This window comes from Paenibacillus sp. YAE3 (assembly GCF_057546105.1).
In genome coordinates, this window is sequence record NZ_BAAIYF010000011.1 from 1 (window position 1) to 57,671 (window position 57,671).

Annotated in this window: 49 protein-coding genes, 1 tRNA gene and 1 rRNA gene (1 of these 51 running past the window's edge); 15 read left to right on the plus strand and 36 right to left on the minus strand. The window is 54.9% G+C overall.

Annotation, left to right across the window (positions count from 1 at the left end; genetic code table 11):
• Positions 1-131, minus strand: a 16S ribosomal RNA gene (locus tag AC27KL_RS20305); the annotation flags it as partial.
• 508 nt (positions 132-639) lie between these two features.
• Entirely contained in the window at positions 640-1,281 is a 642-nt protein-coding gene (locus AC27KL_RS20310; protein WP_487170817.1) for an NAD(P)-dependent oxidoreductase, read from the minus strand.
• Between the two features lie 191 nt (positions 1,282-1,472).
• Here AC27KL_RS20310 and AC27KL_RS20315 point away from each other — a divergent pair, with 191 nt between their 5' ends.
• Entirely contained in the window at positions 1,473-1,925 is a 453-nt protein-coding gene (locus AC27KL_RS20315) for an Rrf2 family transcriptional regulator (protein ID WP_487170818.1), read from the plus strand.
• A gap of 127 nt (positions 1,926-2,052) precedes the next feature.
• On the opposite strand, the gene AC27KL_RS20320 is transcribed toward AC27KL_RS20315, so the two are convergent.
• Together AC27KL_RS20320 and AC27KL_RS20325 are read right to left on the minus strand one after the other, a co-directional pair.
• Complete coding sequence (locus tag AC27KL_RS20320) at positions 2,053-2,973, minus strand: hypothetical protein (protein ID WP_339323659.1); 921 nt, start codon at positions 2,971-2,973, stop codon at positions 2,053-2,055.
• Between the two features lie 158 nt (positions 2,974-3,131).
• Positions 3,132-3,959 (minus strand): AraC family transcriptional regulator, encoded by an 828-nt coding sequence (locus AC27KL_RS20325; RefSeq protein ID WP_487170819.1) that lies wholly within the window; start codon positions 3,957-3,959, stop codon positions 3,132-3,134.
• 159 nt (positions 3,960-4,118) lie between these two features.
• Here AC27KL_RS20325 and AC27KL_RS20330 point away from each other — a divergent pair, with 159 nt between their 5' ends.
• The 5 genes from AC27KL_RS20330 (at position 4,119) to AC27KL_RS20350 (ending at position 9,320) form a co-directional block, all read left to right on the plus strand.
• Entirely contained in the window at positions 4,119-5,282 is a 1,164-nt protein-coding gene (locus AC27KL_RS20330) for a Gfo/Idh/MocA family protein (RefSeq protein WP_487170820.1), read from the plus strand.
• 24 nt (positions 5,283-5,306) lie between these two features.
• Entirely contained in the window at positions 5,307-6,155 is an 849-nt protein-coding gene (locus AC27KL_RS20335; RefSeq protein ID WP_487170821.1) for a sugar phosphate isomerase/epimerase family protein, read from the plus strand.
• 4 nt (positions 6,156-6,159) lie between these two features.
• Positions 6,160-7,239 carry a Gfo/Idh/MocA family protein gene (locus tag AC27KL_RS20340; RefSeq protein ID WP_487170822.1) on the plus strand — a complete coding sequence of 360 codons (1,080 nt, stop codon included), beginning with the start codon at positions 6,160-6,162 and terminating at the stop codon, positions 7,237-7,239.
• Between the two features lie 45 nt (positions 7,240-7,284).
• Complete coding sequence (locus tag AC27KL_RS20345) at positions 7,285-8,331, plus strand: Gfo/Idh/MocA family protein (RefSeq protein ID WP_487170823.1); 1,047 nt, start codon at positions 7,285-7,287, stop codon at positions 8,329-8,331.
• Between the two features lie 227 nt (positions 8,332-8,558).
• Complete coding sequence (locus tag AC27KL_RS20350) at positions 8,559-9,320, plus strand: SGNH/GDSL hydrolase family protein (RefSeq protein WP_487170824.1); 762 nt, start codon at positions 8,559-8,561, stop codon at positions 9,318-9,320.
• A gap of 186 nt (positions 9,321-9,506) precedes the next feature.
• Here AC27KL_RS20350 and AC27KL_RS20355 read toward each other — a convergent pair whose 3' ends face one another.
• On the minus strand, positions 9,507-11,966 hold the full coding sequence (locus AC27KL_RS20355) for a glycogen/starch/alpha-glucan phosphorylase (RefSeq protein ID WP_487170825.1): 2,460 nt from the start codon (positions 11,964-11,966) through the stop codon (positions 9,507-9,509).
• 46 nt (positions 11,967-12,012) lie between these two features.
• Complete coding sequence (locus AC27KL_RS20360; protein ID WP_339323650.1) at positions 12,013-12,228, minus strand: hypothetical protein; 216 nt, start codon at positions 12,226-12,228, stop codon at positions 12,013-12,015.
• 375 nt (positions 12,229-12,603) lie between these two features.
• Between AC27KL_RS20360 and AC27KL_RS20365 the strand changes: the two genes are divergently transcribed.
• Positions 12,604-12,960, plus strand: a complete 357-nt coding sequence (locus AC27KL_RS20365) for a hypothetical protein (RefSeq protein ID WP_487170826.1) — start codon at positions 12,604-12,606, stop codon at positions 12,958-12,960.
• A 162-nt stretch (positions 12,961-13,122) separates the two neighbouring features.
• On the opposite strand, the gene gcvPB is transcribed toward AC27KL_RS20365, so the two are convergent.
• The 14 genes from gcvPB to AC27KL_RS20435 all read right to left on the minus strand — a co-directional run bounded on the left by gcvPB (position 13,123) and on the right by AC27KL_RS20435 (position 34,648).
• The gene (gcvPB, locus tag AC27KL_RS20370; protein ID WP_487170827.1) at positions 13,123-14,700 is read right to left on the minus strand and encodes an aminomethyl-transferring glycine dehydrogenase subunit GcvPB; all 1,578 of its coding nucleotides are present in this window, start codon (positions 14,698-14,700) and stop codon (positions 13,123-13,125) included.
• An 18-nt stretch (positions 14,701-14,718) separates the two neighbouring features.
• A complete protein-coding gene (gene gcvPA, locus AC27KL_RS20375) occupies positions 14,719-16,128 on the minus strand; it encodes an aminomethyl-transferring glycine dehydrogenase subunit GcvPA (RefSeq protein ID WP_487170828.1) in 1,410 nt (469 codons plus the stop codon).
• A 46-nt stretch (positions 16,129-16,174) separates the two neighbouring features.
• Positions 16,175-16,957 (minus strand): SDR family NAD(P)-dependent oxidoreductase, encoded by a 783-nt coding sequence (locus AC27KL_RS20380; RefSeq protein ID WP_339323646.1) that lies wholly within the window; start codon positions 16,955-16,957, stop codon positions 16,175-16,177.
• Positions 16,950-20,078 carry a beta-galactosidase, LacZ type gene (lacZ, locus tag AC27KL_RS20385; protein WP_487170829.1) on the minus strand — a complete coding sequence of 1,043 codons (3,129 nt, stop codon included), beginning with the start codon at positions 20,076-20,078 and terminating at the stop codon, positions 16,950-16,952. The genes AC27KL_RS20380 and lacZ overlap by 8 nt, the downstream gene beginning before the upstream one ends.
• A 23-nt stretch (positions 20,079-20,101) precedes the next feature.
• Positions 20,102-20,914, minus strand: coding sequence for a carbohydrate ABC transporter permease (locus tag AC27KL_RS20390; RefSeq protein ID WP_487170830.1), 813 nt, complete (start codon positions 20,912-20,914; stop codon positions 20,102-20,104).
• The gene (locus tag AC27KL_RS20395) at positions 20,911-21,900 is read right to left on the minus strand and encodes a carbohydrate ABC transporter permease (RefSeq protein ID WP_339323643.1); all 990 of its coding nucleotides are present in this window, start codon (positions 21,898-21,900) and stop codon (positions 20,911-20,913) included. Before AC27KL_RS20395 ends, AC27KL_RS20390 begins: the two co-directional genes overlap by 4 nt.
• A 36-nt stretch (positions 21,901-21,936) precedes the next feature.
• The gene (locus AC27KL_RS20400; protein ID WP_487170831.1) at positions 21,937-23,208 is read right to left on the minus strand and encodes an ABC transporter substrate-binding protein; all 1,272 of its coding nucleotides are present in this window, start codon (positions 23,206-23,208) and stop codon (positions 21,937-21,939) included.
• A gap of 131 nt (positions 23,209-23,339) precedes the next feature.
• The gene (locus AC27KL_RS20405) at positions 23,340-24,524 is read right to left on the minus strand and encodes a response regulator transcription factor (RefSeq protein ID WP_487170832.1); all 1,185 of its coding nucleotides are present in this window, start codon (positions 24,522-24,524) and stop codon (positions 23,340-23,342) included.
• Entirely contained in the window at positions 24,484-26,244 is a 1,761-nt protein-coding gene (locus AC27KL_RS20410; RefSeq protein WP_339325052.1) for a cache domain-containing sensor histidine kinase, read from the minus strand. Before AC27KL_RS20410 ends, AC27KL_RS20405 begins: the two co-directional genes overlap by 41 nt.
• Positions 26,245-26,475: 231 nt before the next feature.
• On the minus strand, positions 26,476-28,182 hold the full coding sequence (locus AC27KL_RS20415) for an amylo-alpha-1,6-glucosidase (RefSeq protein WP_487170833.1): 1,707 nt from the start codon (positions 28,180-28,182) through the stop codon (positions 26,476-26,478).
• Positions 28,183-28,554: 372 nt separating this feature from the next.
• Complete coding sequence (locus AC27KL_RS20420; protein WP_487170834.1) at positions 28,555-29,697, minus strand: YecA family protein; 1,143 nt, start codon at positions 29,695-29,697, stop codon at positions 28,555-28,557.
• A 327-nt stretch (positions 29,698-30,024) separates the two neighbouring features.
• Positions 30,025-31,905 (minus strand): molecular chaperone HtpG, encoded by a 1,881-nt coding sequence (htpG, locus tag AC27KL_RS20425; protein WP_339323638.1) that lies wholly within the window; start codon positions 31,903-31,905, stop codon positions 30,025-30,027.
• Between the two features lie 245 nt (positions 31,906-32,150).
• Positions 32,151-33,467, minus strand: a complete 1,317-nt coding sequence (locus AC27KL_RS20430; RefSeq protein ID WP_487170835.1) for a D-arabinono-1,4-lactone oxidase — start codon at positions 33,465-33,467, stop codon at positions 32,151-32,153.
• Entirely contained in the window at positions 33,455-34,648 is a 1,194-nt protein-coding gene (locus AC27KL_RS20435) for an amino acid deaminase/aldolase (RefSeq protein ID WP_487170836.1), read from the minus strand. The genes AC27KL_RS20430 and AC27KL_RS20435 overlap by 13 nt, the downstream gene beginning before the upstream one ends.
• Positions 34,649-35,066: 418 nt before the next feature.
• On the opposite strand from AC27KL_RS20435, the gene AC27KL_RS20440 reads away from it, so the two are divergent.
• Complete coding sequence (locus tag AC27KL_RS20440) at positions 35,067-35,693, plus strand: DUF3298 and DUF4163 domain-containing protein (protein WP_487170837.1); 627 nt, start codon at positions 35,067-35,069, stop codon at positions 35,691-35,693.
• 122 nt (positions 35,694-35,815) lie between these two features.
• Here the strand turns inward: AC27KL_RS20440 and AC27KL_RS20445 are convergent, their stop codons facing one another.
• The 9 genes from AC27KL_RS20445 to AC27KL_RS20485 all read right to left on the minus strand — a co-directional run bounded on the left by AC27KL_RS20445 (position 35,816) and on the right by AC27KL_RS20485 (position 45,748).
• The gene (locus AC27KL_RS20445) at positions 35,816-36,634 is read right to left on the minus strand and encodes a carbohydrate ABC transporter permease (RefSeq protein ID WP_487170967.1); all 819 of its coding nucleotides are present in this window, start codon (positions 36,632-36,634) and stop codon (positions 35,816-35,818) included.
• A 115-nt stretch (positions 36,635-36,749) separates the two neighbouring features.
• A complete protein-coding gene (locus AC27KL_RS20450; protein ID WP_036713404.1) occupies positions 36,750-37,622 on the minus strand; it encodes a carbohydrate ABC transporter permease in 873 nt (290 codons plus the stop codon).
• Positions 37,619-38,692 carry an ABC transporter ATP-binding protein gene (locus tag AC27KL_RS20455; RefSeq protein WP_487170838.1) on the minus strand — a complete coding sequence of 358 codons (1,074 nt, stop codon included), beginning with the start codon at positions 38,690-38,692 and terminating at the stop codon, positions 37,619-37,621. Before AC27KL_RS20455 ends, AC27KL_RS20450 begins: the two co-directional genes overlap by 4 nt.
• A complete protein-coding gene (locus tag AC27KL_RS20460) occupies positions 38,674-39,555 on the minus strand; it encodes an HAD family hydrolase (RefSeq protein ID WP_487170839.1) in 882 nt (293 codons plus the stop codon). Before AC27KL_RS20460 ends, AC27KL_RS20455 begins: the two co-directional genes overlap by 19 nt.
• A gap of 17 nt (positions 39,556-39,572) precedes the next feature.
• Positions 39,573-40,886 carry an ABC transporter substrate-binding protein gene (locus tag AC27KL_RS20465; protein WP_487170840.1) on the minus strand — a complete coding sequence of 438 codons (1,314 nt, stop codon included), beginning with the start codon at positions 40,884-40,886 and terminating at the stop codon, positions 39,573-39,575.
• Positions 40,887-41,065: 179 nt separating this feature from the next.
• Positions 41,066-41,677: a glycerol-3-phosphate responsive antiterminator gene (locus tag AC27KL_RS20470; protein ID WP_487170841.1), complete on the minus strand. Its 612-nt coding sequence runs from the start codon at positions 41,675-41,677 to the stop codon at positions 41,066-41,068.
• Between the two features lie 292 nt (positions 41,678-41,969).
• Positions 41,970-42,299 carry a hypothetical protein gene (locus AC27KL_RS20475; protein WP_487170842.1) on the minus strand — a complete coding sequence of 110 codons (330 nt, stop codon included), beginning with the start codon at positions 42,297-42,299 and terminating at the stop codon, positions 41,970-41,972.
• 1 nt (position 42,300) lies between these two features.
• Complete coding sequence (locus tag AC27KL_RS20480; RefSeq protein ID WP_487170843.1) at positions 42,301-44,481, minus strand: PrsW family glutamic-type intramembrane protease; 2,181 nt, start codon at positions 44,479-44,481, stop codon at positions 42,301-42,303.
• A gap of 328 nt (positions 44,482-44,809) precedes the next feature.
• Positions 44,810-45,748, minus strand: a complete 939-nt coding sequence (locus AC27KL_RS20485) for an aldo/keto reductase family protein (protein WP_487170844.1) — start codon at positions 45,746-45,748, stop codon at positions 44,810-44,812.
• Between the two features lie 151 nt (positions 45,749-45,899).
• On the opposite strand from AC27KL_RS20485, the gene AC27KL_RS20490 reads away from it, so the two are divergent.
• Complete coding sequence (locus tag AC27KL_RS20490) at positions 45,900-46,244, plus strand: winged helix-turn-helix transcriptional regulator (RefSeq protein ID WP_036713408.1); 345 nt, start codon at positions 45,900-45,902, stop codon at positions 46,242-46,244.
• A gap of 106 nt (positions 46,245-46,350) precedes the next feature.
• On the opposite strand, the gene AC27KL_RS20495 is transcribed toward AC27KL_RS20490, so the two are convergent.
• On the minus strand, positions 46,351-46,638 hold the full coding sequence (locus AC27KL_RS20495; RefSeq protein ID WP_036713409.1) for a hypothetical protein: 288 nt from the start codon (positions 46,636-46,638) through the stop codon (positions 46,351-46,353).
• Between the two features lie 29 nt (positions 46,639-46,667).
• Entirely contained in the window at positions 46,668-46,829 is a 162-nt protein-coding gene (locus AC27KL_RS20500) for a DUF3934 family protein (RefSeq protein WP_081992626.1), read from the minus strand.
• A gap of 245 nt (positions 46,830-47,074) precedes the next feature.
• On the opposite strand from AC27KL_RS20500, the gene AC27KL_RS20505 reads away from it, so the two are divergent.
• Positions 47,075-47,653 (plus strand): TetR/AcrR family transcriptional regulator, encoded by a 579-nt coding sequence (locus AC27KL_RS20505; protein ID WP_036713423.1) that lies wholly within the window; start codon positions 47,075-47,077, stop codon positions 47,651-47,653.
• Positions 47,654-47,730: 77 nt separating this feature from the next.
• A complete protein-coding gene (locus tag AC27KL_RS20510; RefSeq protein ID WP_487170845.1) occupies positions 47,731-48,855 on the plus strand; it encodes a cytochrome P450 in 1,125 nt (374 codons plus the stop codon).
• Between the two features lie 94 nt (positions 48,856-48,949).
• On the opposite strand, the gene AC27KL_RS20515 is transcribed toward AC27KL_RS20510, so the two are convergent.
• Positions 48,950-49,777, minus strand: a complete 828-nt coding sequence (locus tag AC27KL_RS20515) for an aldo/keto reductase (protein ID WP_339323628.1) — start codon at positions 49,775-49,777, stop codon at positions 48,950-48,952.
• 290 nt (positions 49,778-50,067) lie between these two features.
• Here AC27KL_RS20515 and AC27KL_RS20520 point away from each other — a divergent pair, with 290 nt between their 5' ends.
• Both AC27KL_RS20520 and AC27KL_RS20525 read left to right on the plus strand, forming a co-directional pair.
• Positions 50,068-50,490 carry a hypothetical protein gene (locus AC27KL_RS20520; protein WP_487170846.1) on the plus strand — a complete coding sequence of 141 codons (423 nt, stop codon included), beginning with the start codon at positions 50,068-50,070 and terminating at the stop codon, positions 50,488-50,490.
• Between the two features lie 173 nt (positions 50,491-50,663).
• Complete coding sequence (locus tag AC27KL_RS20525; protein ID WP_487170847.1) at positions 50,664-51,266, plus strand: nucleotidyltransferase domain-containing protein; 603 nt, start codon at positions 50,664-50,666, stop codon at positions 51,264-51,266.
• A 67-nt stretch (positions 51,267-51,333) separates the two neighbouring features.
• Here AC27KL_RS20525 and AC27KL_RS20530 read toward each other — a convergent pair whose 3' ends face one another.
• Positions 51,334-51,528: a hypothetical protein gene (locus tag AC27KL_RS20530; protein WP_246537348.1), complete on the minus strand. Its 195-nt coding sequence runs from the start codon at positions 51,526-51,528 to the stop codon at positions 51,334-51,336.
• 236 nt (positions 51,529-51,764) lie between these two features.
• Positions 51,765-51,838: transfer RNA gene (locus tag AC27KL_RS20535), tRNA-Pro, on the minus strand.
• 245 nt (positions 51,839-52,083) lie between these two features.
• Here AC27KL_RS20535 and AC27KL_RS20540 point away from each other — a divergent pair.
• Positions 52,084-52,242 (plus strand): hypothetical protein, encoded by a 159-nt coding sequence (locus AC27KL_RS20540; RefSeq protein WP_487170848.1) that lies wholly within the window; start codon positions 52,084-52,086, stop codon positions 52,240-52,242.
• 300 nt (positions 52,243-52,542) lie between these two features.
• On the opposite strand, the gene AC27KL_RS20545 is transcribed toward AC27KL_RS20540, so the two are convergent.
• Positions 52,543-53,055, minus strand: coding sequence for an MBL fold metallo-hydrolase (locus tag AC27KL_RS20545; protein ID WP_487170849.1), 513 nt, complete (start codon positions 53,053-53,055; stop codon positions 52,543-52,545).
• 300 nt (positions 53,056-53,355) lie between these two features.
• Between AC27KL_RS20545 and AC27KL_RS20550 the strand changes: the two genes are divergently transcribed.
• Positions 53,356-56,499 (plus strand): hybrid sensor histidine kinase/response regulator, encoded by a 3,144-nt coding sequence (locus AC27KL_RS20550; RefSeq protein ID WP_487170850.1) that lies wholly within the window; start codon positions 53,356-53,358, stop codon positions 56,497-56,499.
• 49 nt (positions 56,500-56,548) lie between these two features.
• Here the strand turns inward: AC27KL_RS20550 and AC27KL_RS20555 are convergent, their stop codons facing one another.
• Positions 56,549-57,671, minus strand: the 3' portion of a protein-coding gene (locus AC27KL_RS20555) for a response regulator (RefSeq protein ID WP_487170851.1). It continues 32 nt past the right edge of the window; the window shows 1,123 of its 1,155 coding nt (coding positions 33-1,155); its start codon lies beyond the right edge, outside the window; the stop codon is at positions 56,549-56,551.

The following is a 57,671-nucleotide window of genomic DNA, read 5'->3' on the forward strand; positions in this document are numbered from 1 at the left end:
TTGCCTACGTGTTACTCACCCGTCCGCCGCTAACCATCAGAGGAGCAAGCTCCTCATCAAGTCCGCTCGACTTGCATGTATTAGGCACGCCGCCAGCGTTCGTCCTGAGCCAGGATCAAACTCTCCAAGAAAGTTGGAAGAATCTGCTCACCCGAAGGAGAGTAGCGTTCCAACAAAAAGTTTGTGACTCATTTTGAATCTGACGAGAATTTAATTCTCATTTGTGCTCCGCAAACCATCCAGCCATAGGATTGGACCGATTTGCTTCGCGATCGGCTTTGCAAGCAAAGCCTGTATCTCACTCGTTGTTCAGTTTTCAAAGATCAAACATTTCGTTTTCGTCGCCGCCGTTGTGTTCAGCAGCAACTCTTATATAATATCATGTTCTTTTTAAGATTGCAAGAACTTTTTTTGAAGTTCTTTTTTTATTTCTTGGCCCTGCCTTCGTTTCCGTCGGCCGGATTTATAATGTACCATGATTCAACGCCTGCGGCAAGCAGAAAAATTTTACAAATTCAAATCTAATTCAAATCTATTGTCGCTTCTTCTTTTCTATATATGAAAGAAGTCTGCCCGAGCCGCTTATGCTCAGGCAGACCCGCTCTCCTCAACTTCAATCGATTCTATTCGTTCTATTTATTATAGATGCTCGGCTACGACCGTAAACCGTTCATTGATATGCTTCGGATTTTCGATCTCGTCCAGCACGGCGATTGCATAGTCTGCATAGCTAATGTAGCTTTCGCCCTTGGAATTCACAAGCAGATGGTCTTTACCCTTTTTGTAAGAGCCCGTTCTTTTTCCTTCCGCATCAAAAAATGCCGATGGGCTGAGGAATGTCCACGTGATCCCTTCCGATTGCTGCAGGTCCTCCAGGTTTTTGCCCTGATTGGATGCCGTCGGATAGTAAATGCTCGGGAAGTCCGGCGTATCCATCACTTTTAATGTTTTGGCTTCGTCGGCAAATAAGCTTCCGGCCCCGCCAACGACAAACAACTTCGTATTCGGTGCCCCTTTCAAAGCGTCGATGAGCGCTCTTCCCGCTTCCACGTGAAGATGCTCGCTGCCCGGTGGCGCCGAAAAAGCGTTCACCACGACGTCGAACGGCTGCAAATCGGCTGCCGTCAAATCAAACAAATCCTTTTCGATGACGGAAGAATACCCGCCTTGCAGCTTGGATGCGTTTCTTACGATGGCCGTTACTTCATGTCCGCGCTTGGCGGCCTCTTGAGCGATCAGGTTCCCTGCTTTCCCGCTGGCTCCGATGACTGCGATTTTCATAATATGTTTTCCTCCCGTATGGTATCATCACCTGTAATCTAATACATTACATGTAATCATTTTAGTTACAACTTAATGCTTTGTCAACCGTCTCATTTTGAGCGTATTTTCCATCCGGAGCTTTACTTGTAACGATAGTATGGTCATGTTATAAATGATTATATTCGTTAAGGAAGAAAGAAGGGGTCAAGGTGTCCATCAGCAGCAGATTTTCCGTAGCGATACACATTTTGTGCTTGCTGGCCGTCAGCAAAGACAAGGCAACCAATACTTCCGAGTACATCGCTGCCAGCGTCAACACGAATCCCGTCGTGATCCGCAAAGTCATGAGCATGTTGAAAAGCGCCGGCCTCGTACACGTTCGTGCCGGGGTGGCCGGGGCCGAACTGGCCAAAGAACTGCCAAACATAACGCTTCTCGATGTATACAAGGCGGTGAACGTCGTGGCCGAAAACGATTTATTCAACTCCCATGAACACCCGAACCCGGAATGTATCGTCGGCCGCAATATCCAACAATCGCTGACCAAACAATTTTCAGCAGCCCAAAATGCAATGGAGCAATCGCTCGCCAGCGTTACCCTTGCCGAAGTCGTCGAAGATATTTTGGAGTCCGATAAAATGAGATCCTTAGAAAACGGATAGAGGCAGTCGCTTGAAAAGTGCGGCAAACCCTGCGTAAACATAAATGCGTAAACATAAAAACGAGGCCAATCCCCTTCGCGGAGGTTCGCCTCGTTTCTTCATTAATAGGAAAATAACGGATCAGACCTTATTGGGCGGAATTCTTCAGCAAAGGCTGCCAGTTAAGCCCTTCCCCGCAAATTTCGATGCGCAGATCCGAAATCTTTTTCAGCGCTTCTTCCCGCCGCTGCTCAAGAACGTCAACGGATTTGGCATGCAGCAGATCAAGCTCTTGCCGCGTAACCGCCGCCCTGTTCGCAATATCCTGCTTGCTTTTCGCGACAATGGCGTTCAGCCTTTCGGTCTGCTTCTTATAGATTTTTGCGTATTCCTGCTGGGCCTTCGTTTTGCTGATTTTGCCGTGGTAGTATTGATAAATCGGACTGCCGTAAAAGTTTTTGCTTGAAGCGTGCTTCAGTCTCTGCATCGGACTGTCGTAATAGTTTTCATTGACCGCCTTGCTGTATTTGAATGCGGCGCTGTCCAGATAGTTGGGATTGATCGCTTTACTGTATCTCCACGTTTTGCTGTCGATGAAATTTTCGTTCAGCGCCTTATTGTAGACCCACATGGTGCTGTCCCGGTAATTGCGGTTGGCCGCGGTGGCATAAAGGTTCATCGGGCTGCCATTGAAATTCTGGTTAATGTATCTGTCATAGGTTCTCAGGGCCGAAGTTTTACTCCGGTCGTCCCCGTATTTTGCCTTCAACTCGTTATAGTCCGCTTCCAGCTTCTCGTCCCATTGTTTCAGATCCGACAGTACCTTGCTTTCGAGCTCGGTCATGGTCGCCGTGTATTGCGTCAAATACTGATTATAGCTGGCATCGATCTGCTCCTGATAGTTTTTATAGGAAGAGGTCACTTTCTGGTTATAGGCCTTGTAATCGGCCAGCACCTTGTTGATCCACTTGGAATCGGCCGCGCTGGCCGAACCGGCAGGGACCATCATGACCAAGGCAACCGCCAGGCTTAAAACCGTCAGCAGAGGTTTGACGATGGCGCGTTTCATTCGCATCTCACCTTTCGTTTGTTTTAGGGGCGTAAACCATCCATATCTTACCCAATCAAGGGATGCCTTCCAATACGCGTTTTGCAAAAACTTACTTTGGAACCATGAAATCGATACTTAGGTAAGGAAACTCCGCTTCGCATCAAAGCAAGCCGATTTCAGCGAATGCAGGCCCGGTAGGCCGAAGGCGATAGGCCCGTATAACCTTTGAACTGCCGCGAAAAATAGGCCAGCTGCATGCCGATCTGATCGGCGATGTCCGAAATGGCGGTATCGGTGTAGGTCAGCAGCCTTTTGGCTTCCTCCATCCGTTTGCGCTGCACGTAATGCATCGGCGTGACGCCCATGATTTTTTTGAAATAAGGGATGAAATAGTTCGGATGCAAATGTACGATTTCCGCCAACTGTTCGATTTCCATCGGTTCATGCAAATGCGTTTGGATATAGCTTAATACGTTTCCGAGCTTGCTCCGTTCCGTCTGCTGCATAAATTTTTTCCAAAAATCGGTGTATCCTCCGTCCTCCAGGCAGCACGCCAGCATCGTCAGCAAGCAGGACTGGGTTCGCAGCACGGCAAAAGGCCCTCCCCGATGGAAAAGCTGCACCAACTCTTGAAAAGTCCGTTCGATAAAAGCAGGGTCGCGGGCGTCGCAAATATACAGGCTGCCGTCCGCCGGAAAAAGGGGCCATTCCCCCACCTGAGCGTCAAAATGGCAAAAATAGCGCGAATACGGATCTTCCTGATCGGTCAGTGCCATCTGATTCGTGCCCGCCGGCATGATCATCATCTGATTGGGTTTCGGTTCGTATTTGACCCCGTTGAGCGTGACCGCCCCCCGCCCTTCCGCGATAAAATAGAGCCGGTGAAACGACGGGGCGATTTCCGTCCGGTTCCAGCCGGGAAAACCTTTTCGGTATTGGGCGTAGCTGATGTTCAACGTCAATCCTTCCGGCATTCTTCCGGCCATGTCCAGCGCGAGTTCCACGAGCGCATTCCCCCTTTTCTTCTCCCTTATTGTACCATTGGCCATTTATCCAAAACACCTTAATTTTGTGCAAAACACTCTTAATCCAGGTCATTCTCATCTTTTCGGATTCGGGCTAAGCTTAGGGGGAATAGCAGAGAGAAAGGGTGAAATTCCGGCATGGAAAAGGTTCGCTATGGTATTATCGGAATTGGAAATATGGGCGTCTCTCATGCCCAAAACCTGTGCGGGGAAATTCGCGGCGCCGAACTCACGGCCGTCTGCGACACGAATCCCGAAAGACTGAAATGGGCGAAGCAGCATTTGCCGGCGTCGGTGCAGCTGTATGATACGCCGGAAGCGTTTTGGGCTTCCAAAGCGATGGATGCCGTACTGATCGCGGTCCCGCATTACGACCATCCGGGGATGGCCATTCAGGCGTTTGAAAACGGTTACCATGTGCTGGTGGAAAAACCGGCAGGCGTGTATACAAAAGCGGTAAGGGAAATGAACGACGCGGCGGCGAAAAGCGGCAAGCAATTCGGCATCATGTACAATCAGCGCACGAACCCGCTCTACATCAAACTCCGCGACCTCATCCAATCCGGCGAGCTCGGCGAAGTCCGCAGAACGAACTGGATCATCACGAACTGGTACCGCTCGCAAAGCTACTACGATTCCGGCGGCTGGCGCGCCACTTGGGCCGGCGAAGGCGGCGGCGTGCTGCTGAACCAGGACCCCCATCAGCTGGATCTATGGCAGTGGACCACCGGCATGATGCCAAAACGGGTCCGGGCATTTTGCCATTTCGGCAAATACCGGAACATTGAAGTCGAAGACGACGTGACCGCTTACGTCGAATACGAGAATGGAGCCACGGGCGTGTTTGTGACGACCGTCGGGGAAAGCCCGGGGACGAACCGGTTCGAAATTACCGGAGACAACGGCAAAATCGTCATCGAAAACGATAAATTGACCTTCTGGCGTCTCCGCGTTCCCGAACCTCAGTTCAACCGCGAATACAAAGGAGGATTCGGGCAACCGGAGTGCTGGGTATGCGATATCCCGGTGGCCGGCGGCGGCGGGCCGCAGCATAAGGGCATTTTGCAAAACTTCACGAATGCGCTCCTGCATGGCGAAAAGCTGCTAGCCCCCGGCGAAGAAGGCATTCTCGGCTTGACCCTTTCGAACGCGATGCACCTGTCCGCCTGGACCGACGATTGGGTCGATCTGCCGCTGGACGAGGACCTTTTTTACGACAAGCTTCAGGAAAAAATAGCGAATTCCACGTTCCGCAAAGATCCGTCCTCAGCCGCGGTATTGGACGTCAAAGGAACGCATTGATCCCTTGCGAGGAGGCATGAAACCATGAAACTTTCCGTATTTACCGTAGCCACCCCCGACCTGACGCCCGAAGAGCTCGTTCGAGCCGCCAAAGAAGCCGGACTTCACGGCGTCGAATGGCGATTCAAGGAAGTGCCGAAAGCCATAGCCGGAGAGCTGCCTTCCTTCTGGGGAAACAACCTGTGCTCCATCGATCCGTCGCTCTCGGAACCGGAAATGCTGAAATTCAAGGAAGTGACCGAGGGCGAAGGACTCGAGGTCGTGAGCGTAACCCCTTACTTGAACGAAATGAAGCTCGACGAAACGGAACATGCCTTCCATACGGCACGCCTGCTTGGGGCAAGCATGATCCGGATCGGCGTAGCCCCTTACAATAAGACGTTATCCTACCCGGATTTATACGAAAAAAACGTGAGCTACTTAAAAGAAGCCGAACGGCTCGCGAAGCAATACGGCGTCAAAGGCGTCGTCGAAACGCATCACGGGACGATCGCGCCAAGCGCCGGACTGGCGCACCGCCTGGTCAGCCACTGCGACCCGGACTATATCGGCGTGCTGCTTGATCCGGGCAACATGGTGCACGAAGGTTTCGAGCATTACCGCATGGGCATGCAGCTGCTGGGTCCCTACCTTGCGCATGTGCATGTCAAAAACGCGCGCTTCGTGCAGGACGGCAGCCGCGAGGACGGAACCGCCAAATGGCGCTCCGAGTGGGCTCCGCTCCGGGACGGCATCATCGATTTTGCCGCGTTCGTGGAGGACTTGAAAAGCGTAGGGTACGACGGGTACCTCGGCATCGAGGACTTCAGCGCCCAATATGACTCCCGCGAGCTGCTGAAGCAGTTCGGCCAATTTATGCGCGAAAGGATGTAAACGGATGACAGCTTCAAAACAGGACGGAATGAACTACGCCCCGCAGGGCAAACCGAACCATGTCGTGAAGCCCGGCGAATTCGTGTTCGCGGCGGCCGCGCTGGACCACGGCCATATTCACGGCATGAGCAAAGGGCTCATCGAAGCCGGGGCAACTTTGAAATGGGTGTACGACCGCGATCATGCCAAAGCCGAAAGCTTCGCCTCCAAGTTCCCAGGGGCAAAGGCAGCGGACAGTCTGGAGCAGGTGCTCGAAGATCCGGAAGTGCGCCTCGTTGCGGCCGCCGCCATCCCTTCCGAACGCTGCGCGCTGGGACTTCAGGTCATGGATGCAGGCAAAGATTATTTTACCGACAAAACGCCGTTTACGTCATTAGAGCAGCTGGAAGCGGCCCGGGCAAAAGTCCGGGAAACCGGCCAAAAATACATGGTGTATTACAGCGAGCGCCTTCACGTCGAATCCGCCGTATATGCGGGACAGCTGATCAGCGAAGGCGCGATCGGCCGCGTGCTTCAGGTCACCGGGTTCGGCCCGCATCGCCTGAGCGCGTCCTCCCGTCCGGATTGGTTTTTCCAAAAAGACAAATACGGCGGCATATTATGCGACATCGGCAGCCATCAAATCGAGCAGTTCCTTTTTTATACCGGAAACAAAGACGCGAAAGTGCTGCACAGCAAAGTGGCCAATTACAACCATCCGGACTATCCGGAGCTTGAGGATTACGGCGACGCCACGCTGGTCGGAGAGAACGGGGCCACCCAATATTTCCGGGTCGACTGGTTTACGCCGGACGGGCTCGGCACATGGGGCGACGGCAGAACGTTTATCCTCGGCACGGACGGGTACATCGAGCTGCGAAAATACATCGACATCGCCAGGGATTCGGCCGGGGACCATGTATATTTGGTCAATAAAGACGGAGAACGCCGCTTCGACGTGAACGGGCAGGTCGGCTATCCGTTTTTCGGCGAGCTCATCCTCGACTGCCTGAACCGGACCGAACATGCGATGACGCAGGAGCATGCCTTCAAGGCTGCGGAATTATGCCTGAAGGCGCAGGAAATGGCCGTTCGCATTTCGTAATGCAAGGCGGCCATGCCAAATTTCAACGGACAGGACGGGATCGTCATGCAAAAGTTAGGAGCAGCCATCATCGGCTGCGGGGCCATTCATCCCCTTCATGCCGGCTCGATTGCGGAACTGGAAGACGCCGAACTGCGGGTCGTCATCGACGCCGATCCGGAGAAAGCCCAAGGAGCGGCAAGCCGTTACGGATGCGAAGCCGCCACGGATTACAAAGTGCTGCTTGAGCGGGAAGACATCCAAATCGTTCACCTGTGCACCCCCCATCATCTGCACGCCGAGATGGCGCTTGAACTGTTCGCGGCCGGCAAACACGTCCTGACGGAAAAACCGATCGCGGAAAACGCCGCGGCCGCCCAAGCCATGATCGAGGCAGCGAGAAGAAACCGGCGCCAGCTGGGCGTTTCGTTCCAAAACCGCTATAATGACGCTTCGCGGATCATACATGAACATATCGTCTCCGGCGAGCTGGGCCGGCTGGTCTGCATGAAAGGCATCGTCACTTGGCATCGCGGCCGTGCCTACTACGAAAGCGGAGCGTGGCGAGGCAAATGGAGCACCGAAGGCGGCGGGATGCTGATCAACCAGGCCATCCATACCCTTGATTTGCTGCAATGGTTCGGGGGCGAAATCACCTCGGTCAAAGGGAGCGTGACATGCGATACGCTGGAGGATGCCATCGAGGTGGAAGATTCCGCGCATGCCTGCATCGATTTCGCCAACGGCGCCAGGGCGTTGTTTTACGGAACGAACGGATACCGCGCCGATTCGCCCGTGGAGCTGGAGGTCGTATTCGAGCATGGCGTGTTGATGCAGCGCCGGGATTCGCTATACCTATGGAAAGACGGCAGGGAAACGCTTCTAAGCGAGCCGCCCCGATCGAACTTCGGAGGCAAATCGTATTGGGGGCCGAGCCACCGGAAGCTGATTGCCGACTTTTACGCGCATGTCCGGGAGGATCGTCCGTTCTGGATTGACGGGGAGGAAGGCATCAAGGCGCTGCAGCTGATCGAAGCGCTGTATGAACGGACCCGGAGCGGCCAAGGGCTGCGGTTTCCTCCGGCAAACGCCGTGCTGACGAAATCATCTTAAAATGTATGTTATGCCACGAAAAAGCTCCTGCATCGATCCTTGCATTCCCGAACTTACGGGCTGCGGCGATCCGATGCAGGAGCTTCTTTTTTTAAGCCGGAGGCCGATGATCCCCCGATGGACGCAGGCTGCTTGAGCCCTCGGCCGAACACCGTTATTTGCTTTGCGGGAAGAAACTGCATTACAATAGAAGTTATAAGAAATAATAGTGGAAACGGGGTGATGCTATGAGCGGTTTTCAACATGAATTTGGAAATGACGGTGCCAAATACATCGTATCCGGAGATTCCATCTCCAAAGGCGTCATTTATGACGAGGCTCGCAACAAATACGTGATTTTGGAGGACAACTACGTCTCGCTGCTCCAAAACAAGCTGAAAGGCGCGGTCCGCAATACCGCAAGATTCGGAAATACGCTGCTCAAGGGTATTAGCAACCTGAAAAGGGATGTCATGAAGGAAAAGCCGAACATCGTGCTGATCGAATACGGCGGGAACGATTGCGATTATAACTGGAACGAAATTGCGAAAGACCCGGGCCGCGAGCATCACCCGAAAACGGATTTCCATACGTTCGAAAAGGTGCTGATGGAAACGGTCAACGACCTGAAAAGCCAGCAGATCATCCCGATTCTGATGAGCCTGCCTCCGCTGAACGCGGACAATTACTTCAAATGGGTCACCCAAAACAATCCGGAAGCGCAGCAAAACGTCCTGAAATGGCTCGGCAGCGTCACGAAAATCTATTGGTGGCAGGAACGCTACAATTCGACGATTCTCAAAGTGTCCGAGCTGACCAAAACAAAATTGATCGACGTGCGCGGCGCATTTCTCCAGCAACCCGACTTCACGAAGTTCCTCTGCTCCGACGGCATTCATCCGAACGAGGCGGGACACCGCATCATTTTCGACAAAGTGGTGGAGTTCGTCAAATCGAATTACCGGCATCTGCTGCGGGACGGCGGTACCAACGCCGCTTGCGAAGGATAATAAGCAGCATGCCCTACGAAAAAAAATCCCCTCGGCGCGACCGGCGCCGGGCTGCAGCGGCCAAAACCTTGAGCCGCGGTGCCCGTGCCGGCGTATGGAGGGGATTTTTGCCGCTTGCGAACGGATTCCGGATTCCATGAGCCCCAATGAAGGTCTGGGCGCTAATGTGAAAAACGTTTGCAGCATTTACCTGATTTCGAACGCGTTTCGCACGGGATGGATCTTCCAGATTTCGGACGCGTAACGCTTGACGGTACAATCGCTGGAAAAATGCCCCGAGTGGGCGATATTGACGATCGATTTGGCTGCCCAGTCCTGCGCGTCCAAATACGCCCGTTCAACCGCGGCATGCGTATCGGCGTAATCCGCAAAATCGCGGAGCACGAAAAACTCGTCGTTATGGTCGAGAAGCGATTGGTAGATCACCTCGAATTCGCGGTCATGCCGGCAAAAAGGACCGGGAACGATCAAATCGTCCAGCACCCGTTTGATCCTTGGGTCGCTTTCATAGATTTCTCTTGCCCAATATCCCCCATGCTTGTAATAATCCATGACTTCCTCCGAACGCAGGCCGAACAGGAACATGTTCTCCGCCCCGATGCGTTCATGCATTTCAACGTTGGCCCCGTCGAGCGTGCCGACCGTCAACGCCCCGTTCATCATGAATTTCATGTTGCCCGTTCCGGAAGCCTCTTTGCCTGCCGTCGATATTTGTTCGCTGACGTTGGCGGCGGGGATGATTTTTTCGGCGAGGGAAACCGAATAATTTTCGAGGAACACGACCTTCAGCCTGCCCTCCATTTGCGGATCCCGGTTAACGGTATCCATGACGGCATGGATCAGTTTGATGATGCATTTCGCCAAAAAATAGGCCGGCGCCGCCTTCGCGGCAAAAATAAACGTGCGGGGAAGGCGTTCTACGGTCGGATCGTCTTTGATCGCATGATATAAATGCATGATGTGCAGCGCGTTCAGGAGCTGCCGCTTATATCCGTGAAGCCGCTTGACCTGTACGTCAAACAGCGACTCCGGATCGACGACAATGCCCTGCTTCTGCCGGATTTCACCGGAAAGCCGCTGCTTGTTTCCATGTTTGATCCGGAGGATTTCTTCCCGGAACAACGAATCGTTCTTGAAACGTTCCAATTCCTGCAGCCGTTCGGGATTTTCGATCCAGCCGGTGCCGATGCCGTCGCAAATAAGGCGACTGAGCTCCGGATTGGCATGCATCAGCCAGCGGCGGTGGGCGATGCCGTTGGTTTTGTTGTTGAACCGTTCCGGGAACAAACCGTAAAAAGGTTTCATGACGTCGTTTTTCAGCAGCTCCGTATGCAGCCGGGCCACGCCGTTCACGCTGTAGCTGCCGACGACGGCCAAATGGGCCATCTTCACCTGGCCGCTTTCGATGATGGCCATCCGGGAGACGAGGTCCTGCCTGCCCGGAAAACGTTCCAGCAGCATCCCGCAAAAACGTTTGTTGATTTCTTCGATGATCATGTACACGCGCGGCAGAAGCTCGCGCACCATGTTGACCGGCCATTTTTCCAGCGCTTCGCTCATCAGCGTATGATTCGTATACGACACGGTACGGGTCGTCAGGCTCCACGCCTCATCCCAGCCGAACCCCTTTTCGTCGATCAAAATCCGCATCAGCTCCGGAATGACCAGCGTCGGATGCGTATCGTTGATATGGACGGCCACCTTCCGGGGAAGCTCGGAAAAAGGCAATTCCAACTTCTCGAAGGTCCGCAGCACGCTTCTCAGTCCTGCCGAGCATAAAAAGTACTGCTGTTTCAGGCGAAGCAGCTTTCCTTCGTACCCCGAATCATCCGGATATAAAAATTCGGAGATGGATTCCACCGAACGATTGTAATCCAAAAATTGATAATATCCTTTATTCGCGGGACCGCTCTGGGCTCCGGACCGCAGAATGGCCGGATCGACCGCGGACTCGGCGCTCCACAGCCGGAGGGTGTTGACATGCGGGCTGCCGTAACCGATGACGGGGACGTCATAGGGCACCGCCCAAATTTTTTCGTCGCCGACCGTTTCGAACACGATCCTGCCGTTTTTTTCGGACACCTCCACCCGTCCCCAAAAGCTGACCGGAACCCGCTTATCCTCCCGGCGTTCCTCCCATACATACCCTTTTTGCAGCCACGGATCGGGGAGCTCAACCTGATGGCCGTCGACGATTTTTTGTTCAAACAAGCCGTATTTATAGCGGATGCCGCAGCCGTGACCCGCATACCCCAAGGACGCGAGCGAATCAAGAAAACAGGCGGCGAGGCGTCCGAGCCCCCCGTTGCCGAGACCGGCATCCGGCTCCTGCTCCTCGATCGTTTCCAAATCCCAGCCCAGCTCCTTCAGTCCCTCCCGGACCGTGTCGTACATGCCCAGGTTCAGCAGATTGTTCCCGAGCAGGCGGCCGACGAGAAACTCCATCGAAAAATAATACACCTGCTTTTCCCGGTCCGCCTTATAGGCCTGATTGGTTTCGGCCCACTCGCGCCCGATGTTTTCGCGGATCAAATTTCCGAGTATTTTGTAAATGTCGCCTGCCGTCGCCTCCTCCATGCTTTTTCCCAAACGGCTAACCAATTGCTCCTTGAACGCAGTTTTGAAAAATTCCTTGTTGTCGAACAAAAGAAGTTCCTCCTGACGTTTAAGATTCGCGGATGTACAGCCAGCGTTACGGCTTTGTACGATCGCCGCCAAGCCTGTCGCGCCGCAGGCTCGAAATGCGAAGCGCTGCCTGGATGCAGGCGATCCCGTTTACGACGGCTGAAGCAACGTTGGAGGAGAGCCGCTTTCGGCCGTGCCCGGCCCGCAGGCTGCAGCCATATTCCCCAAGCAACTCCCACCTAATAAATATACGCCCAAGGGTGCCGGAGTGATATTCGTTCACGGTTCAAGATATCCATTAGGAAAATTGTAAGTAAAGCAAAATATAGATATTATAATTAAAAAAAGTAGTATAATTTTCCATGCCGTATTACTAACTTTGTACGGTATTACTTTTAAATATAATATGATAACTCCCCATATTATTGCTGTTCCAAAGGTTTTGGTGAAAATTGAATCAAACAAATAACCCGAAATAAGTATGAACGACAGCGAAAAAAGGTTCACCGCTATTAGTACAAATCCTACGGTTATCCAAAATAATCTCAATCTATTATTATTGCTGTTACTATTATTCATCATTCTCCTCCGTTTTTCTCCTTACTTCCCATATTATAGCACGTTATATTTTCGGCCTCTGCAGGAGCCACACCAGATCATGAACTCGATGTTTCAAACAACCAGTATTGAATTGAAATTATCCCATACTCAACTCAATAGTTTTTCAACCGTTCAAGATTTCGACAAAGAGTTTTCTAGTTTTGTAAACGATACTCTATTAGTAAAACCCTATGAAGATTTCTCCGATACATTTTTGCACAAAATGGTGGGACGCGTGCTCATGACGGATTCGACTCATGTAAAAGCCAATGCCAACAAGCACCACTCCATGGGTTTCGCTATTGCCGTTTGCGCGGACTCTCAAAATGTCACGGAACAAACGTTGATTACGGCCGCCGTGCAGAATATGAAGAAGATGGCGGTCCACCTGGATCGCCTGGAAAAGAGGGGGTAACCCTTCTTTTTTAGGCTTTTTAGCAACTGCAAATGAAAAAAAAGAGAAACCCAGCGTCTCAAAGACGTGTGTTTCTCGTACAACTCTCTCATCCGCCGGAAAAAGGCATCCCCCAGGCGTTTCAAGCCAGTGGAGGATGCCTTTTTCACATCGGGCGCGTGCCTATTTCTGCTCCTGCAGTTGGGCCTTCGTTTTCTTCAAGTACGCGCGCCACGTAATGCACCACTGCTTCGGATCGTCGAGGGACGACTCGTCGTTGCGGTGAACGGTGCTGCTGTGCGGAGCGGTTTTGACGATGTCCGGGTTCGTATAAGCTTCATTCGAAATATGCTCCAGCGCCCGGATGTATTCGTCCAGGTCTTCCTTGGAATAAGACTCAGTCGGCTCGAGCGTAAACGGCTGCGGCACGATGTACGGATGGTGGGACGTCCAATAGTGGAGGCCGAAATCGCACATCCGGCGCGTGATGTCCTCGGTCGTGACGCCCGTTTCGTCCGTCAGCTGCTTCCAGCTGTACCGCACCTGCTCCAGGCGGCGGCCCTTGATGTACGGAGCGCTTGCGCCGCGGATCTGCAAAATCTTATGGTACAGGTAATTGTTGTTCAGTACGGCGATTTGGGCCACGTCCTTCAATCCTTCGGCGCCAAGGCTCATAATCCACGCGTAAGCTCGCAGCACGGTTTGGGCCACGCCGTGGAAGCTGCGGACCTTGCCGATGCTGAGGTCGCCCTGCTCCTTCAGTACGTAGCGCCCTCCTTCTTCGCGTTCCACGAGCGGCCCCGGCAGGAACGGCTTCAGCTCTTCGGTCACGCCGAGCGCGCCCGTCGCCGGTCCTCCGCACATATGCGGGGCGGCGAAGGTTTTGTGCAGGTTAAAAAAGCACATGTCGAAGCCGGCTTCCTTCGCCCGGGTAATGCCAAGCAGGCCGTTGGCGTTGGCCTGATCGTAGTAGCAAATGCCGCCGGCGGCATGCACCACGTCCGTAAATTCCCGGATACGGTGATTGTAAATGCCCGTGTCCTCCGGGTTCGCGACGACAAATCCGGCCGTCCGTTCCGAGACGGCGTTTTTCAGCTTTTCGAGATCCGGGAACCCGTCCTCGTCCGGATGCAGCGTGATGATCTTGTAGCCTTTGACCGCAGCGGTCGCCGCCTGGGACGGATGCGAGAAAATCGTCGTGATGATCTCGTCCCGCCGGTCGCCTTCGCCGCGGGAGTCATGGTAAGCCCGGACGATGGAGGCCATGGCCAGCAAAGCTTGGGTGCCGCTGCTCGGCTGGAACGAAAAAGCGTCCATGCCGGAAATTTCGCGCATCGCAAGGTCGAGTCGATGGTAAATCTCAAGCATGCCTTGCACGGTGCCGACATCCTGGAGCGGATGCAGCTCCGTTAAACGCGGGTTGCGAATCAGCATTTCATTGATGCGCGGAATGTATTTCATCGTGCAGGTGCCCTGCCCGATTTCGACGTTCAAATCGGATCCCAGCGTCTCCTGGGACAACCTTAAATAATGCCGGAGCACTTTCGCCTGCCCGATTTCCGGAAGCGCGGGAGCCGAGCTGCGACGCATGGAAGCCGGGATGCTGTCCTCGGCGCTGCCGACCGCCGCCGCCACTGCGGCTTCGGTTCCCGGAGGGATGACGCCCCGCTCCCCTGGGCGGTGAAGTTCAAAAATAACCGGTTCATCCCATTTGGCTTGGTGGAACTGACGGACCTTGCGGTCTCTCTTAATTCGTTTCATGGCGTCTGTCTCCCCCTCTTAGGTTCTTGTAGTCGATGACGTGCCGACAATCGCGCGGATCGCGGCCGCAAGGCGGTCCAGATCGGACTGCGTATGGATTTCCGTCACGCAGTAGAGCGCGCATTGTCCCCACGCCGGATACCCCGCGGACAAATCCTTGCCGCCGAAAATGCCTTCCTCTATCAGGCGGCGGTTGATCTCGGCAACGGTCAGGCCCGTGGCGTTAAAGTCGACGACGAATTCCTTGAAAAAGGCGCCTTCGAACCGAAGGGCAACGCCCGGAATCTCCGCTAGCCGCTTCGCGGCATAATGCGACTTCTGGATGATGGTGCTGCCTACCTCCTTCATGCCGTGCGGACCGAGCAGCGCCAAATATACGCCGGCCGTAATTCCCCACAAGGCGGTTTGGGTGCCTACGGATTCCTTGCCCTTCTCGCGGAGGGCAAAGGACGTGCGCTCGTAAGCAACGTCCCCGAAGCCGTATTCGCCTTCTACCTCCGTCGGTACGATGCCGAACAGGCGGGAAGGATATTCCATGACGAATTTCTCTTCATCGCGCGTCGCGATGAAACCTGCCTGGCCGCCGCCGTAATTCATATGCATGCCAAGCGGCTGCAGATCCCCGCAGACGATGTCCGCGCCGTAGCGCGGCGGAGCTTCGAGCACCCCGAGGGAAATCGGGTCGACTCCGACGATCGATACGGCCCCGGCGTCATGGGCAAGCTTCGAGATTTCCGCTCCCCGGTCCTCGATGATGCCGAGATACCCCGGGTTTTCGAAATAAACGGCCGCCACGTCGGGGCCGAGTTTGCTTTGCAGGTCGTCCAGGTCCATTTTCCCTGTCGCCGGGTCGATCTCCACGTATGCGATGTCCATGACCGGTACGCAGTAATTGCGAATGATCGCGGCCTTATCGGGATCGACGGAACGCGGAAGCAAAGCGGTCTTGCGGCCCGTCATGCGGCCGGCCATCCGGATGGACGTCGATGCCGCCTGCGCCCAGTCGAACGTAGGCACGTTGACGACGTCCATGTCGACAAGCTCGGCGACCAGGCTTTGGTATTCGAACAACGCCTGGAAACGCCCATGGTCTTCGTAAGGTTCGCCGGCATAGGCGGTCACGAATTCGGAACGCTGGTTGATTTCGTCGCATACCGCCGGAATGAAATGCTGCCAACAGCCGGCTCCGAGGAAATTGAGATAATCGGCGCCGTCCTTGTTTTTGGCCAGTAGGCCTTCGATATGGCGGCGCAGCTCGTATTCGTTCATCGCCGGCGGCAGGTTCATCTCCCGCTGCAGCTTCAGGCCGTCCGGAATCGCGTCATGGAGCTGATCCATGGATGTCAGGCCGATTTCCTTCAGCATGGCGTCCCGGACCTCCGGTACGGTATTCGGAATATAAGGATGGGCATAAGTTCTTTCTGCCAAATGAATCGCCTCCGTTCGTGTTGGAAAAGCAAAACAAAGATCCGTCCTAAGCAATGCCGCCTCCGTCGACGACAAGCACGCTGCCCGTCACCCAGGAAGAGAGGTCGCTGGCCAGGAACAATACGGCGTTTGCGATATCCCGCGGCGTGCCGAGCCTCTCCAGCGGCCGTCCGCCCGCCGAAGCGACGAGGAATGACGCTTCGTCCTGCTGAAGCTGCTTGGCTTCGTCGCGAAGGAGCGGCGTGTCGGTGTCGCCCGGCGACACGCAGTTGACGCGGATGTTGGCCGGGCCGTGGTCGATGGCCATCGCTTTGGTCAGATTGACGACCCCGGCTTTGGCTGCGCAGTAAGCAGCGGCTCGGTCCCCGCCTTTCAGCCCCCAGCCGGAACCTGTATTGATGATGCTGCCTCCGCCGCCTTGCTCCATAATCGGGATGACGTACTTGGAGAGCAGGTACACGCCTTTCAGCGAAACGTCCAGCACCAGATCCCAATCCCGCTCCTCGAGCTCGGTCACCGTTTTACGGCGGATGACGCCCGCGTTGTTAAACAGGATGTGGATGCCCCCAAGCGCCGATGCGACCTCTCCGGCGACGCGCTCGCAATCCGCGGCGGAAGTGACGTTGCAGCGGTAGAAGCTGGCCTGTCCTCCCTTTTCGCGGATGCCGGCGGCCGCTTGTTCCCCCGCCGTTTCATTGATGTCGACCAGCACCGCATGCGCTCCGAATTCGGCGAGCAGCTCGGCGGTGGCCAGGCCGATCCCTGAAGCGCCCCCCGTGACGACCGCCACTTTACCCGATAAGTTCAAAACATCCTGTGATTTAAGCATCGTTCTCCTCCTCCAGCTTCATGTTGTCCGCTTCTGCCGCCATGCTCCGCCACAGCCGTTCAGGCGAGCCGTTTTCGGCCATATACGCCTGCAGCAGGATGCGGAACCGGAAAGGCTCCGGCTTGACGGCATGTTCCGGCGACTGCGCCGGTCCGCAGCTGTTGCTGCCGAGGCCGTTTTGCCGGTAATCCAAATTAAGGGTGATATAATCCCGCGGTTTCAGGTCGCTCAAATGCCGAGCCGCTTCCAGATCGGCGTCGGCATACCGCCTTGCGCTGAATTCAAGCACCGGCGCGCCGGCCGCCAGCAGGCCGATGCCCGTTCCATCCGAGACGGACACCCAGCGGACGTCCGTCCGGTTGCCGTTCTCTTGCGGATACACGTACGGCGTAAATAAACCGTCAACCGTGTTCCGGTACACGCCGAACCTGCCCGCTTCTTTGCTGTCCGAATAACTTTCTCCCGGCCCGCGCCCGTACCACCGGACATGCTCCATGTCGCCCGGTATTTCGAGCTGGAGGCCGATTTTCGGCAGCATGGAAGGCGGCGTTCCTTCCGGCGTCCCGTTCACGTCGATGACGACCAGCCCGCTGCCGCTCACCGTATACGAAACCTCACAGCGGAACCCCCAATCATGGACCGGCGGCGCAATCCGCGAATTCCAGGTTACCCGTACCGCGCTATCGTCCAGCCGTTCCCAACGGAAACCGTCGATCCGTTCCGACAGCCGGTCGAGATGGGCTTTGCGCCAATCCGCGAGCACGTACATGTCGTTGTCGATCGGCGCCCGCCAGAAGTTCAGGCGCGGACCGCGCCGGATCAGCTCCTTGCCGCCGAAGTGCAGCGAAGCGATTCCCGGCTGCAGCCGGTCAAAGGTCAACCGGAACGCGTCGTTACCAACAGCAAGTCTCCGTTCCTCCTCGTTTGCCGACAAGACTCGAGGTTCGGCGGAGGCGGCCGCGGCTCCCGGTTCAACAGACGCGGCTTCTGCTGGCAGCGCAAACTGGGCCCAGGCCACCTCATGGCCTTGGGAAGCCCAATCGCAATCGGCCGCCAGCGTGAAGCCGATGTTCAGCCAGCGTTCCACGCCAGGGACGGCGACGTTCCGCAAGAGGTCATCCCGCAGCGGAATCTCCACCTCGCGGCTTTCGCCCGCCCCGATCTCCGGCAGCTCAAGCACGCCGCTGTCCAAGACGCGTCCGTCCGCCGTGACGCTGTAATGCGCCCGCAAGTGATCCAGGCCGATAAAATCGTAGCGGTTCGTCACGCGGATGCGGCCTTCATCGGTCATTTCCACCCGGACGGGTTCGATGATTTTCTTGTATTCAAGGAGTCCCGGCGATGGCGTCCGATCCGGGAAGACCAGCCCGTCGATCACGAAGTTGCCGTTGTTCGGCACATCGCCGTAATCGCCGCCGTAAGCGTAATCGGCCTTGCCGTCCGCCGTCCTGCGGCTGAGGCCGTGGTCGATCCATTCCCAGACGAAACCGCCCTGCAGGCGCCGGTACCTGTCGAAGACGTCGAAATACGCGCGCAGCCCGCCCGGGCCGTTGCCCATGGCATGGGCAAATTCGCACAACACATGCGGTTTCGGATGATCCTCCATTCGGCCGAAGCCTTCCATTTTCTCCACGGAAGAGTACATCGTGCTGACGACGTCGCATACCTCCGCTTCCCGGTCTTCCTCATAATGGACGAGGCGGGTCCGATCATGTTCCTTGCACCATGCGGACATCGCGCGGAAGTTGCAGCCGAAGCCCGATTCGTTCCCCAGCGACCAGAAGATGACCGACGGATGGTTTTTGTCGCGTTCCACCATGCGGCGCACCCGGTCCACGTAAGCTTCCTTCCAGGCCGGATCGTCGCTTAGGCGCGATATGTTGCCAAGCGGCTCGAAGCCGTGCGTTTCCAAGTCCGTTTCTTCCATGACGTACAACCCGTATTCGTCGCACAGGTCGTAAAAGCGCGGGTCGTTCGGATAATGCGCCGTACGGACCGCGTTGATGTTATGCCGCTTCATCAGCTTGATGTCCTCCAGCATCGTCGACAACGTCACCGTCCGGCCCGTATCCGGATGATGGTCATGCCGGTTGACGCCTTTGAGCAGGATCGCCTTGCCGTTCACCAAAAACTGGCCGTCCTTCACCTCGATGCGGCGGAAGCCGACGCGCTGGGCGACGGTTTCGGTTACCTGCCCCTGCGCATCGAATACGGTCAATACCAAATGGTACAAATACGGCGATTCCGCGTTCCATAAAACCGGTTTGGCGACGGGCAGGTTAAACTCGGCATACGCCTCCCCGGACCATGTTTTTTCGGCGGAGAGCAGCTCGGTTCCCGTCCGATCCAGCAGCTGGAGGCGAACTTTGCCTCCGGCGTCTTTTCCAGCCATGTCCGTGCGCACCGACAGCACCGCGTTCGTCAGCTCGGCGTCCAGCTCCGTTACCACCCGGAAATCGGCCATGCGCACGGAGGACGGTTCGGCCACCAGGTACACGTCCCGGAAAATGCCGCTCATCCACCACATGTCCTGATCCTCCAGATAACTGCCGTCCGACCACTGATACACACGAACGGCCAATCGGTTCATGCCGGATTTCAAATAAGGGGTCAAATCGAACTCCGACGTCAGACGGCTCCCTTGGCTGTAACCAACAAACGCCCCGTTCAGCCATAGATGGAAGGCGCTGTCCACGCCGTCGAATTTAATGGACACATGCCGTCCGTCCCATCGCGCGGGAAGCTCGAAATCCCTGACGTAACTCCCCGTCGGATTGTCGTTCGGCACATGCGGCGGATCGACCGGAAACGGGTAATACAGGTCCGTGTAATGCGGGTGCCCGTAGCCCTGCAGCTGCCAGTGGCCCGGCACGCGGATGTCGTCCCATCCCGAAACGTCGAATTCCTGCTCGTAAAAATGCCGCGGAGCCAGCTCCGGCCCCTCCGCAAAATCGAATTTCCATATCCCGTTCAGCGATTTGAACCACGGGGAACTCCCCCGGTCATAACTCAAAGCGCCTTCCCGATCGGGGAACGGGATGAAATAAGCCCGGCTCTTCGTGCGGTTACGCTCCAGCACGCCGAGGTTATCCCAATCCCGCTGCTTCATGATGTCATTCATGGTCCTCTTCCTTTCTCTGCGATCTATCCTTTGATGCCCGTCGTCGCGATTCCGCCCACGATATAACGCTGCGCGAAGAAGAAAATGGCCAGCGGCGGGATGGAGATCAGGCATGTAATCGCCATGATCGACTGCATGTCGACGCCGTACATCCCCTTAAACTGGGACAAGCCGAGCGTCAGCGTATACTTCGTCTGGTCGTTCAGGAAAATGAGCGGCCCGAGATAGTCGTTCCAGCAGCTCATCACCTGGAATACCGCCACCAGAATCAGCGAAGGCCACATCAGCGGCACGATGATCCGGAACAGCACCGTCACTTTGCTGGCGCCGTCGATCGTGGCCGCTTCGTCCAGCTCCCTGGGCAGGGTCAAAATAAACTGCCGCAGCAAAAAGATATAATAAGCGGATCCGAACCACGAAGGCACGATCAGCGGCTTCAGCGTATTGATCCAGCCCAAATAGTTGAATTCCATGTATTGCGGAATCATCGTCACTTCCCACGGAATCATCATCGTAGCCAGCACGACCAGAAACAGGAAGTCGCGTCCCTTGAACTGGAACCGGGCGAAGCCGTAAGCAACCAGGGTGCAGGAGATCAGCTGGCCGAGCGTGGACAGGGCCGTAATGATCACCGTATTTTTCAAAAACAGGTTAAACGGCTGGCTGTTCCAGGCTTCGGCAAAATTGCTGAATTTCCAGACGGAAGGAATCCATTTGGGCGGGAACAGATACAGCTCCTGCTGCGATTTGAGCGCCGTCGTCACCGCCCAGAACAATGGCGCGATGAACAGGAGCGAAAACAGGATCAGCAGCAGGTACGTCAGCGTTTTTTTCATCCGGCCTGCACCCCTTTTTTCGATTTCCGCTTATCCCGCGAATTTTTTTTCATTTCGCCTTCGTAGAACACCCATGCTTCCGACGACTTGAAGACAAGGAACGTCAGCACAAGCACGATCAGGAACATGAACCAGGCGTTGGCCGCGGAATATCCCATTTTGAAATATTTAAAGGCGTTTTCGTACATGTACATCGCGTAAAAATACGTAGACTTCAGCGGTCCGCCCCCCGTCAAGAGCAAAGCCAAGGTCAGCTGCTGGAACGCCGCGATGATGGACGTAATGAGGTTGAACAAAATCGTCGGGGTGATCATCGGAATGGTCACGCTGAAAAACTGCCGGATTTTGCCGGCCCCGTCGATCGAAGCCGATTCGTACAAATCCTTCGGGATACCCTTCAATCCCGCCAGGAAAATCAGCATCATCGAACCTTGTCCCCACAGGCTGGCGACGACCATCGCCACCAGCGACCATTTCGTGTCGTTCAGCCAGTCCGGACCCTGAATCCCGAACAGCGACAGGAAGTAGTTTAGGATCCCGTAATCCCCGCTGTACACCCAGGACCAGATCATGGCGAGCGCCACGCCCGAAATGACGGACGGCAGGTAGAAGGCGGTGCGGAATATCGCGCTGCCCCGCACCTTTTGGTTCAGCAGCATGGCGAGTCCCAGCGCGATGATGATGTTGAGCGGGACGAAGAGGGCCGCAAATTTTAAGGTGACGAAAAGCGATTTCCAGAACATCGGATCGTCCGTAAACATTTCGATATAGTTGTCGAAACCGATAAACGTCACTTTGCCGACGATCGGCCAATCGAAAAACGATATGATCAGCGAAAACAGCAGCGGGCCGAGCGTAAAAACGACGAAGCCGAATATCCAAGGAAAGATGAAGAGGTAGGGAGCAGCCCCACCCCATCTGCGTTTTCTCAAGGGCTTAAGGGCGGCTGTCTGTTCCCGTGCGTTGTGCAGGTAGGTCTGAGCCATCTCCTAACCTTCTTTCTTTAGAAGTTGTTTAAGCGTTTATTTCAAATACCGCTCGCTGTCTTTGACCGCCTGGTTCAGCACTTCCTGGGCGCTCGCGCCGTGCATCACCGCTTCGACCGCTGCCGACAGCTGACGGTTCACTTCGTTCCATTTCGGGTTCAGCAGGAACGCCGGCGTATCGCTCGAACGTTCAAGCATCGCGTAAAACGGCTTGTAAAGCGGATCCTGATCCTTCTTCAGCTCGGTCACGACGCTTTGGCGGACAGGCAGGTCGGCTACGCGCATTTTGATCGAATCGTTGGAAACGTAAAATTTGACGAACTCCCACGCCAGATCTTTTTGCTTGGAGTCTTTGGCGATGGACAGCGCGGATTCGGCGAGCACGCCTTTGACCGGTTTGCCCGGGAAGGCCGGCATTTCCACGGTGCCTACGTCGACGCCCGCCTGCTTAAACGACTCCAGCGGCCAAATGCCGCTTTCCCACATGGCGATTTTGCCGGCTTTGAAGATGTCGTCGCCGCTCTGCTGGCCTTTTCCGCCCGTCAGCACGGCGGAGCCGTTTTTCACCATGTCCCCGAACATTTGGATCGCTTCGGCCGTCTCCTTGCTGTTCATGTATCCGTCGATCGCTTTGCCGTCCGGGGAAATGAAGGAACTGCCGTTGCTCCAAACGAATCCCTGGAGATCGTACGTGTCGTTTTCGGCGCGAACTCCGAAGCCGTACTGCTTTTTCGACTTGTCGGTAAGCTTCTGGGCGATGTCCTGGAATTCGGCCCAGGTCCAGCCGTCTTTCGGATACGGAACGCCCGCCTCGTCGAACAGCTTCTTGTTGTAGTACACGACGCGGGTCGTAAACCCGGCCGGGATGCCGTAAAGCGTATCGCCGATTTTGCCGTAGTTGAACAATCCTTTGTAAAAATCATCTATGTTGAGGTCCGGGTCCTTGTCCGCATAGCCGTCCAGCGGCTCAAGCGATTGATGGTACGTCGGGAAGTCCCACATGTACATCACGTCCGGCGGGTTCGCCGCGCCGAAGCCGGCGGCCAGCTTCTGGTCGAATCCGTCCGCGTAAGCCTCGACCTGCACCTTCGTGCCCGGATGCGCCGCTTCGAACTTTTTGGCGATATCCTGTTCGATCTTAAGCGCATCCCCGGTATCCCAGGTCGCAAAACGCAGCGTTTTCAATTGTTTGGAGCCGCCTTCCCCCTGGCCGGACGTTTCGGCGTTTCCGCCGCTGCCGCCGCAGGCGGACAATACGGATACCATCACCGTTGTTGCAAGGACAATGAGTGAAATTCTCTTTTTCATCTTGTCAGCTCCCCTGTCAATGAGGTGTATAATAATTGAACCGCTTTCATCGTAACTCTTATGAAAGCGGTTCAAAACGTGCATCTATTCGAATGTTGTTGCGTTTTTGTTCGAATGTCGCCGGGCGGGTGTCAATCTGTTCGGGACGCCTCCCCTTTTTGTTGGGAACGGTAATGGCTCGGCGTTTGGCCGGTGCAGCGCTTGAACCATTTGCTGAAATATTTGCTGTCCCCGAGGCCGGTGCGCTCGGCGATTTCCTGCATCGTCAACCCCGTATCGCGCAGCAGCGCCGATGCGAGCCGCAGCTTCCGCTTGTATTGGAAAGCGATAAAGCTGTCTCCGACCGCCTTCTTGAACAGGATGGAAAAATGGCTGCGGCTCAGACCGACCCTTTCCGCCAGCTGGCTTGCCGACCAATCCGCCGCCGGATTTTCGTGCAGCAGGCGGACCGCTTTCCAGATCGGCTCCGGCCAGTCCTCTCCCGATACGCCGTATATTCGTTCCAGCTCCGCTTCCTTATGCAGGGATTGGAACGCCTCTTTCAGTTCCCCGGCATCCTGCAATGCTCCCTTTCGGCTCCATTTCAGCTTCCCGCACCGGCTTTTGCATTCGACCAGCAAGCCCTCCGCGGTCCCCCGCAGCGATTCGGGAACGGCCCAATAGCAGTATTCCTCGCCGTAAGGGATCACGGTGCCTTCGCATAAGTGCCTGACGTCCTGGCCAGTGCCGAGGAGCAGCCCGCTCCAGCTCGAACCGCAATCGGCCGTACGGATCAAATAAAGGTGCAGCGGCTCACCGTTGAAATGCCACGTTCCCTCGCGCAGCCTGGCAAGCTCGGCAGGGAATTTTTCGTGATGCCCGCTCAGCCAAGCGAAAAGCATCGCCTCCAGCCGTTCGCCGTCCTGACCGTCCGCCGGAGGAGGGGACTGCAGCTCCTGCCGGAATTGCTCCAGCATCGCCTCCAGCTCTTCATCTTCGAACGCGGTCTTGAGCAGGTAACCGGATGCTCCCAGGCGGATGCCCTGCTGGGCGTATTCGAAATCGCGGTGACAGCTCAGCAGAACGATTTTCGTCCGCTGTTCAACTTCCTTCACCCTGCGCGACAGCTCGATCCCGTCCATTTCCGGCATAACGATGTCGGTAATGACAACTTCCGGGCGGTATTCGAGAAAAGCTTCCCAAGCCTTCAGCCCGTTCGGCGCATCCGCAACGACCTCCATGCCGAATCGCTCCCATGCGATCGTGGAACGCAAACCTTTGCGAACGATGCTTTCGTCATCCGCAATCAGCACCTTGATTTTTTTTGCCGTCTCCATCCGAACCCTCCTCCTTTTTCGGCCAACGAATGAGGATCGTCGTGCCCTCGCCTTTCGTCGAATGTACCGTAAGCCCGTATGGCGGGCCAAAATGCAGCTTGAACTTCTGGTCCGCGTTTTGCACGCCGAGCCCGCCGCGCCCGCGGCTCTCCGGCTTCGGCTTGAACAACTGCTCCAGCTTCTCCGCCGCGATGCCCGCGCCGTCGTCCTTCAGCGTCAGCACCAGCTCGTCGTTGTCCTCCCTCACGTCCAGCTCGATGGAGCCGACGCCGTCGGTAAAGCCGTGGAAAAATATATTCTCGAAAAGCGGCTGCAGCGTCATCCGCGGGATCAGGTACCGTTTCAGCGATTCCCCGCAGTGCAGGTCGTAACGGAAAACCTCGCCGTACCGGATTTCCTGGATTTTCAAAAAGTGATCGATCATGCGCAGCTCTCTGCCGAGCGTAATCAGCTCCTGCGAAATGTCGAGATTCCCCTCCAGCACCATCGTCAAATGGTAAAGCATGTGGCGGATCTCCTCCGCTCCCTCCAGCCGGGCTTTCCATTGGATCGAATTCAGCGTGTTGAACAATAGATGCGGATTGATCTGGTAATGGAACGCCCGCAGCTCCGCTTCCTTTTTCAGCCGTTCGCTTTGCTCCACTTCCTCGATCAGCGTCTGCACGCCGCTCACCATCCGGTTGAAGCTCATGTCGAGGCTTCCCAGCTCGTCGCGGCCCTCAACGGGCAGCCGGGTATCGAGCTTGCCGAAGCTGACCTTCTGCATCGAATCCTTGAGCGTCCGAATCCGGGCCGTAAAGCGGGAGGAGAAAACGTAAGCCAGCCCGAACGCAAGCACGCAGGAAATGACGGCCACGACCACAGTGTTGGAGCGAATGACTCCGGACGATTTATAAAACGCTTTGGCCGGCAGCCGGGCTTCGATGGTCCATTGATTCACCGCCAACGTCCGGTCCCAGATGACGTCGTTTTTTTTCGGCGCAAACTTGGAAGCGCTCTCGTATATGAGTCTTCCATCCGGGGACTTGATCGTCAGATGGGCCTTCGTGTCTTCCTCGAACAGACGGAACATGTGGAGCAGTTCCTGCGCGTTTTCCTCGATCAGGATCGTGCTTCCGTCCTGCGCTCCGTTCGGGTGGTGGATGGGCACCGCCAGCCCCAATACCGGGAGATGGGAATCCTCCCCCCTCATCGCATGGTTTTGCTCGTAAAAACCGAGCCAATACGTGCCTTGATAAGATGCCGGCCTGGACTTCCATGCGGGAATGTTATCCAGCTTGGCCACGTCCAGATTGCTTTCCCCGTAATAATACCCCGATGGCGTAATGATATAAATGCCTGCCGTCCGGTCCGTCCGGAGCGACTTCAGCAGCGCTTCAAAATCGTTTTTTTCGATAATTTCGCTATAAGTAACAGGAACCCGGTTCCCTAAACCGGTACGGGCCGGGTCTAACAAATACGAATAGATGGTTTCGCTTGTTTGTTTCATGCGGCCCAATGACGAATTGGTCTGCTGCTCGAGCTGGGCCACGGCGTTTTCCCCGTATTTGCCGAACTGCGAATTGATCATTTTCGCCGACTGGTAATACGACACCGCGCCGAGCGAAAGCAAAGGAATCAGGGCCACGATGAGAAAACAAACAAGCAGCTTGGTGCGGATGCTCCGGTACGAGCCCGACACGAGACGGCGGTACAGCTGCCGAAGCCGCTGGCCTTTCATCACGATTTCCCCCCTTGTCTGCATGTAGCGTATAACAGCATTCTAGCATGGACGAACACGCAGAAGATAAAATAAAGCTTCCGATGGTACCGCTTACATTTTTCCAGTTGCGGATAAGCTGGCTTTGGCGCGAATCCGGCGCGGAAGCAAGACGGGATGTCATGCCGGACAAACGGGAAAAGCACTTCCCCTTGACGCTTTTAAAAAGCGGGAGAAGTGCGTAATATTGCCTTAAAATGCGTATTCATGCCCCAAAATGAGGAACACGCTCGACGTCCAGGTAAACGCTCTGTCGCGGAGGCCTTCGCCGGTCAGGGCGTCGAAATTTTCCGCCATGCCGCTTTTGTTCAGCATGCGGCAGAAGCGGCGCGATACTTCGCGGGCCAGCTCGGCATCGCCGGCCGCGGCGACGCCTTCCACCAGCAGCATCGTCGACGGCGCCCAAATCGGGCCGCGCCAATATCCGTCCGGCGTATAATACGGGCTGCTGACGCTTTCGGTCGCCCAGCCGTTGGCCGTCAGGAACCGGCTTTCGTCGCGCAAGCCCTCGAGCAGCGCGGTGCGGATAGGCTCGGGAAGCCGTTTGCCGAGCACGATCGGCACGAACAGCAGCAAGCTGTCGCCGTCGGACGGCTCATGCGTGCCCGAGCGGCAGGAAATAAACTTTCCGTCCCGCCAAAAATGGGCGATCATGTTATCGAGCGTATCCTCCGCCAAACGGCGCCATGCCGTGGATTCTTCCGGAAGTCCGAGCAAGCCGGCGATTTCGGCAAGCAGCTCGGCCTGAAGGATCAGGAACGCCGCCAAATCCGGGCTTTCCACCGGAATCCCGTTATTAAACGCCGTGCTGTTGTCCCAGCCCGAATCGTTGCCGTGGTTGTACTGCGGAATGCCGTCGCCGTCCCCGTCGCGGTACCGGTACCACCATTTCGTCCATTTGGACAATGGACCGTATACTTCGCGCAGCTGAGACTCCCGGATGTAATCCGTCCGCTGCATCATCCAGGCGAGCGTCCAGCCGTGGATCGGCGGTTTGTTGCAGTTCCACAGCTCGTATTTGTCGTTGACGAAGTCGGGAATCAGCCCGCTCTCGTCCTGCCGGTCGAAAAAGATCATGAACTGGTCCCAGGCCAGCTTCGGATCATGGCGGACCAAAGCCATCGCGTTAAAGCAATGGTCCCAGCTCCAAATATTCGTCATCCAGTTTTTCGACATGTACATGGCCGGCCGCGTCAGCAAGCCTTCCGCCGGGACGAGGCAGGACCAGGTTATATAGGCCGCAAGCTCCCTTCCCTCGGCGAAAGCCTCGGACACGGGCAAACTTCGATCGAGCCAAGAAGCAAAGTCCTCCTTTGCCGACTGAACCGCTTCGTCAAACGGCTCCCATGCCGCCCGCGGCTCCCAGACCGTGCGGAATTCCTCGACGGCAAACTCCGCTTCGTTCATGCCCGGATCCGGAACGAACTCGGCGACGACGCGGGAGCTTTTGATTTTGTCCCACGGCACTTCCATCTTCATGGCGCCCGCAAGCCGGGTCAGCATAAAGCGGCATTCATGGGTGAAGCTGTTCATCTCCCAGCTGTCTTCGTTCACTTCGTAAGCATAATCGTAAGCGGCCGGCATGAAGGTCAGCCGGATGCCGCAGCCCTTTGAACGGAAGCGGACCGTACGTTTGTCCGAAATGCAAATGTCGGCGTAGATTTCGGACGCGGGCGATTGAAGCTTGACCGCCTCCGGCGATGCCTCAGCCGTAAACGGAATCAGCCTGCCGAGGGCATCCACCGGTTCGATGCGGAAGGCTTCTCCGAACTTGTCGTCTCCGCCCCGTACCGTCCGGAGGTACAGGCCTTCCTGTCTATTTTTTCCTTCGGGCAGGAGCGAAACCGCAAGAAACGTTTCTCTCCGGCTGAAGGGCACGATGCTCAGGTCGAATTTCATGGCTGTTCTCCTTCGTCAAGAGGAATCATAACGCTTTCATTGTACCCTTGATCGGGAAGGGCCGAAACGGCCGGTTGTTTTCAAGTAGCGGCCATTTTGTTGGAAAAACGGGGGCGCCCTCATAAAAGGTGTCTTTTTGTTCGACCATGCGGGGCATAAATGTTAGGCCGGTCTCCGCCGCCTTCCGAGATGCGTTATTGAGCGTTCGGCTTGGAATGGCTCGCCGTCGTTGCCGGTGGCCGGAACGGAATCCGCTTCGTCCATCAACGAAAGCCCATGCACACGAAAAACACCCTGCAGCCGGACAACCGAAGGGCGGTCCGAGGTCTGCAGGGCGTGGATAAGGCCTGGTCAAAACTTATGATGATGTTGTTATTTCCCGTGACATTTCTTGTATTTCAAACCGCTGCCGCATGGGCAAGGTTCGTTTCTTCCGACTTTGGGAACGGTATTGTCGCTGTCGTCCACAAGTCTGACGAGCCCTTTCTCCGGATCGATGGCATTCATCGCGCTCAGCTCTACCAGCGTATGACCGGCGTTGGCCCACATTCTCGTGTTGTTGTATACTTCCGCCAGCAGGGAAATGACGCGCTGCGCATGCACAGGCGTTTTGAACGGGATTTTATGGCGGTCAAACTGATTGATCAGCTCCTGCATCGGGGATTTCTGCACGCAAGCCCATTGGATGTCGTCAAGCAGATGTTCCACCCGCTCCGCGTCCTTGCACATATTGTTCAGCACAAAAGCCTGCAGCTCTTCAAGCTGCGGCGTCATCTCGAAGTAACCCATATCCGCGTAGCGGAGCAGCTCTTCTTTTTCCGGAACGTAAAACGGTTTATCGTCCAACCCTTTCGCCAGCTCGGCCAGCTTGTTTTCGTCCGCGCTGCCTGCGATCAGTCCGTTGTACAGAACGTCGCCCGCCAAAAGGATGTTTTGACCGCGACCGCCCATCTCGCCCGCGCAAGCCGCAAGCTCCTCTTTGGCGATCGACTCTTCATGCTGCGAATTATATACTTGAACAAGCTTGTCCAGCTTGATAACGCCATACAAATGAGCCGCGGCGGCGATATAATCGTAAACTTCCTGCTTCGAGCCGTGCTCTTTTTTCAATTCGGACAAGCCGATTTGCGATGCGGCCGCTTTGATTTCCTCCGGCATCAGCACATGCAGCTTGCCTTCGTTAAAGAAGCTGAATACCAGCCCGCGCTCCAGAAAATTCGCATAATGTCCGAAAGGCAGCGCATTGTCCTGAATGGACGGCTCATTCATCACTTTTTCCAGAAGGGCCCATTCATCGGCATCCGTCGCCATCACGATCGGCCGCAGCTGCTCCGGATCGGTCAAATATGCTGAAAGAGCATCTGCAAGCTCTTCCTTCTTCATCTTGGAACGTCCGGAAATTTGATTGGCGGCAGCAAGCGAAGAAAGTCTTGATTTGGTCAGGCTTTGCAGAATTTCCGGCAAACGGTTCATCACGTCTCCGATGATGGCGTGCTGTATATTACGTTCTTCCATTTGTAACCTTGGGTCTTCCAACATTTACACCTCTTCCAGATTGATAAGCATGCAGGCAACGATTTTGCAAATCCAAAGAACCCTCTTCGGCATCGAGCGGCCGAAAACGTTTCATTCGTTTATAGATCGCACCCTGGAGCGTCTAAATCGCATGCCGCGGCAGCCGGGGCATGTGAATTTAGCCGCATCTTTAAACATTATACACTATTCGAGCCGTTTCATCTTCCATACCGAAAATTTTACAACATGCCGGCGAGGAGAAAAGCAACAAAAGCGCCCGGCCTCCGGAAGGCCGGGCAATATACGCTGCTATTCATGAAACGAAAGTTACACCATGATTTTACAAATATCGTTCGTAAATTCGACCGGATCCTGGATCGGAAGCCCTTCGATCAGCAGCGCCTGGTTGTACAGCAGGTTCGTATACAAGCCGAGCTTTTCGCGGTCTTTGTCAAAGGCTTCCTTCAAGGATTTGAACACGTCGTGCTGCACGTTGATCTCCAATATTTTGTCGGCCTTAATGCCTTCGCTACTCGGCATCGCGCTCAGCACTTTTTCCATTTCGATCGAAAGCTCGCCTTCGGCGGACAAACATACCGGATGGGACTTAAGGCGTTTGGATGCCTTGACGTCCTTCACTTTGCCGGAAAGCAGTTCTTTCATCGCTTCGAACAGCTCCTTGTTCTCTTCCGCTTCGGCTTTGGACGCCTCTTCGTCCGCTTCGGACTCGATGCCGAGATCGCCGCTCGATACCGATTTGAACTCCTTCTCCTTGTAGTTCATCAGCATCTTGATCGCAAATTCGTCGATGTCGTCGGTAAAGTACAGAATTTCGTAACCTTTGTCAAGGACAAGCTCCGTTTGCGGCAGCTTCTCGATCCGCTCGACGGAGGTACCGGTAGCGTAATAGATATATTTTTGATCCTCAGGCATTCTCGACACGTATTCATCGAGCGTAACCAGCTTTTTCTCCTTCGAGGACGTGAACATCAGAAGATCGGACAACATGTCCTTGTTCATGCCGTAATCGTTGTATACCCCGAATTTAAGCTGCCGGCCGAACGCTTTGTAGAACGTTTCGTATTTCTCGCGTTCGTCCTTCAGGAGGGACAGGAGCTGGGATTTGATTTTGTTTTTGATGTTTTTGGCGATGAGCGTCAGCTGGCGGTCATGCTGCAGCATTTCGCGGGAGATGTTCAAGGACAGATCCTCGGAATCGACCATCCCTTTGACGAAGCTGAAGTAATCCGGCAGCAGGTCCGCGCATTTGTCCATGATGAGGACGCCGTTGGAATACAGTTCGAGGCCTTTTTCGTATTCCTTCGTGTAATAGTCGAAAGGCGTGCGTTCCGGAATGAACAAAATGGCGTTGTACACGACGGCGCCGTCCGCCTTGACGTGCACGTAGCTCAGCGGTTTGTCGAAGCCGTAACGTTTTTCCGCGTAGAAGTTCTCGTAATCTTCCTTCGTCAGCTCGCTTTTGTTTCGGCGCCAGATCGGCACCATGCTGTTGATCGTTTGCTCTTCCTTGTATTCCTCGAACTCGCCCTCGCCGCCTTCCTTCGGACGGCTTCCGCTTACTTCCATTTTGATCGGATAACGGATGAAGTCGGAATACTTCTTGATGATCGTTCTCAGGCGGTATTCCTCAAGAAATTCGTCGTACCGGTCGTCTTCGGTGTTTTGTTTGATTTTAAGAATGATTTCCGTCCCTACCGAATCCTTCTCGCAAGGTTCGATCGTGTAGCCGTCCGCGCCTTCGGATTCCCAGCGGTAAGCCTGGTCGCTGCCCAGCGCTTTGCTGATGACCGTTACCTTGTCGGCCACCATAAACGCGGAGTAAAAGCCGACGCCGAACTGGCCGATGATATTGTGCCCGTCCTTCGCTTCGTTTTCGTTCTTGAAGGCCAGCGATCCGCTTTTGGCGATGATCCCGAGGTTGTTTTCCAGTTCCTCCTGGGTCATGCCGATTCCCGTGTCCGCAATGGTGAGCGTTCGGCTGTCCTTGTCCGGCGTAATGCGGATATAATAATCTTCTTTATTGAAGACGATGTTGTCGTCGGTGAGAGCTTTGTAATAAATCTTGTCGATCGCGTCGCTGGCGTTGGAGATCAATTCCCTCAAAAAGATTTCCTTCTGCGTATAGATCGAGTGGATCATCATGTCCAGCAGCCGTTTCGATTCGGCTTTGAACTCTTTTTTGATCATGAGTCAGGCTCCTTTCGGCTCGATGGGTATGTTAGCACTCTCGCACAATGAGTGCTAATTCTTATTTTTATATATCACACCTTGAATTTCGAAGTCAATACATGAAGACGATTTCAAAGCCGGTGATCCTGGCTTTCGCCGATGCGCTCCCCCGTAGTGGTGCCCATCTGGCGCGAAACGGGCCGGCCTGCGCAAAATGACGGTGCAAATATAAAAACCCGCGAACTCGCGGGCTTGTGCCGTCTTTATTCCGGCGCGAACAGCTTCCTTAAATAATCGTTCAGGAACAGGCCGTCCGGGTCCGCTTGCTTGCGAATCTCCCGAAACGCCTCCCACTTCGGGTACAGGCCTGCAAGTTCCCGCGCCGTGCGGGTATGCATTTTGCCCCAATGCGGTCGGCCGCCGTGTTTGCGGAAAATGTCCTCGACATCCCGGAAATAGGCCTTATGCTCCATCCCTTTGTACATATGCACGGCAATATACGCGGAATCGCGGCCGTAGGCCGGGCTGAGCCATATGTCGTCGCCTTTGACGTAGCGGCATTCGACTGGGAAATGCACCGCATGTTTTTCCGCCGCCACCTTGGCCCGGATTTCGCGGACAACTTCCTCCATCCGCTCCGCCGGCACGCTGCATTCCATTTCATTGAAACGCACGAGCCGCTGCGTGGCAAAAAGCTCATGGCTGTACGCCACGTTCTCGCCCGTAGGGACGAACCGCGCCGACAACCGGCTGACCGGCTTGCACAGTCCCGGCAGGATGCGGCAGCCTTCCGACATCATGCCGAAAAAGGCGTTTTCCATCACCAGCTGATTGACCTGCTGCCAAAACCGGCTTTCGGACGGCTTTTCATCCGTTTCATCCAACAGCTTCACCTGGACGGTATCGGTATGGGGGAACCAAAAAAATTCGAAATGGTCATGCCGGTCCCGGAGCTCTGCCAGCCTTTCGAAACATTCGTCCATGGACAGGCGCATGCTTCTATAGTGAAGCACCGTTCGGGGAACGACGCGGATGCGGACCTTCACCACGATCCCCAGCATCCCGAGCGAAACCTGAAGCGCCTTGAACAGCTCGCGGTTCTGTGCCTCGCTGCATGTCAGCAGCTCGCCGGACACCGTCACTACCTGGGCTTCCAGCAGCTGCGTCGATAGAGAACCGAACCTTATTCCCGTTCCGTGCGTTCCGGTTCCGATCGCGCCCCCGATCGACTGGACGTCGATGTCGCCGAGGTTTTCCTGCGCCCAGCCCTGCTTGTGCAGCGCTTCGCTGATGTCCTTTAGTCTCGTCCCCGCCCAGATCCAGACGCTGCGCGTGCTTTCGTCCACCGGCTCGACGCCGGCCAGGTGGTCCAGCGAAAGCAGGACGTCCCCGGTCTCGACCAGCGGCGTAAAGGAATGCCCTGCCCCGATGACGCGGATGCCTTTGCCTTCCTTGGCGCAGGACTGGACCAAAGCCGCGATTTCATCGACCCCGGTCGGATACGCGACATGCCTTGGCATGGTGCGGACGGTTCCCGACCAGTTCCTCCATACCTTCCGGTTTTCGTTCAAAGAAAGCATTGTCCATCCCCCCGGTACGTCGTGATTTTTTCAACGATTTTGCCTTTCGATACGCCGTACAAATGATTGAACCGTTCGCATAACTCCCCGGCCTTCGCATGCCGGAAAAAAACCGGATCGCCCAGCGTGAGCGGCTCCTCCCCTTCGTACTTTACGGGAGTTTGCACTTCCCCCGCGCCTTCCAGCGGCATCAGGGACGCGCCTGCCGGCAAATAAGGTTTCGGCAGCTTATCTTTGCCGGCGGCTCCCGAAGCCGTATATCCGCCCCCGAGACAGGTATACAACTGTTTGCTAGGCTGGCGCACGATTTCAACGGCGAAACCCGCCGAGGGCAGATAACGGAAATCTTTGTAATTGTCGAATAACGCCGGCGCAAAGAACCCGGAGCCGACCGTCACCTCCGTCACCGCTTCCTCCAGGACCGTCGTATGCAAGCTTCCCGTGCCGCCGCCGTTTACGAAACGCAGAGGCGCCCCCAACGCGTCTTCGATCATGGCGACCAGCGCCGCCCTTTTGCCTGCGACCTGCCGGACGGATCGCCGCTTCAGCGTCTGCACCAGCCTGTTTTTCGGGCCGCTGTTCGGATAATGGTCGCCTACCCCGGCAATTTGGGCTTCGTACCCCATGACGCCGTCCAGCATCACCATGCGGGAGGAGAGGATTCTCTCCACGACCGGCTCCGCCTCGGCAACGGTCCGGATCGGCGAGCGCCACACGCCGAAATGCAGCCCGGGAACGTCCATCGACATGTCCATGTCGAGACATACGGGGAAACGTACGCCATGCCTCGCCGCGATGCGTTCGAGATGCTCGATATGCGCGATCGAATCGACCATCAGCGTAACCGATTTGCCCCGGCGGATGAGCTCGGCCAGGCCGGACAACGCGGACGGCTCCCACACGGGATAACCCATCACGATATCATCCAATCCCTGTTTTACCAGATATATGGCCTCCTGCGGCGAAAAGCACATCACTCCGCAAAAAACCGGGCTCCGATGAAGTATCCGCTTCAGCAAAGCGACGCTTCGGACCGACTTGGTGGCGATGCGCAGGTTTTTGGCGCCTGCCCGCTTCAGGATGTTCCGGATATTTTCGTCAAACAAATCCAGGTCCACGTAAGCGAAAGGTTTGGGAATGCCCTCAAACGCCTTTTTATAATAGGCATAACCGCGATCCATCTTCTCCCTCCTTCTGAAACGTCTGCCGGCGCGGGCAATAAAACCGGAAAATGGAACGAATGAATGGAAACAAACGTGAGACGCGGCGGATCGAAATCAAGAAAGCGCTGTCATTTCAAAAGAACAAATATGATCTGTTACGTCTTATTAAGGGTATCTAAACGATATGTTCGTTAACTGGAAAATAGGCTTGCGGAGTCGTCGCAATTTGAGGTCGATCGATCAAGTGGTCGTGTGGAAGCGAAAATGATTCTTGAGGCATGTAAATTATCCTTATTTTAGCTGAAAAGGAGAATGCGGGCAATCGGTTCTTTTGGCGTGCTTCCCGCCCGGCACCGGCTGCCCGGAAGTCACGAAGAAGCGGGCTTGCGAATAGGCTATTGCAGCAAACATACGAACCTGATTAGGAGCGATTGCAATGCCTCTTTACGAGCCTCCCGTTCAAGTGCGAACCCTTGCTTATGACGCCCCCGGCATCCGGATCCAGTATCCCCAGGTCGCCGGACTGGCGAGCCCCCAAGCCGAGGAGCGAATCAACCGCGCGATCATCGAGCAGATCCAGGAAATGCAGCGCATCCAGCAGCATGTCCAGACCGGAAGCAACCCGCAAACGACCGGAAATTTCGAAATCAAAACGAACGAACGCGGCATTCTCAGCCTGGTGCTCAGCAACTACACGTATTCAGCTCCCATGGCCCACGGCTATACCGTTGCCAAGGGATTGACCTTCAACTCCCGCACCGGCGCTTCTTATGCGTTGGCCGACCTGTTCCAGCCCGGCTCGAACTATCAAGCGAAGCTGACGTCGGAGATCAACGCCCAGATCCGCAAAAGGAACCTCCCCATGCTGGAAGGAACGACGGTAACGGTCCAGCCGACCCAAGATTATTATGTGGCCGATAAAACGCTCGTCGTGTTTTACCCGCTGTATTCGATTGCGCCCTATTATGCGGGATTTCCGATGTTTCCGGTGTCGGTCTACGACCTGCAGAACATCGCAGCCGAAAAAGGACCGCTTACGGTGCTCGCGGCGGATATCGCTTAATGCGAAAGCGGCAGCCCCGGCAAGGATGTAAACACGCCAAAAAAGCCGCCCTATACCGCCGGAAACGGCGGTGCAGGCAGCTTTTGCAGGTTGCATCGGCTTTCTAGCTTCCATGAAACTGCTTATTTGACGCCATTATAGACGAAAGCTTTGATAATTTGGCGCTGCGACAAGAAAAACACGACGAGAATCGGCGCCACGAGAATCAGGTTGCCCGCCATCAAAATATTCCACGTGCCCACGCCTTCGACCTCGCGGATTTTGGCGATGCCGATCGGCAGCGTTCTGGCGGTTTCGTTCGTCGTCATGACCAGCGGCCAGAAATAATCGTTCCAGTGGGCGATAAAGCTGAACAAGGCGAACGTGACAAGCACCGGCTTCACCATCGGCACCATGATCCGGACGATGATTTTCCACTCCTTCGCCTGATCCAGCCTTGCCGCTTCGATCAATTCGTCGGAAATTTGCCGGAACGCCTGCCGCAGCAGGAAGATGCCGAAGGCGCTTGACGCGAATGGCAAAATGAGGCCCAGATGGGTGTTGAGCAGCTTGAAGGCGCTCAGCTCCAGATAGACGGGCAGGAAGATCAACTGGCTCGGAATCATCAGCGTCACCATGACGATGCTGAACAAAAAGCCCGATCCGGCAAACTTATATCTGGCAAACGCATAGGATGCCGGAATGATCGTCAACATTTGCAGCAAAAGGATGCTTACGGCGATGATGACGCTGTTCGTAATGTAATGCAGGAACGGCCCCGTGTTCCAGGCGTCGACGTAGTTTTTCCAGACGGGATTCCGCGGAATCCACTCCGGCGGAAAGATCATCGTCTCCGGCAACGTTTTGAGCGACGTGGACAGCATCCAGACAAACGGCAGGGCAAAAATGAGCACCAGCAGCAGAAGTCCGGCAGCGTTCGCAAGGCGGAGCACGACGTTCATGATCGTGCGCAGCAGAGCCCGTCTCGACCGGATCCCGTTCATGGGGGTGCCGGCGGCTGCACGGATCGGGCCTTCGATGGCGCGGTTTGCGGCTTTCAAGCGTTACACCTCTTTCTTAACGGTAATGAACCCGGTTCGACAGCAGTTTGAAGTAGATGATCGTCAGGATGCCGACAATGACCAGCAAAATGACGCCTGCCGCGGAAGCATACCCGATTTTAAAGAACCGGAAGCCGTATTCGTAAATGTAGTACACAAGCGTGTTCGTGGAATTGACCGGCCCGCCCTGAGTCATGATGGCGATCGTTTCGAACACTTGGAAGGAACCGATCATGTTGATGATGACCAGGAAAAAGATCGTCGGCGACAGCATCGGCAAAATCAGCTTCGTAAACGTCGTCCACGGCCGGGAGCGGTCCAGGGAAGCCGCCTCGTAAATATCGGCGGGAATGCTCTGCAGACCGGCGATAAACACCAGCGTGTTGTACCCGATGCCTTTCCATACCGCGACGATGACCAGCGAGACGAGCGAGGTGCTCGGGTGAGACAGCCATTGCAGCTTTCCGAAGCCGAACAAGCCGATCACCCAATTGAGCAGCCCGTATTCCGGATCCATTAGCCAGCTCCACAGCAGCGAAATGGACACGAGCGAAATGATATGCGGGCTGAAAATCGCCCCCTGCACGATGCCGTAAAAGAAATTGCCGCGGTTAAGCCACAAGGCCAGCAGCAGCGACAACGCCGTCGTCAGCGTAACCGTCAAAACCGTGTAAACGGTCGTATTGGAAAGCACCTGCATGAATTCCGGTTCGGACAACAAATCCACGAAATTTTGAATCCCGACGAACGTTTTCGTCGGACTGATGAAATTCCAGTCGTAGAAGCTCAAATAAATCATGTAGAAGATCGGATAAATGAAAAACAGCGAAAAAATGATGATGGCCGGAGCAACCATGCCGTAGGGACGAAGTTTATGCCAAACCGTCATACGATCGCGCCCCCGGCAATAAGTGCCCTCTCCTGTATCCCGGCCCCGTATATTCTGCCGCCGTCCGGACCGAAATAATAAAGCTGGTCATGCGGAACGGCTACGGTTACCGCGTCCGCAGGCTCCAGCGGCTTCAGGAAGGTTTTGACGAAAAACGTTCCGGCATCCGAACCGATTTGGTAAATATTCTCCGCGCCCAGGCTCTCGCGGGTCAGGATGTCCCCTTTCAGGACAAACCCTTCCACCGGGCGTTCGGGGTTCAGCAGCCCCTGCTCGGGCCGGAAACCGACGTAACCGACCGGACGGTCCGAGCGGATGTTCAGACCTTTCATGAGCTGCATGTCAATGATATTCATCGCGGGCGTGCCGATAAATTGGGCGGTAAACAGGTTGGCCGGGTCCTGGTAAAGCTTCATCGGCGAGTCCGCCTGCTGGATCGCTCCCTTGTTCATGACGACGATTTCGTCTCCCATCGACATCGCCTCCACCTGATCGTGGGTCACGTAGACGAATGTCGTACCCAGCCGCTTGTGAAGCTGGATCAGCTCCGTCCGCATTTGATTGCGCAGCTTGGCGTCCAGATTGGAGAGCGGCTCGTCGAGAATGAATACCTTCGGCTTTTTCACCATGGCGCGCGCGAGCGCGACCCGTTGGCGCTGCCCGCCGGAAAGGTTTTGCGGCTTTTTGTCCAGGAAAGGGGCGAGCCCGACGATCTCCGAAATGTCCTTGACGAGCTTATCGCGCTCGTTTCGGGGCACGCCCCTGTTTTTCAGTCCGAACTCGATGTTGCCGCGGACGGTCATGGTCGGATACAGCGCATAGTTTTGGAATACCATGGCGACGTCCCGCATGCCGGGCGGCGTATCGTTCACGCACGTATCGTCGATCCAAATTTCTCCCCCGCTTTGCTTCTCCAGACCGGCAACCATGCGCAGCGTGGTCGATTTGCCGCAGCCCGAGGGTCCGACCAGCACCGTAAAAGAACCGTCTTTGATCTCCAGGTTCAAATCCTGAATCACCGTTTCATCCTTGAATGTTTTGCTGATTCCTTTTAGCAGGATTCGTGCCATACATGCATCTCCTCCTTCGTTTTCCGCTTGTTCAGGGCACGCAAGAGCCATTCCAGTTCGTCAAGCGTCGTCAGCCGCAAATCCCATGCCTCGGCGTCGCGGCTTGGATACGGGGAAATGAAGCAGGTTCTGCCCCCGATCCGCTTCGCCGGATGCAAATCGTTCCACGGGTTGTCGCCGACCGACAAAATCTCATCCGCTTGGTATCCCTGCCGCAGCAAGGAAGCCAAATAAGCGTCCAGCCCCGCCGGCTTTCCCGCCCCGCAGCAAATTTCATCGAAAACATGCCCGATTCGCATAAACTCCAGAAATTCGGCGCCCGATGCCTGATGGGTATTGGTCATGAGCACTCTTTTTTCCACGCCGAGCTCTCCGATCGCCTGCATCAAACCGCTGTGAACCTCGAAGCGGTGCGGAGCAACCAGCATTTCTCGACGCACTCTGTTAAAAGCTTCGTTCAGCTTCACGGCCGGCAGCTTGTATTTATGGCTGAACATGGCCGCAATGCACCACGGATCGCCGATATGAAGCAGTTCCCCGTCCAGGATCGAATCGAATTTGTAAACTTTTTTGCGCATCGGGACGGATGAACCGTCCCATGCATATCCCCGCGCCAATCCGTCCTCCAGCCGAACGACCAGGAGATCGTCTTTCAGATGGTAAAAGTGGCCGAGCCCGAAAAAATGCTCCCCGGACCGAATCGCTTCTGCCATGCAAATGGCTGCCTCCGTATCCGCTTCATGCTCCGTTCCTTCGAGCAGATAACGGATATACCGCTCCATGAAGGTATCTTCCTGATACAACGTGCCGTCCATATCGAAAATAACGACCTTGATCTTTCCCAACCAGTTGTCTTCCGTCATACCGGACATGTTCCTTTCTATTTGCCGAGCAGTTTGTTTGCTTTTTCCGCCGCTTCATTGAGCGCGTCCTGCGCAGTCGTCTTCGGATCGATGATCGCCTTTTCGATCGCATCGCCCAAAATGTCGGCCACTTCCGGATAAGCGTTCTCCATCGGGCGCGGTCTTGCGTATTGAAGCTGGTCGACGGCTACCTTGTACTGCGGATATTGCTTAAAGTGTTCCTGCAGCTCTTCGCTTTCGACCGCGGACGTGCGCGTTGGCAAGTAACCGACGTGTTTGTGCTGGTAAATCGTGTTTTCTTTGGAGGTCATCCACTTGATAAACTCCCATGCCGCTTCCTTCTCTTCGGGTTTGCTCTTCGAGGTCATGACAAGCTGGCAGCCGCCGGTCGGAACGCCGTAATCCTTGTTGGCAGGCATGAACGCCGTTTGCAGCTCAAAGCCGTTGCCCTGGGCGATTTCCAGGCTCTCCGCCACGCCTGCGGTCGATCCGAACTTGAAGGCGGAAATTTGGTTCGCCCAATCCTTGTCCGCGGTCGCTCCGGCCTCATCGCCGACCGGCATTTTGATCAGGCCTTCGCTGGAGAGCTTTTTCCAAAACTCGACCGCCTCGACTCCCGGCGCTTCGTTGAAAGCCGCTTTTTTGCCGTCCTCGCTTAGCATCTGTCCGCCGCTTTGGGCGACCAGCGCCTCGTAAAACCAGATATCCACCGGAACCGTCATGCCGAACTTGCCTTTTGCCTTCAGCACGCGCGAGTATTCCTCCAGCTCCTGCCACGTTTTCGGGCCGGCAGGGTCCAACCCGGCGTCTTTCAGCATCGTCACGTTTTTATACATAATCGGGGTGCTGCGCATAAAAGGAAGCCCGTACAGCTTGCCGTTGACGTAGGCGTTCCCCATCAAACCCGGAATAAAATCGTCCAGCTTGACCTGATCCTTGTCCTTTTCGACGTACGGCGTCAGTTCTTCCAGCATGCCGGAATTGGCGAACACGCCGGTCGAAGCGATCTCGAGATCCGTCACGGCCGGGGCGTTGCCCGCGGCAAACGCGGCCTGCACTTTGGCATGAAGATCGTCATATTTGCCTTGGTGTTCGGCCACGACCTCGTATTTGTCCTGCGATTCGTTAAAGGTTTTGACCATGTGCAGCTTCGCTTCTTCGATTTTGTCCCCGTAGGCGTACCAGTATTTGATGACCACCTTTTTGGCCGGCGCGGCCGCTTCAGCTTTCCCTTCGACTTCGGCTGCATCGCCTCCGCCCGAACCGCAGCCCGCCAAAGACACCGCCATCAACGCCGCAAGCGTAAAAGCCGTTACCTTCTTTTTGAACACAGTCATTCCTCCACCCTTTTTTTTGTAAAATCAGGCCGGAAGCAGCAAAAAGAAACCCGAAAAACGAACGGCAACATGCGTCAGCCGCAGCAGATCAGGTTTCTCCAAGACTCCAACCGGTTTATTTACTTGTCGATACCAGATTAATGGACAACTGTTAAATCTGTTCCCGCGATGCATTAACTTTCGGTCAATTTTCGTTCCGGCATGCCCCACAGCTCCGGCCGGGAAGAAGAAATGGCGGTTGCGCCATGGCTCAGGCAGGCTTCCGCGTGCGCTTCTTCGTACAATAAGCCTCCCGTAATGATGGGGAGCGACGTAAAAGACTTCACCTTGCAAATGATGTCCGGAATCCGGGCTGGCATCAGTTCGATGATATCCGGTTCGGTTTGCGAGAGGCTTTTGGCGATGTTGTCCAATACTTCGCTGTCGACGAGAAAAAACCGCTGGATGGTGAGCAGCCCCATTTTTTTCGCGTTTTTGACGATGTTCGTTTTGGTGGAAATCACCCCGGACGGCCGAATGCTTTTAGCCAAATATTCCAGGCCGTAGTGGTCGGTGCTGAGGCCGCCGATTTTCTCCAGATGCATAAACACGGGCAGGCCGTGTTCCTTGAATACGTTGACGTACCCTTTGACGACGCCGATATGCCCCATCAGCAGAAAAACGCCGCTCAGCTGATCCCGCCGGCGCAAGGCCAGCTCGATATGCCGCGGATCTTTGATGGAAGCGATGCGTCTATGTTTTTCGAGCCCACGGCAAAATTCCTCCTTGGTGATCGCATCCTTCATTGCTGCAGCCTCCTTGGTTCCATTTGCAATTCGCGTCATCATTTCGCTTGTCGACGGCTGTCTTCAATCCTTGTCCCTTCCCATCCATCGTACGCGTTAAAAGTTTCCTTAAGGTAAAACAAGGCGCATCGTTTTGTAAACGTTGGCAGGCAAAAACTTAAGGCTCGGGGAGCCGATCACGAAAAAAAGCCAACGTTTGGGCGGCGTCTGCCTTCGCACGGTTGGCCCATGGTCAAAGGGGCCGTCGACGCCCTCATCAAAAAGCCCGGAAGGTACACCTTCCGGGCTTTGGCTATCCAATATATACAACGGCTCCGCCGCGCCTGTATGCCTTCGGCAATTCCGCTTCAAGCAGCTCCAGCCTGCGCAGCATATGCTCAAGATCATCCCCGTGCATGTTGGCCCGCGCCCATTCCTTTAGCCGGGAGACTTCGCCCAAAACCGCGGGAATGTCCTCCTGCTCCACATCCACGCCGTTCTCGAACAACGCCAGCCACTGAAGGTCCAGATCCGCGATGGCCGGCACCCAGTATTGCCGGTAAAACGACTCCGTCGCGACCGGAATCGTAAAGGAACGCTCGAAATCGTCCACGGGATCCACGATAAAAACCGCGATCGACATTTTATTTCACTCCAAACCGTATCGAAAATGTATAATCCGGAAACTCCTGCCGGAGCCGGTTCAAGCTGTTCTCCGCCGCCTCCCGCAGCGCCGGCGAGTCCCCGTCCAGCTGAAACTCGAAACGCCGGATGCCCCTGATTTGCTCAAGCGTCGGGATTTCCGCCGTTCCGTCCGGCGTCGCCCGCGTTCCCGCCGCTTTTTGAAGATTGTGGATCCGCACCTTCGTTTTCTGGTACAGCTGTTTATCCGTAAACTGCTGCGGCGTCTGCTGCGGTTTGCCCGTTTTCGGGTGGATGCGGTCGAGCCCCTCGGCCGACTTGGCTTCATAGAAAACGCCCTTATCCAAATCGATCCCGTCGATTTCCCCGAGCGGAGAATTCCGGCTGTCGTACAGCTCAACGCCGCGGTATTTCGCTTTGCTCCAGTGAACGTAATCGTCCGCATCGCCGCGCGGAGGATTCTCTTCGGGTTCCTGTCCGGACGGCCGTTCCTCTCCTTCCGGCTTGCGCGGCCTGTTGGGCCATGCCGGCTCAGGCTCCGGCTTCTTCCGCTTCTTCAGCAGCTTCTCCAGCCATTCCTTCAGCTTGCGCCCACCCCGTTTGCCGAAGCTTTCGGCCAGCCTGCCGAACGGAATCCGGCTGAGCGCCAATGCCAGCAGCGCCGAAATGGCATGCTCGGGCGTAAGCAGCCGCTTGGGATCGCGGATGTTTTTGGCGATTTCATGCCCGCCGGCCGGAAGGCTGGCTGCCGTCAAAGCGATGCCGAGCGCCGGCCAGAAGCCGACGAACAGCAGCGACAAGGCAAACGCGCCCAGCACGATCGCACCCTTTTCCCAAAAACCGAGGCGGTCCCACCAATTTTGCAGCGAATCGAACATGCAGGAAAAGCACGCGGAATCCGCAGGTTGAACATGCGCCTGCCCTAAAGCCGCGAATCCCGCCAGCCCGGCAAGCAGGAAAAGCACCACGGCAACGCCGGCGGCCGCCCGGAAATGCTTCAGCATGTCGTCCTGCAGACGCCCGCGGATCGACCGGGCTTCATCGTTTCCGTAAAGCAGCGAAAAACCCATTTCCCTTCGTTCGCGGGTCCATGACATAACGCTTGCGAACCGTTCCCTGCGGGTAAGGAGAGACTCCAGCATGTACCACAGCTCCGATACCGGGGTAATCATCCGTTCGCTCTCCATGCGGGGCAGCCGGCTTTTGACCCGGTTCAAGGCAACGTAATCCAGAATCAGCGCCAGAACCAGCAGCATGAGGAAAATGCCTTTCGTCCGGTATCCGCTGCCGGTCCAATCACTGAGCTTCATCAACCACGCGGGCAAGGAATTCTGTCCATTATAAGCGGCGTGTTCCAGAATGGACCAGGCCAGCAGCAGCGCAGGCAAGGCAAAAATGGCGCCGCCAAGCCGTTTGCGGTAACGGACGGCGAGCCCGATGCCAAGCGTGATCATGCCGGTGTGCACGGGATGGCTGACCGACATGATCGTCGGGAAAATGCTCTCCTCAAAACGCCCGGGGAATAGAGTCCAAACATCCCAATGGATCGTCTCTCCCCCGAGCAGCGTCGTGCTGTAGCCATACGTCCGCCCGATGATGCCCGAGTTCAGCCAACGGCGGGCAAGCTCCTCCATCAGCTGAAAACCGGCGCCGGCCCCCGCTCCCGCAAGCGCGTAATCCGCCAGACTCATGGAGGTGGCGCGGCGCGAAAAAAGCAAAAACAACCCCAGAGGCGCAAGCTTCCATATTTCTTCCGCGATCGGAGTCAGCACCGCTTGGGACCAGGTATCCCTCGTGCTTCCGCCGAATATGCCGTGAGCCGCGAGCAGCGTCAGCGCCGTCAGCGGAATGACAAGAAAGACGCCCAGCAGCATAAACAGCGCCGCTTGCTTCCAGGCCAACGTTTTGCTGCGGCACAACAACCAGAATTGTAGCATCACGTAAAAGGACCACAAGTACTGAACCAGCATCGTGCGCGAATCCCGGTACAAAAACAAGCCGACGATCCACATCAGCAGCGATATCCAGCACCAGATGGCATACAAGGTTCCGAGCCAGGGATAACGCCGCCGTATTCCGCATAACCATCGATATCCCGCTTCCGCGGCGTCTCGGATCCCGCATCGGATCCGCCAGACCGTTTCCGTAACAACCGCCTCCTTTGCCGTAATCCAGCTTTTCATGGGCAGCAGTGCTCTCTCCAAATCATACCCGATGTTGCGCCGTTCATGACACAGGAAATGGTTCGATTTATAAAAACTGGACTTTATTCCTCCAACAAACGAACTACGCGAAGCTACACAGGTTCGTTCGGGCCGGAAACGAGGCGATAGGCGGCCGGCCTGCGCTCCTTTGCGCGTTTAGCGGCCGAAAGCAAAAAAACACCAGCAACAAAATAGCGACCCATGTTTGGCTGGGCCGCTATTTCCTCGTCTCTCTATTTTGCCCGAATCGCCGTTACTACCGAATGAACCCTTTTTCTTCGGCATAGCGATGGGGCTATATCACCTTTTATTTCAAAATCTCCTCGATGCGGTTCAATACGTCTTCGCTCAGTTCCACGCCGGAAGCTTTCGCGTTTTCCGTAACCTGCTCCGGACGGCTGGCGCCAACGAGCGCGCTCGCCACGTTGCCGTTGCGCAAAATCCAGGCCAGCGCCAGGTTGCCCACGGAAATGCCCAGCTCCTTGGCGATGCCTTCAAGCTGTTTGACTTGATTGATTTTTTCTTCGGTGATGCCCTTGCGCATCCATTCGAGCCTTGCCGCGCGGCTGTCCTGCGGAATGTCCGAGGCGGAGGTGTATTTGCCCGTCAGCAGGCCTTGCGCCAGCGGCGAAAACACCACCTGCCCGATGCCGGAACGCTCGCAGAGCGGTATGATTTCTTTTTCGATGTAACGTTGGAACATATTGTACTGCGGCTGATTGACCACGATGCGGTCCAGCAAATAACGGTCGGCTACGCCCAGCGCTTCCGCGATTTGCGAGGCCTGCCATTCGCTGACGCCCGCGTACAACACTTTGCCTTGGCGGATCAAATCATCGATCGCGCGCAGCGTTTCCTCCAAAGGCGTTTCGGGATCATGGCGGTGGCAGTAGAAAATGTCCACATAGTCATGCTTCAAACGCTTCAAGCTGGCATGGACCTGCTCCGTAATATGCTTGCGGGACAAACCGCGGTCGTTCGGACCGTCTCCCATCGGCCAAAACGCTTTCGTGGCGAGCACGTACGACTCACGCGGATACGCTTTCAATGCTTCGCCCACCAGCTCTTCCGCCGCGCCTTTTTCATAAACGTTTGCCGTATCGAAAAAATTGATGCCCAGATCATATGCCGTTTTGATCGAATTGACCGCATTTTCGCGTTCAACGTAACCGCCGTATGTAAGCCAGCTTCCCAAGCTGATTTCGCTCACTTTCAGGCCGCTTCCGCCTAATCTCCGGTATTTCATTGTCCCATTCCTCCTCGAGATCGTTCTGGTTACATTCCCCATTCTATAAAAGTTCGTATCCGATTTAAAGAAGTGAAATGTTTTTCACTTAATTATACGGAGGATATCTAGTATACTTTAATATAGTAGATATCCATGGGAGGTGAACCTTGTGACGACAACGAAAAAGGCCAGCAGCTATATCCCGAAAAATCCGGAATTCATCGAATGCAACATCGAAAAAACGCTGGACGTGCTGGGCGGCAAATGGGCTTTTCTCGTCATCCGCGAGCTGTTTTGCGGAACGCTCCGGTTCGGCGAGCTGCAGCGCCGGATCCCCAGCGTGAGTCCCCGGGCGCTGACAAGCACGCTGCGCCACCTCGAAGAGCAGGGGGTGCTGGAGCGCAAAGTGTTCCCGACGGTGCCGGTGACGGTGGAATATACGCTCACTCCAAAGGGGCAGGATTTGCACGGCATTTGCCATCAAATGAAGCTTTGGGCGGCGCGGTGGACTTAAAAGCCGCGCCCCAGCGGATTGCTCTTCATACCAAAAAAGCGCAGCCGGTATCGGTGCGCTCTTCTGTGAATCGAGGTTCCGTAAACTGAGATGCGGAAGCATCCTCTTATTTCCCATTATACTCCGCGTTGGCTTGATCCAGCATGGACTTCCAGTCTGTGAAGTCGGTCTCTCTGAAGATATGCCGATCAAACAGCTCGTCAGGGATGTTATCGATGTCTTCATACGTCTGGATTTGGAAGCTGCCCTTCTCTACAAACTCCCCAAAACTGTTGAAAGAAGAATGCTTCCGCATAAACGACGCATTAAACAATTCGTTCAGCGGTACATGATTCGGATCTTCCTGAACCATTTTTTGGCCTTGCAGCTCTTTTAGCAGATCGTCAAATGACATTGGTTTATGCTTTCTCAGAATACCACTCCTTATATAGGTCCATCGCCTGTGGCTTCACCGGTTTTTTTCGTCCCCTTACTGGTATAAGGCTTCGGGGCGCTTTTGATCCGGCGGGCTTTAGCATCCCAGCGGGTCCAGCCTTTCTTGCCCGTTCCCCTGCCTGTTCCGCCCTTGCCTTTTGATTTGCTCAAGTGATCACTCCGTTACCGTATAGTGTTCTTGGTATAGTCATATCCAATTCCGCTGATGAATGAACCAGCATGTTGAAATATACACCACTATGGTCCATATGTACATGATACGCACGGAAAGCGAATCATCGGACCTATTCTACTTCATGTTAACCTATTTGACTAATTTTTCCCAGCATGTTATTTTATTTTTGAACTGACCAGTCAGATTAACGGATTGATTTTGCAGGAAAGGTAGATTGAGCTTGAGCAAAGACAAAATTATACGCGCCGCCATCGAAGTGTTTTCCGAAAACGGCTACCACCGCGCCAGCATGGATGAAATCGCCTTGAGGGCCCAAGTGGCCAAAGGAACGCTGTATTATAACTTTCCGGGGAAGTCCGAACTGTTTAAAACGATCGTCAAGCAAGGCTTCGAGGATATCATGCAGCGGACCCAGGCCGACCTGTGCGCCCCCCTTCCGATCAAGGAGCAGATTTTGCGGGTCATCCGCCATCATCTGGATTTTTTTCTGGAGTCGCGCCATTTTTCGCATATCGTGTTTAACGAGCTGTCGAACGGGATCGAGCAGGATGTCCTGGATGAGCTGAAGCAGCTCCGGCGGGAGCATCTCCGCTTTTTGGCGTCCATCTTGGAGGAAGGCCAATGCGAAGGGAACCTGATCCGCGACGTGGATGCGAATTTGGCGGCGGCAAGCATCGTCGGCACGCTGGAGAGCACCTGCAACTATTACCTGAGCCATCCGGACGAATATTCCCGCGATGATCTGGAGCATTTTGTCTTTACCATGGTAACGAAAGGCCTGTTTATCTCGATCGATTAGCCAGGCCTTCTTTTTTAAGGGTTTAAAACTGACCAGTCAGTTCAAAAAATCTTCAAAAGAAAGCGACGGTGTTACGCATGGAATGGAATGAAAACGGTCTGCTGCCTTTGGAATGGTTTAAGCAAATGCGCAACGGCTCTCCTGTCGTTCAGTCCGAAGGGACTGGACTTTGGAGCGTTTTTAAGTACGAGGACGTTAAATACGTCTTCACGAATTACGAAATCTTCTCTTCCCAAGGGTCCCCGTCGTCGGAAGATCCGCTCGAATCGAGCATCTTGCGCCAGGACCCGCCGAAGCACCGTCAGCTGCGCAAGCTGGTTTCGCAGGCGTTCACCCCGCGCGTGGTCGAATCCCTTGCCCCGAAAATCCAAGCGATCACGGACGCCCTTCTTGACGAAGCCGAACAAAAGAGCCGGATGGATGCGATCGCGGATTTGGCCAGCCCGCTCCCGATCACCGTCATCGCCGAAATGCTCGGGGTATCGATGGAACACAGGGAGAAGTTCAAGGAATGGTCGGATGCCCTCGTCGGCGACCATCCCGAAGCCTATTACGCCTGCCAGCGGGAGATGAGCGCCTATTTTGCGGACATCGCCGAAGACCGCAGGCGGCATCCGCAGGACGATTTGATCACCAAGCTGGTGCAGGCACGCATCGAAAACGAGCATTTGACCGATATGGAGATCATCGGGTTTTGCATCCTGCTGCTCGTGGCCGGCAACGAAACGACGACCAACCTGATCGCCTCCGCCATGCTGGCCGTCGACAGTCTCCCGGAGGTGCGCTCGCAGCTGCTTGAAGACCCCGGATTGATTCCGGGCGCCATCGAGGAAACGTTCCGTTATTTCTCCCCGGTGCAGCTCATGTTCCGTCAAGTGAAGCAGGATACGGAGCTGCGCGGGCAGCAGCTGAAGCAGGGACAATTCGTCCACATCTGGATGGCATCGGCGAACCATGATGAAGAAGTGTTCGAGCACCCGGAACAATTCAACATTCACCGGAATCCTAATCCGCATCTGGGTCTGGGCAGCGGCATCCACTACTGCCTCGGTTCGCAGCTCGCCCGGATGGAATCGAAAATCGCCATCGAAACGCTGCTGAGGCGCTTCCCGGATTTCCGCCGCGACCGTTCGGCGGCGCTCGTGCGCCAGGAAAGCACGATGATGTTTGCGCTGAAGGAGCTGCCGGTGATTTTGAAATGACGCGGTCCGAGAGGGCACTCATATTTTTCATATAAAAAAATCGCGCATCCTGCCCGGAAGCAGACATGCGCGATTTTTTGCGCTCAAAGCGAGTTTAGAAGTTAAAATTGTCCGGATCGGCACCAAAACGGCGGTTTTCGTTCAACCCGTTGATTTGCTCCATTTCGTCCGCCGTCAATTCGAAATCGAAAATGTCGGCATTTTCGACGATCCGCTTCGGATTGACCGATTTCGGAATCGTCACGATTTCATTTTGAATGTCCCAGCGAAGGATGACCTGCGCCGTGGATTTGCCGTATTTTGCGCCGATGGTGTTCAGCACTTCGTTATCGAGCAGATGCCCTTGCGCCAACGGAGCCCAGGCTTCGATCTGGATGCCTTGCGATTTGCAGTATTCGCGCAGCTCGGCCTGGTTCAGCAGCGGATGCAGCTCCACCTGGTTGACGGCAGGCTTCACGCTCGCATCCTTCATCAAATCCTCCAGGTGGTGGATATGGAAGTTGGATACCCCGATCGAACGGACTTTTCCGTCCTGCTGCAGCTTCTCGAGCGCCCGCCACGTGTCTTTGTATTTTCCTTTGACCGGCCAGTGCACCAAATAAAGATCCACGTAATCCAGTCCCAGTTTATTGATGCTTGTTTCAAAAGCTTTCAACGTGCTCTCGTATCCCTGATCCGAGTTCCACACTTTGGTCGTAATAAACAATTCCTCGCGCGGAACGCCCGATTCCCGAACCGCTTGCCCAACGCCTTCCTCATTGCCGTAAAGCGCAGCCGTGTCGATGCTCCGGTAGCCGTGGGCTATCGCCGTTTTGACGGAATCGACCACTTCCTGGCCTTCCTGCACCTTGTATACGCCCAGCCCAAACCATGGCATGGCATGGCCGCTGTTCAAGGTTGCCTTCGATTGAAGATTTTTCATGAAAAGACGCCTCCTTCGGATGATTCAGTGAGGGATGTCCAAAGACACCCGGTACAACCCAAGATAAACCAGCGGCGCGCCAAAGTCAAAACCATGTCATGCATCCCCGCCTTAGGACTTGCAGAAAGAGGTTTTTGGGCTTGAAAAATAGACCTATCGTACAGAGACCCGAAGGAGTTGCTATAATAGATTGAACCATTGGGTAGATCCGCTTTTTCTTGCCGCGTCAATCCTGGGCTAAACTTTCTTTTGAAACCCATCAAAAAAAGAAAAAAAGGAGCTTAAACCACATGCAAAGAAGCTTGAAAGGCGACGTGATTTCTACGGCCGAAAGTTTTGCCGCCAATTTCGCAGACCGGGGGAATTTTGATTTCGGCGTGGAAAGCCTGCGCTTGCTGGACGATCTTTTAGAGGAAATCCGCGATTTTGTGACGGACGACGAGCACTTGGATTCCGTATGTTCCATGGCGGGATGTTATGTTTTCGAGGTGGCCCGGCGGAATTGCGGCGGGGAATATTATTGGGCGGCGGAAAAAGAGCAACCCGTTCTGGTTACCGGGGAGCCTGCTTTTTCGATCTCGATCTTCGCTTTCGACAAAGTGAGGGGAAGAATCGTCAACGGCAGCGAGGACAATATCCCTTTTTATTTTGACGGGTATGTCGACGCCGTGGAGGAAGGAAAAAAGACGGGGTACTGCGCGACGATCGTGTAGAAATTTTCTGCAACAGTGACGAACGATGTTCCGCAAGCGTTTAGCTAAAAATGCCGATCATCGGCTGCATTTTTCTTTTTCTCTTCAACGGAAACCTGTTATAGATTCATGACCACCTTAAAAGAGCTGCATTCCAAAAATACGCTGGCATAACATGCCTGGGAGGCGGAAGCATGATCCTTGCAAAAGAGCTCGACCAGATCGAGTCGCTCATGGCCTCATTCGCAAAGCCCTGGTTCATTGCCGGGGGCTGGACGATCGATTTGGCCGTCGGAGAAGCGACGCGAAGCCATAAAGATATGGATATTTGCATTTTCAGAGAGGATTTGGAGTACGCGCTCTGCTTCTTCAAAGATTGGGACATCAACGTAGCCATTCCCGGCGAACACAGGCTGGGGCCGGTCCGTCATTCGGGAGATGTTGAACTGCCGAGGTATTGTCTGCATTTGTTCAAAGGCTCGGATTTTCTCGAAATTCTGCTGACCGAACGAAACCAAGAGCAAGTCATTTTCCGTAAAAACCGGAACATCACCATGCTACTCGACGACTTTGCGATGGGCAACTCGCCTCGGCCTTACGTCAATCCGGCGTGGCAGCTGCTGTTCAAAAGCCTGGGCACGCGGCCGGAAGACGAGCACGACTTTCGCGTCTATTTGGAGCGGAGCGATGATCGTCGATCAAAAGCGTGGCTGCTGGAGCATCTGATCCAGGCGGGCGGGAACAAGCTGTGGGTTGAGGCGCTGAAGGATGATTTGGAACAGGAGAATGGCGCATAAATCACATCCAAATACATACCGCCTCCAATCCATTTTGCGTCTGCATCATGAAAAAGAGGCGGTATTTTTAACTGGCATATTTAAACGTACATACTCCACGCATGTACCGCTCTCCGCCGATTTTCACGCTATCTTCCGAAATTTCTGCGATCCGCCCGGCGCCGACGAGTTCATTCCCGATAAAAACGACGATCGGCACGCGTTCAGCCATCGCGGTATACAGGTGCAGCGAAGAGGTCAGCGGCTTCATAAAACGGCTCATTTCGATCACCTCGCATATGCTTCCCTAAATTCTACCATAAGCGCGCCCTCTTGTCGCAGTTTGAGGCTGGCGGCAGACGGCCATCGACCGTAACGGTCTGACACGAATCCTGCTTTCCCCTAACGTTTAGCCGGGGATATTTTCGTTTTTATTTCGATAGAGGACAAAGAAAAAGCGTGCACCGAAAGCCGAGACTTTCTGTGCACGCTTTTTCCTGTTTGATGAATAGAACTCGATCGGAGTAGCGGGATTTGAACCCACGGCCTCACCCACCCCAAGGGTGCGCGCTACCAGACTGCGCCATACCCCGATGTATGCGGGAGCCTCGGTCGGCTCCTTATAATCTCATTATATGCAACCCCTTCCATCGATTTCAACAACAAAATGTTTGTTTCGCAAAATCCCGCAGCGGGTATTTGTGAACAGAACGTGAACGCTTTCAATAGCGAACTTGTGAACGTTTTTTGAAAGCCGGAACCGAATCCAACGAAAAACGTTATATAAGATAGCGGTTACAAAACGACCCATGACGCGAAACCAAAGGGGGGTGAAATGATGACAACAAGGCAGATGCATTCCGTCGTCGCGGCAGTCATGACCTTCAGCATTCTCATCGTCGGTTGCGCCGAAGCCAAACGGGCCGAGCAGCCTCCCCAAGCATCCGAGAAGCCGCCTCGAAGCGAGTCTGCCCAACCCAGCAATCAGGGACGCTAAACTCCACTTTGGCTTGATACCCAAGCGGATTCCAAACCAACTCGGTGCACAGTAAGTTTTTTTTCATCAAAGTTGCGTTAACCTCATGCCTTCCCGAATCTCTTACAGACCGCCGGTGCAGTTATGCATCCTCTTCACAATGCAGCAAACCGGGAATATGCCATTCATTCAAACGGCTTCCTATCCAGCCGAGACCTGAATAGGATCAGTTTCTTCTCTGCTCCTCCTTTCACACCCGCACCTTGACCGAACTGTTTAGCAAAAAAGCCGATACCTCTCGCATTAGCGTGCGGCGTTATATCATGGAAGTTCGAGAATCATGCCGTCGTAAGCAACCTGAATGCCGTGAGGCGTAAATATGTCCACCAAATCCGAATGAGACAGCTGGGCGTTATGGAAAAAATGGGTGACAACGACATGCGCGTCCGGCTTCAGCATCCCGTGTTCCTCAAACCGCTGCTTCGTTTCCAATACGGCATCGACGTTCATATGGCTTTGCCGGTAGTCGATCTGCCCGACGGTGCATTCGAGAACGGCCAAATCCAGTCTTTTCCCCTGCAGCCACTGCCACGTTTCCTCGGGAAACCAGCCGCCGTCATGTCCGTATAGCAAAGTTTTGCCGTCTTTTTCGATGTAAAAAAGCAAACAGGTTTCGATCGGATCATGGCTGGCCGGAAGAGGCACGATAACCGAAGTCTGCAGCAGCGTCCGTTCGAACGGCCGGAGTCTGTGCAAATGGAATTTCCCCTGCGATCCCCCGTTCATATCCAGCGCCTGCTTGATCCGCAGCAGCACCGCGTCATTCGCGAACACCTCGATCGGATGATCGGCGGAGCGTGCGTTCTTGCCTTTTTACCATTATTCACCGTAAGGACCAATCCGTCCATACCGCAATAAAAGAATACGCAAATACCTGCCAAACTGCCCCGTCCGCGCCAATCCCGAGGGTTGCATGAAATGCAAAAGTCGAAGATTTCGCAGGATTTCATATTCGCGAAGACGAAATTTTCGAATGGACAGACGCTGGGCGAATCCTGTCGTATAATAGATGGTGCTCGACAACAACAACAAGATCCGCTGACAACTACTCTAATAACGGGGACGGTAGGTTTGATGAAGAAAGCAGCCATATTACTGATATACATAGCCCTGCTCCTTTGCGCGAGATGGTTCTGGTCCGATACGTTCGGGACGGAACAACAGCCCAAAGTGGAGAACGGCGTTCTTGACCTGCGCGGAATCCATTTGGATGACAGGCATTCCATCGTGTTGGATGGAGAGTGGGAGTTTTACCCGGATAAGCTGATCTCCGGCAGCCGGCAGGCCGACCAGGCAAAGGACGGTCGCCGCTACATTCAAGTTCCCGGCGATTGGAGTACGGCTTGGCCCGACAAAAACGGCTCATCGTTCGGATACGGCACCTACAGGCTTCGCATCCTCGTGGATCAGCCGCTGGATCAGCCTTATGAATTATGGGTCAAGGAAATTAAGGCCGCTTCAACGGTAATCGTCAACGGAAAAACCGTGGGCAAATTCGGAAACGCGGCAGCGTCTGAACAGGAGTATACTCCGGAGCTCGTATCTTACATTAACACCTTTGTCCCGGACAAGCAAAACGTGATCGACATCATGATCCAATCCGCCAATTACAGCGATCCCGCGAGCGGAGGAATCATCGAATCCATGCGGTTCGGCACGCAGGCGGCGATCGATTTTCAGTGGTGGTATTCGATCGGCTTTCAGCTTTCCGTTTTCATGATTCTGCTTCTGCATGCGTTGTATGCCGGCATTATGTACCTCATCAATCCGAGGGAGAACATGCTGCTTGCCTTCGTTCTGCTGCTCGTCTTCGCAGGCCTGACGATCGTCTCGGACCATGAATACGTGCTTATGCGCTGGTTCCCCCTTAATTACACGTGGATGTTGAAAATCCGCATTCTTTCCTATCTTGGCATTACGTTCTGCATGCTGCTGATGGGCAGGAATTTTGTCGAACGAACCCGGAAGGGGCCTTTGTTTATCGGATTTGCATACGCTGCCGCCCTGTATGTCTTATTCGTGCTCATCGCGCCCGCCAACTTGGTCCATCTGTCCAAGACCTATCATGTTTTTGGCTTGTTCTACTTGCTGCCGAGCTTCTGGTTTTTCTATCTTATCGGCCGGATGGTGCGCCGGAAGCAAAAGGATGCGTTTATCATCCTCCTGGCGGCAACGAGCGTCATGTCCAACATTCTATGGGGAATCGTGAATTTCGATTGGAATTTTACGCCGATTTATTACCCGGTCGATATTCTGGCTGCCATCGTCGGATTTTCAGCCTACTGGTTCAAACGGTATTTCCGGAACGCGGCGGAAAACGCCAAGCTGAACAAGCAGCTCCGAGAGGCGGATGAACGGAAGGACCAGTTCCTGGTGAACACTTCGCACGAGCTTCGGACGCCGCTGCACGGCATCATCAATATCGCCCAATCGGTGCTGTCCCGCGAGCAGCATACGATGACGGAGGAAGGCCATAAAAACATGGAGCTCCTCGTCACGATCAGCCGCCGGATGGCTTACCTGCTCAGCGACCTGCTCGATGCCGTCCGATTGAAGGATCAAAGGATCATGCTCCGCCGGCAGGCGCTGCAGGTTGAACCGGTCGTATCCGGCGTCATCAGCATGCTTGCCCATATGACGGAGGGCAAACCCGTCCAAGTGAAGATGGCATTGCAGGAGATTCCTTCGGTATATGCCGATGAACAGAGATTGACCCAAATTTTATTCAATTTGCTTCACAATGCCATCAAGTTTACCGACGAAGGCGTCATTGAAGTCACGGCCAGCCTGAACGGAGAGCAGGTCGTCATCCACGTGTCGGATACCGGGCGGGGGATCACGAAGGAAGCGCTGGAACGGATTTTCCTTCCCTACGAGCAGGGGCATGGCGACGATGAAAACGGCGGCATCGGCTTGGGCCTGAGCATCAGCAGGCAGCTCGTCGAACTGCATGGCGGATGCCTGACGGCCGAGTCCACCCTTGGAAAGGGGACAACGTTCAGCTTTTCCCTTCCGATCGCGGAAAGCCGCACGGAAGAAGCCTCCGAAATCCGGGAGGAACAACGCGACGAACCGAACCCGGCGGAACGCGTGCCGGACAACCTGCCGATGCAGGAAACCGCGGCAGCCGCAGAACCGGGCCTGATCACCGAAACGGCCGATATGACGGAACGTTTCTCCAAAGGGTTAAAAATTTTGATCGTGGAAGACGATCCCGTCAATTTGCGGGTCCTTACGGGCATTTTTGCGGAGGAACATTATGAGATCCAGACGGCCTTGTCGGCGAAAGAGGCGCTGAATCTGTTGGAATCCGCGTCTTGGGACCTGCTCGTTTCCGACGTCATGATGCCGCATATGTCCGGATATGAGCTGACACGGATCGTCCGGGAACGTTACAGCAGCTTCGAGCTGCCGATCCTGCTCCTGACGGCAAGAAGCCGGCCGGAGGACATTTATGCAGGCTTTATCGCCGGTGCCAACGATTACGTCGCCAAACCGGTGGATGCGATGGAGCTGAAATACCGGGTGCTTGCCCTGGGCACGTTAAAAAAATCCGCGGAAGAAAGGCTCAGAATCGAAGCCGCTTATTTGCAGGCGCAAATTCAGCCGCATTTCCTGTTTAATACGATCAATTCGATCATGTCCCTAAGCGAAATCGACTTGGACAAAATGCGGGATCTGGCCGACGCGTTCACCTCGTATTTGCGGATCAGCATCGACTTCCTGAATTCGGAACAAATCGTCCCTCTGACCCACGAACTGGATCTGGTCGAAGCGTATCTTTACATCGAAAAAGAACGTTTTGGAGAACGGCTTGAGGTCGTATGGGACATTGATCCGGACATATCGCTGTTCATTCCTCCGCTGACGCTGCAGCCCCTGGTCGAAAATGCGGTCAAACACGGACTGCTGAGCAGGCTGCAGGGCGGCACGCTTGAAATTCGCATCCGCCGCCAGGAGGATGGGACCAGATTCGAGGTTCGGGATAACGGAAAAGGCATGTCCGAAGAGGAAGCCGGGCGGCTGCTTCACCTCGATCCCGGCAGCATTCAGGCATCCCGCGGGATCGGATTGCTCAATACGAACCGCAGGCTGATGCAGCATTACGGCAAAGGCCTGCATATCGAGAGCAAGCTGGGGCAAGGCACGGTCATGTCATTCGTCATACCGAATCCTGGCTCCGAGCCCGGCCGAAACCCGGAATTTTTCGACGAATAGGAAAAAGCAGCCTGATCCGTTCAGGCTGCTTTTTTTATTGCCTCTTACGTTATGCCCCGCTGGCGACGCCCTGTTCCCATTCCAGGTACCAGGACGTGATGCCCGCGCTTGGGGACATGGCGTATTCGTAGTCAAACACGTCCCTCAGCTGTTGATACAGCCTTCTTACTTCTGCGTAATTATGCAAACCGGCGTACATCTTCATCAAACCGGCATAGCCGTCTTCCATAAAAGGCAGTCTTTCGATCATCTGCTGATACAGCTTTGCAGCTTCGGCATACTGCCCGAGCCCGACGTGGCACTCGGCGACGGGTTTGGCATAATTGAGCCACAGCAGCCGGATCCGTTCCTGTTCCGGTTCTGCCCATATATAGCGGTGCTCCTCAAGAAAATCGCCGGTGTATTTATCCAGTGTTCCTAGATGGCGGTGAAGCGTATCCGGGGTTACCGGCGGCGCGTCGCGAAGGCTGTTCTCCCATGCCTCGACGTCGAGTTCTACTTGGCCCCAAACCAGGCGGTATCCCTCATCATGGTACTTGATTTGAAGATCCAGCCCGCTTGTTTTGATCATTTGCCTAATCTGATAGATTGCCGTATGTAACTGAGTTGTTGCTTTTTTCATGTCTTGCTCCGGCCACAGCAAATCGATCAGGGCCTGTTTGCTCACCATCTTGTCCCGGTAATAAATCAGATACGCAAACAATTCCGGCGCTTTCAGCGTCTTCCATTGGAAGTATTTCGGTTGGCCGTCCGGGTCGCGGTAATGCAAACTTTGCAGGCAGCAAAGCATTGTCTTTGCAGCTTGATCCTGATTTGCGCCCGCAGCGTTCAGAAGCGAAAATCGGACGACCCTGTTCAACGTCACGTTCAAGCGCGACGCGTTCACCGGCTTCAGCAAATAATCGAGTGCGTTGACCTCGAAAGCTTTAATCGCAAAATCCTGATAGGCGGTAACAAAAACGATCTGCATTTGCGGCTGGAGCTCCAGCAGCTTCTCCGCCAGTTCAAAACCGGAAACCTCCGGCATTTCGATATCCAAAAAAGCGACATCGGGCTGCACTTCCCGGGCGGCGGCAAGTGCAGCGTAAGGATCCTGATAAGCTCCGACCAGCTCCAAATGAAGGTTTGCCCCGATTTGTGATTGCAGAAGTTTTTCCAACTTCAATAAAGCC

What these genes read in the sequence shown, in the direction of transcription:
- AC27KL_RS20310 (WP_487170817.1), bottom strand. Translation starts at nt 1,281, where the DNA reads ATGAAAATCGCAGTCATCGGAGCCAGCGGGAAAGCAGGGAACCTGATC.
- AC27KL_RS20320 (WP_339323659.1), bottom strand. Translation starts at nt 2,973, where the DNA reads ATGAAACGCGCCATCGTCAAACCTCTGCTGACGGTTTTAAGCCTGGCG.
- AC27KL_RS20330 (WP_487170820.1), top strand. Translation starts at nt 4,119, where the DNA reads ATGGAAAAGGTTCGCTATGGTATTATCGGAATTGGAAATATGGGCGTC.
- AC27KL_RS20335 (WP_487170821.1), top strand. Translation starts at nt 5,307, where the DNA reads ATGAAACTTTCCGTATTTACCGTAGCCACCCCCGACCTGACGCCCGAA.
- AC27KL_RS20340 (WP_487170822.1), top strand. Translation starts at nt 6,160, where the DNA reads ATGACAGCTTCAAAACAGGACGGAATGAACTACGCCCCGCAGGGCAAA.
- AC27KL_RS20345 (WP_487170823.1), top strand. Translation starts at nt 7,285, where the DNA reads ATGCAAAAGTTAGGAGCAGCCATCATCGGCTGCGGGGCCATTCATCCC.
- AC27KL_RS20350 (WP_487170824.1), top strand. Translation starts at nt 8,559, where the DNA reads ATGAGCGGTTTTCAACATGAATTTGGAAATGACGGTGCCAAATACATC.
- AC27KL_RS20365 (WP_487170826.1), top strand. Translation starts at nt 12,604, where the DNA reads ATGAACTCGATGTTTCAAACAACCAGTATTGAATTGAAATTATCCCAT.
- gcvPB (WP_487170827.1), bottom strand. Translation starts at nt 14,700, where the DNA reads ATGAAACGAATTAAGAGAGACCGCAAGGTCCGTCAGTTCCACCAAGCC.
- AC27KL_RS20380 (WP_339323646.1), bottom strand. Translation starts at nt 16,957, where the DNA reads ATGCTTAAATCACAGGATGTTTTGAACTTATCGGGTAAAGTGGCGGTC.
- lacZ (WP_487170829.1), bottom strand. Translation starts at nt 20,078, where the DNA reads ATGAATGACATCATGAAGCAGCGGGATTGGGATAACCTCGGCGTGCTG.
- AC27KL_RS20390 (WP_487170830.1), bottom strand. Translation starts at nt 20,914, where the DNA reads ATGAAAAAAACGCTGACGTACCTGCTGCTGATCCTGTTTTCGCTCCTG.
- AC27KL_RS20395 (WP_339323643.1), bottom strand. Translation starts at nt 21,900, where the DNA reads ATGGCTCAGACCTACCTGCACAACGCACGGGAACAGACAGCCGCCCTT.
- AC27KL_RS20400 (WP_487170831.1), bottom strand. Translation starts at nt 23,208, where the DNA reads ATGAAAAAGAGAATTTCACTCATTGTCCTTGCAACAACGGTGATGGTA.
- AC27KL_RS20405 (WP_487170832.1), bottom strand. Translation starts at nt 24,524, where the DNA reads ATGGAGACGGCAAAAAAAATCAAGGTGCTGATTGCGGATGACGAAAGC.
- AC27KL_RS20410 (WP_339325052.1), bottom strand. Translation starts at nt 26,244, where the DNA reads ATGAAAGGCCAGCGGCTTCGGCAGCTGTACCGCCGTCTCGTGTCGGGC.
- AC27KL_RS20415 (WP_487170833.1), bottom strand. Translation starts at nt 28,182, where the DNA reads ATGAAATTCGACCTGAGCATCGTGCCCTTCAGCCGGAGAGAAACGTTT.
- AC27KL_RS20420 (WP_487170834.1), bottom strand. Translation starts at nt 29,697, where the DNA reads ATGGAAGAACGTAATATACAGCACGCCATCATCGGAGACGTGATGAAC.
- htpG (WP_339323638.1), bottom strand. Translation starts at nt 31,905, where the DNA reads ATGATCAAAAAAGAGTTCAAAGCCGAATCGAAACGGCTGCTGGACATG.
- AC27KL_RS20430 (WP_487170835.1), bottom strand. Translation starts at nt 33,467, where the DNA reads ATGCTTTCTTTGAACGAAAACCGGAAGGTATGGAGGAACTGGTCGGGA.
- AC27KL_RS20435 (WP_487170836.1), bottom strand. Translation starts at nt 34,648, where the DNA reads ATGGATCGCGGTTATGCCTATTATAAAAAGGCGTTTGAGGGCATTCCC.
- AC27KL_RS20440 (WP_487170837.1), top strand. Translation starts at nt 35,067, where the DNA reads ATGCCTCTTTACGAGCCTCCCGTTCAAGTGCGAACCCTTGCTTATGAC.
- AC27KL_RS20445 (WP_487170967.1), bottom strand. Translation starts at nt 36,634, where the DNA reads ATGAACGTCGTGCTCCGCCTTGCGAACGCTGCCGGACTTCTGCTGCTG.
- AC27KL_RS20450 (WP_036713404.1), bottom strand. Translation starts at nt 37,622, where the DNA reads ATGACGGTTTGGCATAAACTTCGTCCCTACGGCATGGTTGCTCCGGCC.
- AC27KL_RS20455 (WP_487170838.1), bottom strand. Translation starts at nt 38,692, where the DNA reads ATGGCACGAATCCTGCTAAAAGGAATCAGCAAAACATTCAAGGATGAA.
- AC27KL_RS20460 (WP_487170839.1), bottom strand. Translation starts at nt 39,555, where the DNA reads ATGACGGAAGACAACTGGTTGGGAAAGATCAAGGTCGTTATTTTCGAT.
- AC27KL_RS20470 (WP_487170841.1), bottom strand. Translation starts at nt 41,677, where the DNA reads ATGAAGGATGCGATCACCAAGGAGGAATTTTGCCGTGGGCTCGAAAAA.
- AC27KL_RS20475 (WP_487170842.1), bottom strand. Translation starts at nt 42,299, where the DNA reads ATGTCGATCGCGGTTTTTATCGTGGATCCCGTGGACGATTTCGAGCGT.
- AC27KL_RS20480 (WP_487170843.1), bottom strand. Translation starts at nt 44,481, where the DNA reads ATGAAAAGCTGGATTACGGCAAAGGAGGCGGTTGTTACGGAAACGGTC.
- AC27KL_RS20485 (WP_487170844.1), bottom strand. Translation starts at nt 45,748, where the DNA reads ATGAAATACCGGAGATTAGGCGGAAGCGGCCTGAAAGTGAGCGAAATC.
- AC27KL_RS20495 (WP_036713409.1), bottom strand. Translation starts at nt 46,638, where the DNA reads ATGTCATTTGACGATCTGCTAAAAGAGCTGCAAGGCCAAAAAATGGTT.
- AC27KL_RS20510 (WP_487170845.1), top strand. Translation starts at nt 47,731, where the DNA reads ATGGAATGGAATGAAAACGGTCTGCTGCCTTTGGAATGGTTTAAGCAA.
- AC27KL_RS20515 (WP_339323628.1), bottom strand. Translation starts at nt 49,777, where the DNA reads ATGAAAAATCTTCAATCGAAGGCAACCTTGAACAGCGGCCATGCCATG.
- AC27KL_RS20520 (WP_487170846.1), top strand. Translation starts at nt 50,068, where the DNA reads ATGCAAAGAAGCTTGAAAGGCGACGTGATTTCTACGGCCGAAAGTTTT.
- AC27KL_RS20525 (WP_487170847.1), top strand. Translation starts at nt 50,664, where the DNA reads ATGATCCTTGCAAAAGAGCTCGACCAGATCGAGTCGCTCATGGCCTCA.
- AC27KL_RS20530 (WP_246537348.1), bottom strand. Translation starts at nt 51,528, where the DNA reads ATGAGCCGTTTTATGAAGCCGCTGACCTCTTCGCTGCACCTGTATACC.
- AC27KL_RS20540 (WP_487170848.1), top strand. Translation starts at nt 52,084, where the DNA reads ATGACAACAAGGCAGATGCATTCCGTCGTCGCGGCAGTCATGACCTTC.
- AC27KL_RS20550 (WP_487170850.1), top strand. Translation starts at nt 53,356, where the DNA reads ATGAAGAAAGCAGCCATATTACTGATATACATAGCCCTGCTCCTTTGC.